Origin of the sequence: Pectinatus frisingensis, assembly GCF_015732285.1 — a bacterium.
GTDB lineage: Bacteria > Bacillota > Negativicutes > Selenomonadales > Selenomonadaceae > Pectinatus > Pectinatus frisingensis.
Map to the genome: position 1 here is coordinate 1 of NZ_WIQU01000042.1, position 57,671 is coordinate 57,671.

Consider the following 57,671-nt stretch of genomic DNA (forward strand, 5'->3'; position numbering starts at 1 on the left):
GCATAGGCGGCTTAGAAAAGTATAGAGCGTCAGATACTGATTCCTTATATGTTATCCGCCGCATAGGCGGCTTAGAAAGCTTGCGGGGCGAACATTGATAACCGGCAATTGTTATCCGCCGCATAGGCGGCTTAGAAAAATGTCGACTCAGTACGACATCACATTTACTAAGTTATCCGCCGCATAGGCGGCTTAGAAATTCTGTTATTAATAGCAGCGTTATTTATGAAGGTTATCCGCCGCATAGGCGGCTTAGAAAACCAGCGGTTATAGACAACTTAAATCTTAAATGTTATCCGCCGCATAGGCGGCTTAGAAATGAAACAGGGGATAATCCCTTGCTTGCAATACGTTATCCGCCGCATAGGCGGCTTAGAAAAGTGTATTGATAATGTCTAAGCCGATATTGTAGTTATCCGCCGCATAGGCGGCTTAGAAATGCCGAGTTACAAAGCTATGCAGCGTTTAGCGGTTATCCGCCGCATTAGGCGGCTTAGAAAGCGCTTTGCCAGCCTCTACCGGTGTTATTCGCCGCATAGGCGGCTTAGAAATCCTTATGTGCTATAATCACCTTTGCATGTTAGTTATCCGCCGCATAGGCGGCTTAGAAATAATGAAAATACTGCTTGGCTTAAAACCTATAGTTATCCGCCGCATAGGCGGCTTAGAAAAAACGCCTGTCATAAATCCTCCTACAAGCCGAGTTATCCGCCGCATAGGCGGCTTAGAAATGCGAAGAGCAGCGGCGAGAGGGAAAGCACTGGTTATCCGCCGCATAGGCGGCTTAGAAAATCAGCTAATGTATGCAGCTTTTTAAGATTCAGTTATCCGCCGCATAGGCGGCTTAGAAACATATCAGCGTTACGCCGATGCCGAGCGTAAAGTTATCCGCCGCATAGGCGGCTTAGAAAAAAAAGAGGAACGACATACTATTTCGTCAATAGTTATCCGCCGCATAGGCGGCTTAGAAAACAATTTGTTATCCGCCAGATGATCAAGAATGTGTTATCCGCCGCATAGGCGGCTTAGAAATCACAACTTTTTTTGTAAATTATATGACTGTAGTTATCCGCCGCATAGGCGGCTTAGAAAGATTGAAGCGGTTTCATGGCTGGCATATGAATGTTATCCGCCGCATAGGCGNCCGCATAGGCGGCTTAGAAATCTTTTCCGTGTCTGAAAACTTTTCTCAAATGTTATCCGCCGCATAGGCGGCTTAGAAATTTCATATCCTGCAATGTCAGATCGGATTCGCGTTATCCGCCGCATAGGCGGCTTAGAAATTTTGGCATTTATCCCTGCAAATTGTTCAAAAGTTATCCGCCGCATAGGCGGCTTAGAAAATCCCGAAAAGGCTATAAAATAAGCGTTGATCGTTATCCGCCGCATAGGCGGCTTAGAAAACTTTTGTTCTTTCGTTATATATAGTATAGTCGTTATCCGCCGCATAGGCGGCTTAGAAATAGCACAAGATACCTTTGTTCTTTGTAGCTTTGTTATCCGCCGCATAGGCGGCTTAGAAAGCTAATTTTTCATATTTTTTAATTAAGTCATAGTTATCCGCCGCATAGGCGGCTTAGAAAATATTTATTAATCTTGTAATTCAATACTAATTGTTATCCGCCGCATAGGCGGCTTAGAAAATACAAACATTATTATCAGCTCTCTTCGTTTAGTTATCCGCCGCATAGGCGGCTTAGAAATACGCTTATATTTATCTGCGTCTTCAGGTGATATTATCTGCTGCATAGGTGGTTCAAAATTTCATGAGTGTGTGGCTCACTTTTTCGTTGACGTTTATAAATATAAAAAAATACGATGTAATGTATTATTATAAGTACATATAAATTGTAATATACTACAATAGAAAAAATATATGGGAGGTAATATATTATGCTGCCAAATTCCGATAGACGGAGGCCGCATGGGAAGGTAAAAAAAGAAAGTGCATCGGGGATTTTCCCGGTGCACTTTTTAATTAATGTGTCCAATATATTTTGAAGTTGGATTAAATTTGTAAGTCGTAGTTTTTAAGTAAAAACTCTCTTTGGGCATTTAGATGTATTATCATACCGTTTTTGGCACCGGTAGCATCACCTGCGGCTATAGCTTTAGCTATCTGACGATGCGTGATGACCGTTTCCTGGCACAGAGAATTATCCGTTATGAAGATATTTTTCTTTATGGAAGCATGGATTATCTGTGTTATTTTATAGATGATTTTATTGCCGCTGGCATTGCCGATAGCGGAGTGAAAAAGATTGTCCTCATCATCGTAATTTTTACCCGCTTTGATCAGGCCTTCTACTACTAAACACAGTTCATTGATCTGGCGTATGTTTTTTAACGTGGCTTTTTGCGCAGCTATTGCAGCTATTGCGGGCTCAAAAATGAGCCGTACTGTAAGCATGTCAAATATAGTGGAAATATCATTGCCCATAAGTCCAAGGCCAAGCGGATCATTGCTTATCCCCCGCTTTTTGGAAACGAATGTGCCGGCTCCCTGACGAATGGTTAATATGTTTTGGGTAGACAGAGATTTTAAAGCTTCACGAACGGTACTGTGCCCAACTTTGAATTTTACTGATAATTTATCCACTGTCGGCAGTTTATCACCGGGTTGCATGTTGTTGTTTTTCAAAAGATCTAAAATATTATTTATTGTTGTATTGACGAGTGAGGCTCCCATAAAATCCCATCCTGTACTAATGATTTATCAGAATAATTAAATTGTTTTAATGAAAATCTTTGGCTGTAAATGCAATAAAATATCACTTCGATGAAAAAAATAACTATTCATCATATGTATAGATTAATCACAACAAAATTATACTCAAATATAATAGCATAAAATGAACCCTTCTACAAGTAAAGAAGATATATAGATATTCATTGTGATCTGTTTGATAAAGAGTTTTATATAAATCTCAGCAGTTGTAATTGGTTATTATTGACTTTTATATTTATAGGATGTATTATAATATTCATCTGATGATTATGATACATAAATAACTTTTTACTGGGGGTGATATTTAATGTCTGAGGGATTGATTTTGGCCGGTGAACCTATGGGGCTTCTCATAGCACAAAATGAAGGCCCATTGGACAGTGTGTCCGGGTATTCGTTGGCTGTAGCCGGAGCGGAGTTTAATGTAGCAGTGGGAACAGCGCGTCTGCATCATCGAGTGACATATATGACAAAATTGGGAAAAGATCCTTTCGGTAAACGTGTAATAAGAGTGTTGAACGAAAATGGAATCGGTAATGAATTTGTAAGTTTTTCTGATGAACACAAAACAGGTTTTATGCTCAAGGCTAAAGTCAATAGAGGAGATCCTGACATTTTTTATTTTCGTACCGGTTCGGCAGCATCTACGATTTCGCCAGTCGATGTGGGAAAAATTGATATGAGGAATTATTCTTATATTCATCTGACAGGAATCCTGCCGGCTTTATCAGATGAAACTCGGGCGGCTGTTTATCTGCTGTTTGACAAAGCCCGTGCTGCCGGATTGACGATAAGTTTTGATCCAAATCTGCGACCGCAGTTATGGCCTTCTTTGGAAATAATGCGGCAAACCATCAATGATATGGCCTCTCGCGCCGATATTGTTTTGCCGGGAATTGCAGAAGGAAAAATATTAGTGGGCAGTGATGATCCAAAGAAAATAAATGGTTTTTATCGTCAAAATGGTGCTAGTATTGTCGTTACAAAATGCGGTTCCAATGGGGCATTTGTAACGGATGGCAACGAGAATTATAAAGTTGAAGGGTATAAAGTCAGGCAGGTAATCGATACTGTAGGTGCCGGTGATGGATTTGCCGTGGGAATAATTACCGGGTTAATGGAAAAGTTACCGTTGTATGAAGCTGTTAAGCGCGGTAATGCTATAGGTGCCATTCAGGTCATGAGTCGTGGAGACAATGAAGGTTTACCCACGCCGGAAAAATTGGCAAATTTTATGAAGCAGGATAACTGCATTGGGAGAAAATAAAATGATTAGTAAAAATATGCAGAATATTTTTAATATTGGTCTGGTACCGCTTATATCACTTGATGATGCCGATGATGCAGTAGCACTGGCACAAACATTGGTAAAAGGAGGCATTCCTGTTGCCGAAGTAACTTTTCGCACGGCTGCGGGACTTGCTTCCATAGAAAAAATGGTGACTAAGGTACCGGAGATTATTGTTGGTGCCGGTACTGTCCACGATGTAGAGCATGCCCGGCAGGCTGTGGCTGCCGGTGCAAAATTTATTGTTACACCAGGATTTAATGCTGCGGTAGTAAAATGGTGTATTGATAATAATGTTGATGTGATACCGGGAACGGTATCACCTGCTGATGTGGAAGCCGCGATGGCAATGGGGCTGGATGTATGTAAATTTTTCCCGGCAGAAGCATATGGCGGAGTGAGAACATTGAGAGCCTTTTCCGGACCGTTTGGTAAAATGAAGTTTATGCCGACAGGCGGCGTAAATGAGGAAAATATGCTGGAGTATTTTTCCTTGGGTAACGTCGCTGCAGTGGGTGGCAGTTTTATGGTGCCTGCTGTGGCAGTTAAGGCTAAAGCTTGGAAAAAGATAGAACAGCTTTGCCGGCATATAATCGGAAAGATGTTTGGGTTTGAACTGGCACATGTAGGTATAAATTGCACAGATGCAGCGCAGGCCGATTCGATAGCAGGCAGATTATCGGAGATTTTTCTGCAGGAAAAAGCAGAATACAGCGGAGCCTACTTTGCGGGAAATATAGCTGAAGTACTCAAAGCTCCTTTCTTGGGAGAAAAGGGCCATTTGTGTATAGATACCAATGATATGGTGCGGGCAGTTGCCTATTTTACCCGTAAGGGTATAAAATTTAATAATGATACATGGATAAAAGATGAGCAGGGCAGGCCGCAGGTAGTTTATCTTGCAGAAGAAATCGGCGGTTTTTGTGTTCATTTGCGGCAAAAATCGAAATAAAGGTCAAATAAATTGAAAATATTAAATCTTTGAAGATGTGGAGATGGTATGGTGAAAATCATTATAACTGACTGTGATCATAAAAACATTGATATGGAAACAAGTATATTCAAAAAGGCAGATATTCCTTTTGAATTAAGACAATGCCATACAGAAAAAGCGGTTATAAATGAATGTAAGAATGCGCAGGCACTTATTGTGCAATATGCCCCCATAACGAAAAAAGTAATGGAGAATCTGACTGAATTAAAAGTGATTGTGCGATACGGTGTAGGTGTTGATACTATTGATATAACAGCGGCGACAAAATATAAAATACAAGTCTGCAATGTACCCGATTATGGGATAAATGAAGTAGCAAATCATGCGATTGCCTTAATGATGGCATTCACACGTAAAATTGTGCTGATGAACACTTTTACCAAAAAACAAAAATGGGATTATACGCGCAGTATACCGGTGCATAGAGCTAGCAGTCAAACGGTTGGAGTTGTGGGATTGGGCCGTATCGGTAAAAATTTTGCGGAGAAAGCGCATGCTTTGGGATACAATATTATTGGTTTTGATCCTTATTATAAAGAAAGAGCGAAAACTGAATTTATTAAAGTAGTACCATTGGAAGAACTTATCAGGCAGGCTGATGTTATTTCTCTGCATATTCCTGCCGACGGTAATAAAAATTTGTTTGATAAGACTGCTTTTAAAAAAATGAAAAAGTCAGCTGTTTTGCTTAATGTTGCCCGCGGCGGCATTATTAATGAGGACGATCTTTATGAAGCATTAAAAAATGGAGAAATCGGCGGAGCAGGAGTTGACTGTGTATCGGATGAACCAATGAATCCCGGCAGCAGGCTTTTTGAATTGGATAATTATATAGCTACACCGCATATGGCATGGTATTCGGAAGAAGCAGCGCAAGAACTTAAACGCAAGGCAGCTGAGGAAGCCGTAAGATTTTTAAATGGTGAAAAAGTTCATTATCCGGTAAATAAACTTTGATTTTAAATAGATAATAATCTATCATAAAAATACCTGTTCGGCTTATTTTAGCCGGATGGGTATTTTTTGTGGTGCCCGGTATGGTGGTTCTTAAGGTGAAAGTATCAGAAACGGTTTGGCAGTTCAGATGATTTTTGGTGACTTACAAATTAAATGATGCAAAATCGGAAGACAAATAAATGGATATCGAGTATTATTAAAATAATAAGTAAATTTTATAATATTTCTTTACAGTATAAGGGAAAAAGGGTAGATTTATGAAATATGCAAAAACAGATATTCATTGTATATTCATCTTTGTCGATAAAATAACGGTATCTGGTGGGGGGCAAGGTATAAGGAGAAAAATAGATGCAAAATGAGATTAGAAAACAAATTGAAATGCTGGTAGAAGAAAGCTACCGCATTTTTTCCTCAGGACTGCTTCCGAATATAAAACACATTTTGGGAGTTCGTCTTCCATTGCTTCGAAAAATGGCAAAGCAGATTTCAAAGTCGGATTGGCGTAGATATTTGCAAATAGCGCAGGACACTTCATTTGAAGAAATCATGCTGCAGGGGATGGTTATTGGTTGTATAAAGTGCCCATCAGAAGAACGATTTTTATATATACAGACTTTTGTCCCTAAAATTGACAACTGGTCGGTATGTGACAGTTTTTGCAGGGGGCTTAAATTTACAAAAGAATGCCCGGGGCAGATGTGGAAATTTTTGCAGCCGTATTTAAAGTCAGATAAAGAATTTCATATTCGGTTTGCAGTTGTTATATTGATTTTTTATTATATTGATAAAGCTCATATCGTAGAGGTCATTAATCGACTGGATAAAGTGCAGCATGACGGGTATTACGTGAAAATGGCAGTCGCATGGGCGGTTTCGGTTTGTTATGTTCAGTTTCCAGTAATTACTATGCAGTATCTGCACAGTAATCATTTGGATGATTTTACTTATAATAAAGCATTGCAGAAAATCACAGAATCTTTAAAAGTGGATAAGAAAATAAAAAAACAAATCAGAACTATGAAACGGAGTCCGGTGGGAAAATGAAAAAAGGAAAATCATATTGGAAAAAAGCTTCTGTTAAGCAACCCGGCTATAGTGAAGATAATTTTTAAATTTAACCGGATTACCGGTTGGTCCCGGTGTGCCACAGTGCTTATGGTAAATAATAATAAAATATTAACTTTACGCTAACAAAATTTCTCCGCTAACATGTTATATTGAAAGTGCTGGTTTGGATAATAATGTATTGGAGAGAGGAAGATGCTTTGCTGATGAGGATATTCAGAAAAGAAAAAAAGATGGCGGCGATTTACGCGGCGGCAGTACTGTGTGTGGCTTCTACCGGGTGGGCAGCCACAAGTCATTGGAATGATGCCTCGGCAATTCCGCAGCAGGTGACACAGACACCTGTAAACAAAGATACTAACTGGCAGCAATGGAAAGAAAATTGGAAAACAATTGGAAATAATTATGAACAAGTATCATTAGCACCAGGCGGGGACAGTTCTCAACTGAATTTTGGCTGGTATTCCCGGGAACAGGCTGGTAGGGCAGAAGTGCGCATTGCCAGACAACAGGATATGAAACAGGCAAAACTTTTTTCGGGAAACAGTGCAGCGGGGACAGTTATTAATGGAGTCACCTATTATTCCAATAAAGTGAAAGTGGAAGGGCTTACACCAGAAACAACTTATTGGTATCAGGTAAATCTTAATGGCAAATGGCAGAAGGCACAGCAATTTCACACGGGAAATCCGGATGATTTTGCCTTTATGTACGTGGGAGATCCGCAGATTGGCGCTTCTATCGGGCAGGTATCAGCGGAAGGAGCAAAGCAGGATGGCGAACTTGCAACCTGTAATGATGCTTATAATTGGAATAAAACTTTAAATGAGGCGCTTTCTCAGCACCCGGAAATCAATTTTCTGGTATCACCGGGAGATCAAATCAATGAGCCGGCATCAGATCAGTCGGCAGATAAAATTGAGCTGCAGGAACAACAGTACGCAGGATACCTTTCAGCTGCTGCATTGAGAAGTCTGCCAGAGGCGACCAGCATAGGCAATCATGACAGCATGACTGCTGGATATCAAAATCACTTTAATGTGCCGAATCCGTTTGTTGAGGAAAACAGCCCCACTAAAGCAGGTCACGGCTATTATTATACCTATGGCAAAGCATTGTTTATCGTTGTCAACGCAAATAATTATAATGCGGCCGACCATAAGGCACTTATAGAAAAAGCGGTGAAAGCTTATCCAGAAGCTAAATGGCGGGTCGTTGTCATGCACCAGGATATATATGGCAGCGGGCTGGATCACTCCGATTCCGACGGTATTTTGCTTCGTACCCAGTTGACACCGATTTATGATGCTAATCATATTGATGTGGTACTGCAGGGACATGACCATACTTATGCCCGTACCTATCAACTAAGCAGTGACGGCGGGAAACATGCAGATTTTGCCGATTATAAATCCAACGGACAAAGTGGTCAGCAGCACAATGTGCTTGATGCAGCACTGAAGGATAAAGATACCAAAAATTATTATGCCTCGCAGAATTTATGCTATACCATCGCGGATATGAATCAAGGGACACTAGTTAATCCTAAAGGTGTATTTTATATGTCGGCCAATTCGGCAACGGGTTCTAAGTACTATGAACTCATTCCTCAGCAGCAGGACTATATAGCTGCCCGCAGCCAGACATGGCGGCCAACTTATTCAGTTGTCCATATTACGGCAGATACATTTTCGATGGATACCTATGACGCAATGAGCGGAACACCAATCGATAATACCTATCGCATTATTAAGCAATAATAAGTAATTGTTTGTCAGTATAAAAGACTGTTGTATTTTGTGCAGCAGCCTTTTTTATTGGGAAGAGGGAGCAGAAGAAAAATATGGAAAGCGGACAGAAATATAAGAAAAAAATTATTATAGCAATACTTATAGTATGTCTGCTGATTTTTGCCGGTCAATATGCACAGGTGCAGCGGCCAGTACTTGTCAATACACAAGGACGCACTTTTGAGACGGCTGTGGTTACGGAAATTTTGCGGGATAATCTGCAGGATGACGGCAGTCGGGTAGGAGATCAAACGGTATTACTCAGACTTACCAGCGGCGGCCAGTCGGGGCAGACACTGGAAGCAAATTGTCCCAATGGTATGCTGTTTGGAACGGTTTGCGAACCGGGAAAACGGGTCATTGTAATTTCCAGCCAAATTAAATCATTGAAAATATATACCGTTTATAGTCTGGATCGTTCATGGCCGCTGCTGCTATTTGTGGGAGCTTTTTTTCTACTGTTGTGTCTGGTAGGAGGATGCAAAGGGGTAAAATCGGCTGTCGCATTGCTGATTACGTTTTGCTGTTTCTTATTTTTATTTTTTCCAATGCTGCTGCATGGAGTCGCTCCGATTTGGGCAGCAGTATATACTTCATTGCTGATATTGGTAATTACCATTTGGTTAATCAACGGCAGTACGTGCAAAGCTTTAGCAGCCGGAATATCCGCTTTTGGCGGCGTGCTGGCAGCTGGTATTACGGCAATATTATTTGGTTATGCAGCCGGACTATCCGGTTATAATGTATCCAATATCGAAGCTTTGATGTTTATCGGACAGAATACACCTATTGATGTTGGACAATTATTGTTTGCCGGTATTTTATTTTCCAGTCTCGGTGCTGTCATGGATATTGCTATGGACGTATCTGCAGCAGTGGATGAAATGCATCGGCTTAAACCGGAGATGCCAGCTTCGGCGTTGTTTACAAGTGGGATGAATGTGGGCCGGGATGTAATGGGAACAATGGCTTCAACTTTGATTCTGGCTTTTTTTGGCGGTTCACTTGGAATTTGGGTATTGGATTATGTATATGCTTTGCCATATTTGCAGCTTATTAACTCAAATGCTATTGGCATTGAATTAATGCAAGGTTTATCTGGCAGTTTTGGTGTTATTCTGACGGTTCCGCTTGCAGCTTTTTGTTCGGCATGGCTGCCTAAATGGCTGGGGCGAAAATAGTATGCAATTTGATAAAATTAATCAGCATTTCATGTAAATCAGATCCCAATTTTAAAATAATTGCTGGCTTAGTTGACAAATAAATAAATTTATAATATATTATATAAACAGTTATTATATAGGGTATGACTTAGTTGGACAGAGTGTTTGCTGACATGGTCAGGGTATTCTATGAATGTTATTTATGTCGGGTTATCTCAGTTGGTTAGAGTACATCGTTGACATCGATGTTGTCGGCAGTTCGAATCCGCCACCCGACACCAACATTGATTTTAGTCTTTTTTGGAAGTCTTGCAGCTACTATAGCAGGGCTTCTTTTTCATTTGCAACTGCAAGTGCGGTATTTTTTATTTTTCATCATTTACTTTATAATTTTCAAAATATTCAAAGTTTATATTGACTATTTGTGTCTTAGTGAAGGGGATGACTCTTTTCTATTAAATATAGTGAGATAGAACACGGATTAAGTAAGAAGTACCTGCTCACTATGAGGAATATTAGTTAATATTATGGATATAATAGTGTTGACAGTATAACGACAATATAGTTTATATTCAAACCGATGAACTTGATGTTAGAAAATGCAGAAACATTTTTGGGGATGGAGATATAGTAAATGAAGACGGTTTTATTTTGTACTAATATTACACGGCAGATAGTAATGATGCGTGAAACTATGCATGAATTGCAGCAAAACGGTGCCTTGGATAAAAGCTGCCAATGCATTTGGATAGATGAGAATACAGCATGGAGCGATGAATGTACGAACATACTCAGTGATGTGGATTTTTTATTGATAAAGTGGATGGGCACAGGGCTCGATACTGATTTTATGAATAAATGTGCGGCTTATGCAGAAAAATACAAACTGCCGCATTATATAGATGCTGGTGATAATCAAGTACGAACCGAAGCTTTGTCGGAAAAGCAGATATTGCAGATTAAAAAATATTTTCTATATGGCGGACAACAGAATAATAAAAATCTTTGGCTGTATGTCAATAAGTGTATTGATGCTTCCGGCATACCTGCATCTGAACCGGAGCTGCTTTATTGGTGTGGTATTTTTCACCCGGCCGCGGACGCTGTTTATACCAGCCTTGAAGAGTATAAACGCGGCTTTTACCATGAAGGATGGCCGACAATAGGAGTCATTTTTTACCGTGAAGAATGGATATGGAAAGATTTAGCTTATCAGACAGCTCTTATAAAAGAAATTGAACAGCGGAATATGAATGTGGTATGCGTGTTCAGTAATGGTCTGCCGGATGAAACCATGGGGGCACCCAGTCTGGAACAAGTTTTTACAAGCTTTTTCAGCAGTAATGGAATGCCGGTGATTGATGTATTAATAAACACAATGAAATTTTCACTGACCAGCAGCAGTTCCGTGACGATAAATTATCTGAAAAAATGGAATGTGCCGATTTTGCAGGCATATACGCTTATGACAGAATATAAGGAATGGGAAAATAATATTGAGGGCATGAATGATATGGAGGTCTCGATAAGCATATCTTTACCTGAATTTGACGGTGTGCTGCATGGCCTGCCTATAGCTGCTAAAAAGATGCGCAAAGATAATTCATATTGGTACAAACCAATCGGCGAGCGAATAACAAAGATAGTCGAAAAAGCTTCTAAATGGGCTATTTTGCGGCATAAAAATAATAATGACAAGAAAATAGCTATTATTTTTCATAATTACCCGCCAAGTAATTCTAATATTGGTAGTGCCGTCGGACTTGACAGCATTGAAAGCATTCGACTGTTGCTGGCTGCCATGCGGCAATGCGGATATAAAGTTGACCATATTCCACCTGACGGAAAATCATTTATCGATGAATTAACGGCAAGTGCGACTAATGACAAGAAAATGCTCACGCAATATCAGCTGGATAGAGCTGAAAAATTGACAGAAAAACAGTACAGACAGTTTTTCGATACCTTTACAGATAAAGTGCAGCAGCAGATGCACAAGGATTGGGGGACGCCACCGGGCAGTGTTATGGAGTATAAATACAACATAATAGTTCCGGGAACAATGAATGGCAATGTTTTTATAACTGTTCAACCATCACGCGGATTTGGAGAAGATCCTGATAAGATATACCATTCGCCTTTCACAGTACCTACCCATCATTACCTGGCTTTTTATAAATGGCTGCGAGATGTGTGGAAAGCTGATGCTGTTGCACATATAGGCACGCATGGTTCACTGGAGTGGCTGCCGGGTAAGAACGCCGGATTGTCTGAAAACTGCTATCCTGATTTGGCATTAGGAAATCTGCCAAATGTTTACCCATACCTGATAACAATAACAGGCGAGGGGGTTCAGGCCAAACGCAGAGGCAGTGCCTGTCTTATAGCTCACTTGCCGGCACCGCAGTCACAGGCCGGGGTGTATGATGAATTGGCTGAACTGGAAAAATTAATGGATGAATACATCAGCTTTCAACATGCTGACAATCCTAATCTGGTTCAGGCAGAAAAACTGATAATAGAAAAAGTCAGTGCAGCTGATTTGCAAAATGAAGTCATTCGAGACGAAAATAGACCATTTAGTGAATATGTAGCGGCACTGCATAATTATCTCACTGACTTGAAGAATATGCAGGTACATACCGGCTTGCATGTATTGGGACAGGCGCCGCAAAAAGACGGGTTAGTTGAATATTTATGGCTGCTGACCAGGTTAAGCAACGGAACAGTGCCAAGTTTACCGGAAACTATAGCGCAGTATTATAAACTTGATTATCACAGCCTTTTGAAAAATAGCTCTGAGATGTATAAACCACTTAATATAACATATGGCATATTGGTTGACCGAATAACTGAACAATGCCGTCAGATAATAAGACTATTACAGGCAAATGATTTTGATGAAGCAAAAATAACAGAAATATCAACCTTAGCTTGGATTAATGATGGCAGTGATGCGGATAGGAAAAGTATCTTGCAGGTTTGCAAATATATTTGCGGTGAAATCTATCCCCATTTACTGCTTACAGTGCAGGAACAGGATAATATGCTGCGTGCTTTTGACGGACAGTATATCGAACCTGGACCATCTGGCGCACCAAGCAGCGGCGGAGCAGATTTGTTGCCGACCGGACGAAATTTTTATGGCATTGATCCGAGGACGCTGCCAACACCAGCGGCTTGGGAAGTTGGTAAAAAACTTGGCGATCAGGCGATAAATCGTTTTATTGAGGAAGAACAGCATTATCCGGAAAATATCGGCATTGTTTTATGGGCCGGAGCAAATATGCGCAGTCATGGGCAGTGTATTGCAGAATTTTTATATTTACTAGGGATAAAACCGCGCTGGCAGCGCGGCAGTTTGCGTGTTGTGGGAATGGATGTGATACCAGTTGAAGAATTGCAGCGGCCGCGTATAGATGTCACTGCCCGTATAAGCGGCTTGTTTAGAGATTCTATACCGTCAGCGATACAGCTTTTGGATGATGCTGTGCTTTTGGCAGCTTCATTGGACGAAGAGCCAGAGCAGAATTTTGTCAAAAAACATGTCAATGAAGACGCTTTAGCACTGCAAAGTGAAGGATTAAATGACGATGAGGCATGGCGTCAGGCTGCATTCAGAATTTTTGGTGATGAACCTGGGACTTATGGAGCCGGTGTAGGGGCTTTGCTGGAGGCAAAAAACTGGGATAGCATTGATGATATAGCTGATGTTTATGTTCGCTGGGGAGCACATGCTTATGGCGGTGAAGCAAAGGGCAAATATTTGCCGCAGCAATTTCGCAAACGTCTGGGAAGCTTGGACATTACAATCAAAAACGAAGATAATCATGAAGTAAACATGCTCAGCAGTGATGATTATAATGCCTATCACGGCGGCATGATTGCGGCTGTCAGAAGCATAAAGGGGGCTGCTCCGCGCTCATACTGTGGAGACAGTACTGACCGCAGTCAGGTAACTATGCACAGTGTTCAGGAAGATACGAAACGTTTATTTCGCAGTGAAGCCATAAATCCCAAATTTATTAACGGTATGATGAAACATGGCTATAAGGGAGCCGCTGATATGGCTAATTATGTGGCACACAGTTTTCAATGGGATGCGACAAGCGATGTTATGGAAGATTGGATGTATGAAAAGTACGCTGAAAAATATGCGTTTGACGGTAAGGTGCAGCAGTGGATGCGGGATGTAAATCCATGGGCATTGCAGAGATTGACCAGCGTTTTGCTTGAGGCCAATCAGCGGGGCTTGTGGAACGCTAAAGCGGAAACACTTGATAAACTGCGGCATTTGTATCTTTCCATAGAAGGAGAAATGGAGGATCGGACGGATGCCGGAGAGTAAAATCAAAATGCTGGTATTAAGCCTTACAGGTAAATGTAATTTTGCCTGCAGATATTGCTATGCAGCGGATCATGATAAGCAGATTATGCTGGCTGAAACGGCTATAAAGGCGGTAAGACTGGCGGCTCAGAGTGGAGAACGCTTTGTAATACAGTTCAGCGGTGGAGAACCATTGCTGAACTTTGATTGTCTTAAAACCGTTGTGCAGTACGTAGTGGATAATAAATTATTGGCGGATTTGCAGCTGCAAACCAATGCCTCATTGTTTACAGATGATATAGCCGTATTTTTATTTAAAAATAAAGTAGCTATAGGTATAAGTATGGACGGAAAACCGGCAATGAATGATAAACTGCGGTTGACCAGTCATGGTGATGGCGCCTCAAATGCAATACTGCATGGACTGGAAATTTTGAAGCGCAATAATATAGCTGTAGGGTTAACCTGTGTCGTTACTTCGGAAAATGTAAGCCGCTTACCGGAAGTTGTTGACTTTTCATATTATTTAGGGAATATACGTAAAATAGGTTTTGATATTTTGCGGGGGCAAGGACGGGGAACGGCTTTGCAGCCGCCACCGGCAAATGAGTTGCATCAGGTTATGCAATTGGTGTATGAACGTGCAGAGCAACTGGCAAAATTAACCGGCTATAGGATTATTTTCGCACAAAAAGAACGGGTTGATTTATTGGCCTGCCATGCAGCCTGTGAATTTGGACATTGTTACGCTATGAATAAACAGGCTGCTTTCGTGGATTCCGCCGGAGATATTTATGCCTGCTCATCTCTGGTAGGAAATAGTGAGTTTTACATTGGCAATGTAGATGATGGAATAGATAAAAGCTTATTGAATAAAACAAGCATTGCAATAAAAGATTATATGTTGTTTTGTCGTTCCTGCAAGGATTTTAAGCTGTGCGGCGGGGGCTGTTTTTCTCGCTGGTATGGAACTGGAGATAGGGGACCGCATTTAAGCGAATGTGCATTAAAACGGGCGTCTATAGCTGCTGCGCAGTCGTCAAACAATAATTGCCATTGACTAAAAATAGGAGGAGATTTTTTGAAAAGAAAAGCTGTTTTTCCATTTACCGCAATAGTAGGGCAGGAAGATATGAAATTGTCATTGATTCTTAATGTTATCAATCCGGCACTGGGCGGGGTATTGATAAAGGGCGAAAAAGGAACGGCAAAATCAACGGCTGTACGTGCATTGGCAGAATTGCTGCCGGCTATGGAAAGTGTTCATAACTGTCGATTCCATTGTGATCCGAATGGGATAAATTATTTATGTGATGATTGTGCAGCAGTTATTAAGGCACACAAAAAACTACCGGTAGAATCGATAAAAATGAGGGTGGTTGAATTGCCGGTAAGTGCGACTGAAGATCGTGTTGTTGGGACTTTAGATATTGAACATGCGATTAAGCATGGCGAAAAGAAATTTGAACCGGGTATTTTGGCACAGGCCAATCGCAACATATTATATGTTGATGAAATTAATTTATTGGATGATCATGTTGTCGATGTTTTGTTGGACGCTGCTGCCATGGGAATTAATACTGTTGAACGTGAAGGAGTATCATATTCACATCCGGCACGATTTGTTCTTGTAGGAACAATGAATCCTGAAGAAGGTGATATCAGGCCGCAGCTTTTAGATCGTTTTGGATTGTCTGTCATTGTAAAGGGTGAACATGAGCCTGATAAACGGGTCGAAGTAATAAAGCGACGGTTAGCCTATGAGCAGGATGCAGATATTTTTATTGCCGGCTATAGTGAGCAGCAAAACGAGCTGGCTGGTAAAATAATGCAGGCCAGACAATTATTGAATAAGATAACTGTTGACAATAAATTATTGGAGAGTGCAGCCAGACTTTCAATAGGGCTTGGAGTTGATGGACACAGAGTTGATATAACAGTAATAAAGACGGCAATTACGATAGCTGCTTTTCATAACAAAAAAGCAGTTGATCTGGATGATATCAAAGAAGCTGCCCGCTTAGTACTGCCGCATAGAATGCGCCGCAGGCCGTTTGAAGATAGCGGCTTTGATTGGAATAAAGTAGAAAATTTATTAAATGATAATGCGTAAGGGGTTTAAACGATGCTGATGCAAAATATGTATCCGTTCACTGCTATCGTCGGTCAGAAACAAATGAAAAAAGCCATGCTGGTTGCTCTTACTAATCCCAAAACCGGCGGATTGCTGATAGGCGGGCAGAAGGGAACTGCCAAAACGACCTTAGTGCGCAGCTGTAGAAAATTAATATATCCTCAGCAAATTATTGATTTACCGCTGAATGCCACAGAGGATATATTGTTTGGCAGCATAGATATTGAGGCAGCAGTAAATGAGGGTGTGCGTCGTTTTAATGCAGGCTTATTGAGCCGGGTTGATAATAATATTATGTATATAGATGAAGTTAATTTGCTCCAGCGAAGACTGCTAACAACTGTTTTTGATGTTATGGAACTTGGAACCAACAAAATAGAACGTGACGGAATATCTTATGAACATAAAGCAGAGTTCACCATTGTTGCAACGATGAATCCGGAAGAAAATACACTTCCAGCAACTTTACTTGACCGTTTTGGCATGTACGTGGATGTTGAGAGTGAAATGGATTTGTCTAACCGTGTCGCAATAATTAATCGTGAAATGGCATTTGAAAAAAACAGCGGGCGGTTTTGCAAAAAATATGCCGGCAAGACAGTAGAACTTGCCGCAAAAATTTCTAATGCCAGACATTTGGTCAAGCTGGTGCATATAAGTGATACAATGATACAATTAGCGGCACAAATGTGTGCTAAGGCTTTTTGCAGGGGACATCGTGCTGAATTTTATCTATTGGAAACCGCACGCACTTTGGCAGCATTGGATAACCGTTCCTATATTTTACCGGGAGATATGGATGAAGCTGCTGTTTTTGTTTTGGTTCACAGAACTAATACTCCGTCGCAGGAGGATAATGAAGCACAAAATGAATCTAATCAGACAGATAATAATGTAGATGAAGAGCAGGCTAGTGAACGCACTGGACAGCAGCCGCCGGCAGATAACGAAAATAGTGATGGCGATAATAAAGACGGTCAGGCATGCAGTGATGATGGCAATGCTAAAGACGAAAATGAAAATACTAACAAATCTGACAACGACGATGGTAACCAACAGCCTAATATGAACTCACCGACAGCTGATGACAAAATCACCGACATTGATAAAAACAGTTTCGTTCCGCATATGAAAGTTGAAAAGAAAATAGATCGTTTTAACCGGCATGGAACGGGCAAAAGAACCATTACAAAAACTGATTTGAAGCAAGGACGGTATGTGCGTGCGGAAATTCCTAAGAACGATATTACTGACATAGCAATCGATGCCACAATACGGGCGGCTGCACCTTATCAAAAAGTGCGCCGTAAGAATAGCAAATGTGCTTTGAAAATAAAAGAAGAAGATATAAGACAGAAAGTACGCGAAAAACGTATAGGCAGTACATTTCTATTTATCGTTGATGCCAGCGGTTCCATGGGGGCGTATGAAAGAATGCGTGCGGTTAAAGGGGCAATATTCTATATGTTGCAGGAAGCTTATCAAAAAAGAGACCGAGTGGGGATGATTGCTTTTAGGCGTCAGCAAGCCGAAGTATTGCTGCCAATAACACGAAGTGTTGATTTGGCGCAAAAATGTTTACAAGAATTACCGACAGGCGGAAAAACACCACTGGCTGACGGACTGGCAAAAGCTCTACAGATATTATCGGTGCAGGCAAAAAAAGATATGGATATGGAGCCGATAGTCATATTGGTGACAGATGGACGTGCCAATGCCGTAGAAAAAAATGACGCCGATCCCATCGGCATGGCTATGCATATGGCCGAGCAAATACAGCAGCGGCATATAGCTTCGGTAGTGATAGATACCGAAGCGGACTTCATAAAACTTGGCATAGCCAGAGATATTGCAGACGTTATGGGTGCGTTATATTATAATTTGGATGGGCTGAAAAAAGAAAATATAATAAAAATAGTACAGAATATAAGTAATTTATAAACAAAGATAATCATATGCGATAATCCCATAATCATCATATTTGTGAATATTTATACTGAAAAAAATATACTATAAAGGCATTAAGTATGTTTGCGGGTGAAGCGATTTTCTGAAATAAGCAAGCCGCTGAGTGTCAAAAGACAGCCAATGATAGTGGTGACGGATATTTTTTCATCAAGGAAGACAGCGGCGGTGGTTATAGTGATAACAGGCCCAAGATAGATGTAGGCGGTACAGTCAGTGGCACCAAGATAATCGATGGCCAGATTCCATGTGACAAAACATATGGCTGAAGCACCAATACCTAAAAATAAAATATTCAGCAGATAGTTGGTGTTGGTAAATTCAGTAAAATCAATTACAGAACCTTGGTAATAAAAAATTGGCAGCATGAATAGCAGACCATAAAAAAACATTTTGCGGGTGGCTGTGATCATATTGTAATTCATTACGGCTATCTGCTTGGTCAGTATGGAGTAGACGGCCCAGATAATGGCCGCTGCCACTGCCAATAAGTCTCCCAGTGGATTTATATGGAGGTTGAAACTGTTATTAAGGGTTATTAGAATTATACCGCTTATGGCAAGGATAAAACCGATAAAAAAAGTTTTGTGCAATCCTTCACCCGGTAAGAAAAAATGGGCGGCAATGCCTGTGAAAATCGGTGCAGTCGATACGATGATGCCGACATTGGAAGCCAAAGTGTAGGTTAAGGCGATATTTTCTAATAAGTAGTACATGGTAACACCGGTCAGACCGGCAGCAGCAAAATAAAGTTCACCTTTTTTGTCAAATTTCAATAACTCGCGCGGATAGATTATACATAAAGTGATAAAGCCCATGATAAAGCGAATAAATAGTATGTCTATCGGAGTGAAAACCTGCAGTAAGTATTTAGTGGAAACAAAAGTTGTGCTCCAAATAAGTGACGTGGAAAATGCCAATATATGGCCGGTAGGTCTGCGTTTCATTCAATTACCTCTTTTCAATGAATTTGTATAACTGTACAAAATATGTAAAGTAAACAATATTATGTTATAATTTAAATTGTATCGGTTAATATGGGTTTATGAAGATATATTGCTGAATGTTAATCATAAAATGAATAATTAGCCTGTTTTAATTCCGGTGCTTGGTTTATATCCACTTTTTGATGAATAAAAAACGGGAAGTGGTAAGCATGACGGAAAATATGGCAGTCTGTATAACAAGCAGCAGCTTTTATTAAATAACACAATGCAGATTATAATATTGTAGCACATTATTTATTAAGTGCGAAGGTGTACTTAACCGAATAAATTATTATATAACAGGATAAATTACTATATATTACAGGAAGAATGAACAATGGTTTTAACAATAGAGAATCTGGCTAAAACATATGGTGAAAAGACATTATTTACAGATGTAAACTTTTCTGTTGATAATGGAGATAAGATAGGTGTAGTTGGTGTTAATGGAACCGGTAAGTCAACGCTATTGCAGGCAATAGCCGGAATAATACCGATTGATGCTGGTGTTTTTGTCACTATGAAGAATATCAGGATCGAGTATCTACCGCAGGATAGGCAGGTTGATAGGGATAATGCTGTTTGGAAGCTTTTCGTGGAACACAGCCAATAATGCAGGTGCTTCGAGAGTATGAAGATTTATATGGAAGTATTGCGGACAGTACAGTGAAAAATCAGCAGCTGGCAAAATTATCAGAAAAAATTGATGAGCTTGACGGTTGGCAGTTGGAAAGTGATGCCAAGACAATACTGACTAAGCTTGGAATAACGGAGTTTGACAAAAAAGCCGGTAATTTGTCTGGTGGACAGCAAAAACGTCTGGCATTGGCATCTGCGCTTATTCAGCCATGTGATCTGTTGCTTTTGGATGAACCGACCAATCATTTGGATAGCGAGACCATTGTATGGTTGGAAGAGTACCTGATGAAGTTGAAATGCGCCGTTATTTTAGTAACACATGATCGGTATTTTTTGGATAATGCTGCAACGAGAATAATTGAGCTGGATAAGGGAAAATCATATGTATATGCGGGAAATTACACTTCTTTTCTGGAGCAGAAGGCAGCACGAATTGAAAGAGAAAATGCTTCGGAAGAAAAACGGCAGAATTTTTTGCGTAATGAATTGAAGTGGATGCGGCGTGGAGCTCAAGCCCGATCTACTAAACAAAAAGCCAGAATACAACGTTTTGGGACGATAAAAGAACAACAGCCTGATCTGGAACGTCCGGATGTTCAGATAGGTTTGGGTGCCAGTCGTTTGGGGCGGACTGTAATTGAAATAAATAATATTTCTTATTCGATAGATGGCAAAAATATCATCAAAAATTTCAGCTATACTATTTTGCGCAATGATCGGGTAGGTATTTTAGGACCAAATGGCATCGGTAAATCAACTTTACTGAATCTCATTGCCGGCAGACTGCAGCCGTCGGGTGGCAGCATAAAGATTGGTCAGACTGTTAAAATTGGCTATTTTACTCAAAAAAACATGGAAATGAATGAAAAACTGCGGGCTGTGGAATATATAAAAGAAGCAGCCAACTACATCACTTTGGCTGACGGCACACGAATAACAGCGGGAAAATTGATGGAAATGTTTTTATTTGATAGCGATTTGCAGTGGATGCCGATAGCCCGCCTGTCAGGTGGAGAAAAAAGACGTTTGTATTTGTTGCGGATCCTGATGGAAGCACCTAATGTGTTGTTACTTGATGAACCGACTAACGATCTGGATTTGCAGACAATGGCTGTCTTGGAAGAATTCATTGACAGATTTAACGGAGCAATAATATTTGTTTCGCATGATCGATTTTTCATCGACCGGTTGGCCGATAAAGTATTCGTTTATGAGAATAATGGACATTTACGGCAATATCCGGGCGGTTATTCTTACTATAAACAGCTTTTGCAACAAAAGAATGACCAGCAGGTCAAGACTGTTGGCAATGAAAAAAATATGGCCGGTAAAAAAGTGAAGACAGTTGATGCACATAAAAAATTTACTTATAGGGAAAAATGTGAATACGAACAGATAGAAGCAGTGATAGCACAGACAGAAGGCGCTTTACAGGCGGCACATCTGGAAATGGAAAAAAATGCGGCTGATTATGTAAAAATAAAAGAACTTAATGAATGGCAAAATGAATTGCAAATTAAGCTGGATAAGTTGATGGAACGCTGGGCTTATTTGGAAGAAATTGCGGAAGCAATGGAAAAATAATCTCACTCACATAATATCAAAAATATACAGGAATACAGACAGTATGAGGCGAATTACTTATAATAAAGTTTTGTCTGGTAATGCTGGATCAATGTAAAAATAACATATTTTGGAGGGGATCATTTTGAAAAAGAAAAAAACTTTAGATGGGGAAGATATATGCCTGAATATCATCAAGTCGGCCAATAGTGCTAAAGTTGGTTATTTGCAGGGCATTCAGTTAGCTAAACAAAAAGAATTTAAAACGGCCGTAGAAAAAATCAATGCAGCTGATGAAAATTTTAATCAGGCCCATGATATTCATACTAAGCTTTTACAATCGGAAGCTGAAGGTGGTAAAACTGGCGTTGATTTGCTTTTGGTTCATGCGGAGGACATTATGATGAACGCTGAAATGTGTAAGATATTTGCCATGGAAATTGTTGCATTGTATCTAAAAATTTCTGAAAAATCCTGATGCGGCAGTCAGGGATTATAAGGCTTGTTTTTGAGAGCAGGGTTTCACATAATGATATAAAAATATTGGTAATAAAGAGGAGAAAATATGCAAACTGTTCTATCACCTTCAATTTTATCAGCCAATTTTTCCTGTCTGGCTGATGATGTGCAGCGGCTGGAAAAAAGCGGTATAAAGGATATACATCTTGATATTATGGATGGACACTTTGTTGATAATATTACTTTTGGTGTAGGTATAATAAAATCATTGCGTCCATGCACAAAGACAAATTTTGACGCTCATTTAATGGTGACAAGACCTGATGCCCTCTTGGCAGGATTGGCTGATGCCGGTGTCAATTCTGTAACTGTACATAAGGAAGCCTGTCTGCATTTGTATCATACTTTGGAAACAATAAAAAAACTGGGTATGAACGGCGGTGTCGTACTAAATCCGGCTACCGATTATGAGTCTTTGAAGTATGTAGCGGAAGACGGACTGCTGACGAGAGTGCTTATCATGTCCGTTGAACCTGGTTTTGGCGGACAGGCTTATCTGCCGATGAGTACAAATAAAATCAAAAAATTGGCCAGATGGCGTGCCGATAATGGTTTTGATTTTGTTATTCAGGTGGATGGCGGCATAAATGTCAACAATATAAAAACAGTTATTGAAGCCGGGGCAGATGATATTGTTATTGGTTCGGCAATGTTTAAAAATCGTAAGATCGAAGAAAATGTGCAATCTTTCCGTAAATTGGTTGGTTTGTGCTAAAAACTCAATTACTGAAGAGACTGCCGTACAAACGGCATTGACCTCATGAAGATGCAGCTTTTCACCACTATGTGGTTTCCTGTTCTTTTATAGGCGGACAGGGAAATGGAATATTTGCATATTTATGAATGAAAATGCTTATGTGGGCAGTCTTTTTTTGCACCAATATTTTCAATTGAGAGTAAATACCGGATTGATTTTGATATTAGATATTAAAATATGACTGATAAGAAGTATAATGATATAGTATATAATAAATAGAATTATGTATTTATCATTGGATTCTTACAGACGGCATTGACAATAAAATATGTATAAGTGTAAAATAATATGGACTTTTATTATAAGGAAATGATTAAATGATTAAAAAAGCAATTGGCAAAAGCAGCGATTTGCGCTGGATAACAATAACTACGCTGCTTCTGGCAATCGGAGTGATACTGCGTATTATTTCACCTAATTTAGGAGGCATATCCCTCAATTGGAATATAGTTATGTATGCAACGGCTATTTTATTATGCCGGCCATCTCCGCGACAAGGTCTGGGAATCGGAATTGTTTCCGGAATAATAGCCACAATGACGTCAAAAGCTGCGTTGCCTTATGCTAACCTGATAAGCGATCCGGTAGCGGCCTTTATTTGTGCACTGCTGGTTAGGTGGTGCGTTTTTGATATAAAACTGGGTCGGCTGCAGATAGAACCTTTGGTGATAATATTCATAACTACGTTTATCAGCGGGGGTATATTTGTTACTTTGACTAAAGTAGTATTATCTTTACCGATGCCGCTTTATCTATATGCAATGCTGCCGGCGGTACTGTTGGTGGCAGCACTTGGTTCAGCTGCGGGGCAGTTGTTGTATTTTCCGGCAGCCAGGATATTCAATAATGATGGAATAAATAAAAAAGCATTTTTTCTGCAAAATATCGATCTGACAATTTCTAAAGGTGAGTTTTTTGTTTTGACCGGTGTAAATGGCAGCGGCAAGACAAGTTTGCTTTTATCGTTGGCCGGGGCAAAGCCGTCGTATCTTGGTGGATTTAAGAATTCTGATATACATATTGATGATATTGATATAGTAAAGGCCAGACCTGAAATTTTAAATAATCAGACAGGTCTGGTAATGGCTGACTACGAGGCACAGTTGGTTACTGAAACAGTAGACGATGAAATTGCATTTTCCTTGGAAAACAAAGGTATGCTGCCGCAGCAGATTATTGAAAAGCAGCATGATGTTTTAAAAAAAGTCGGCTTAGAAAATATGGGCGGCAGGAAGGTCACTTCCTTGTCGGGTGGGCAAAAGCAGCGTTTGGTAATCGCTGCCGTGCTGGCAATGGATACTCCTATACTGGCTTTGGATGAACCTGTAGCAGCTGTTGATCCGGAAGGTGCCAAGGAGATATATGATTTATTGTACCGTCTCAACAAGGAAGATGGTAAAACAATAATAGTTGCCGAACATGATTTAAAATATGTGCTGGACATTGCCTCACATATGGCGGTTATTGATAAAGGACAATTAAAATTCAGCGGTGAGAAACAGGTCTGCCTTGAATATATGTATACCAATAAAATTTATCCGGAAGTTATACCGCTGCGTTGGAAGATACGCCGGGAAATGGGGCAGGAAGTATGCTGAATTTAAAAAATGTAACCTTTTCTTATTCATCAGGCAGTAAAATATTTGATGACATCAGTATCAATATTGACACTGATGCAATAACAGCGGTGGCAGGCCGTAATGGTACGGGAAAAACAACATTGACCAGATTGATTATGGGAATAATACATCCGCAAAGTGGTGTTATTGAATTTGATGGTAAGCTTATCAGTGATAAACCGTCATACGTATTGGCAAAAAATATAGGCTATGTATTTCAAAATCCTGACCATCAGTTATTTGCCGCGACTGTTTACGATGAAGCAGCTTATGCACCGATGCAGCTTGGAATGGAAACAAAGCAGATACGAGAATGTGTTGATGGTGCTCTTGCGGCCACCGGATTGTCAGAAAAAGCGCACCTCATGCCGCAAACCTTGTCACTGGGTGACAAGCAGCGTTTATCAATAGCTTCGGCACTGGCAGCCAAGCCACGGATATTGATACTTGACGAACCCACCTCGGGACAGGATTGCCGGGAACGTACAGTGCTCTTGCGCCTGATGCGGAAATTAAACAGTACTGGCCTGGGAATAATTTTAGTCACACATGATATGGATATCTTAGCGGAACACGCTGATAAGATGATAGTACTGGCTGATAAAAAAATAGCATATGCGGGGACACCGCGGCAACTGTTTGCCGATGAAGAAAAGACTGTAAAGCTGGGGCTGGAGTTACCGGAAGCAGCTGTTATCGCAGCGGAAATGGGATTGGAACTTTGTCTTACACCTGCTGAGCTATATGGAAAAATGGCTGTATGGAGGGAGAAGAATGCCTGAAGAAAAAAATAACACAGATTTTGCTCCATTGACAAAATTATTCATGGCAATTACAGCATCTGTGGCAGCTTTATGCACTATTAATTTATATGCTTTAGCAATTTTGGCGGGACTTGAGATGATAGCAGCGGCAGTAATGGATGGCGGCAGGGTACTTTGGAAGGGTATTAGTATCTTAGCTGTTTTTGCAGTGATTTTGGCTGGGATTCAACTGCTTTTTATCACACCATTATTTTTGTCTGTCGGTTCGGCGTATAAGATGTTTATAATGGCAGTATCACTTTTTATACTGGTGGCTACAACACCGACACAGGCAATAACAGCGGCACTTGTCAAACAGTGCCGCTTACCGTATGATTATGCTTTTATGATAACGGCGGTTTTGCGTTTTGTACCGGATTTGCTGAAGGAAAGCAAAGAAGTACGAGAAGCGCAATCCTGTCGAGGATTCCATCCTTCGAGAGATCCATTGCGCCGTATCATTGATTATATGATGATTATAAAACCTATGGTGTTTAAAGCGATATCGCGCAGTGAAAATATGGCGATAAGCTTGACTCTGCGAGGATTTTCCGGTAAAAACAAACGAACCTTTATGGCAGCAACAAAGCTTTGCGGCAGCGATTATATAATTATGCTGGTAAATTTATTTATTTGTATTGCCGTAGTCAAATATTTTTGATTGTTGGATCGTTTTACATATTGTTTATAATAAATTGGCAGCTATGCAGCGGAAAAGTAAATTTTTCCGCTGTATTTTTTTCTATGGTAATTGTATTGATTGAAAAATTTACTGTCAGCGGTAAAGTCAGCAGTGCGTTTTCGTTAAGTGGATTGGGTATGCGGTCGGGGACGAAACTATGCCGGCAGTTGTCGGAATCGATAATGTTTATAATATCGATTGTCTTTAGCTGCTGAAGAGCACCGCTTTCAGTGAAAATCAATGAACCGCTGTCGGCACTGAGGCCAATGCTGTTGGGATCGCAACAGGTTAAGTGACCGATTGGTGTTAGTAATTTTTGCGCCGAAGCTGGTTCGGCAGAACACAGCTGGCCGTCTTTATATAGCGAAAAACCACATTTGATTTTTAAGTGTCCGACTGGTGTGTTTATGGTAATGCGCTCAGTCGACTGTAAGGTAAGACTTTTTAAGTGACCATTTTTATAAAAATGAAAACACATGGGGCGGGTGGTGAAAGTACCCACAGATAAAGGAAAAGTCATTTTACCGAGTAAATTTATTTCGCGGTCTTCACTCCAATAGGCACTTATTTTACCATTGAGAGGGAAAACGCGGCACAATCCACCATCGGGGTAAAAGGTAATCAGCTCTGCGGCAGTGAGGCCAAGCGGTGTATTTATTGATACTTGTTTTTCCAGATAGACAGACTTTAGAGTGCCATCAGGATAAAATTTTATCGATGGAGATAGTTTGCGGCGTTCATTTTCAGTGTAATAGGGCAGCAAAGTCAAATTATTCAGGCGTATAATACTCTTATTTTGGCATATACATTCCGCAACATGACCATTTTTATGGTAAGCAATATTGCGGCAGTTGTATAATCTGCCATAGTTCGTATCTATATCCATATATACAATCCTTTCATAAATATTTCCGATATCAGTATGAGTGTGAATAATCGGAGCATTTTTTGCTGATAGAGACGAGCAGGGAGGTACCGCTGCTGCGTGTTGTTATTACTAGTTTTTCTGCATATTCAGCTGTATTTAACCAGGCCGGGATATGTGAACAGACAAGGTCCAGTTGTATAAATGGTGTGTTATTAAGGAAAGAGCGCAGAGCTTTTTTTGAAGAAATATCAGGATGTGCGTGTTGTAGTTTTATCAAATCAAGATAATAGATACCATTGGCTGTTTCCACCGGTGAAGTCGGTACAGCCGCACCGGCATTGATATTATGCAGATTATTATAAAGATCATTTATGATTTTGTCGAGCATGGCAGCATCAAGCGATTCTATTTCAAAAATCGCAAAACGCATGCGGTCGAGTACATTGTAGATAAGTCCATTTACTGCGGCAGAAGCGATAATTTTGCAATCATCCAGTTTTAAGATCAGATTGCGGGTCTTGTCTCGTATTTCCTGCGCAGTTTTTATACCTGAAAAAGCGAAAGGAAATTTTTTGCGTATTTCCCAATGATTATTGTTGTATTCAAAAATAATCATATGGGTCAAACCAATAAAATCCGTGAGCTGGTCATTGTCATCACAGGTTACAGCAATTTTTTTGTCCATGATAAGTTCTCCTTATACCGTTTTGTTTCTATGAATAATGGTAATAACAGCGGCAAAAAAAGTCAATAGAGGTTGATTTTACAGCGTTTATGATAAAAATGACAATTACTTTATTTACCTAAAAAATGTTTGGTATTTATTATTAAAAGAAATTTTTTATAGGAATATATAAGTGTTTGTTAAGAAAAAAATTTAATTTTAAAAAATTGTTTTCAGTAAGGAAAATCAGTACAAAAAAATACATAAAATTTTAATAAAAATTTACTTAAAAATAGTAATTTAAAAAGTTAAAATTAAGTATGACAGTATATTAAAATATAAGCAAAATGTGTCGAGAGATTTAAAATGAAGGGTATAAAAAATATTTATAAAGAATTTTCAGAAAAATATTCAGAATATGACTCGGGCACAGTCTATTGACAAGCTGAAAATGATGATTTATAGTTACAGCATCAACAAAACTTAACATATTTACAAATGATTGCACTGCAATTGTTTGTAGAGGACAAAGAAGTCCTGTCACAAGATGAAATGTGGCAGGCTTTTATTTTTCAATAATGTTATCAGAAATTGTTGATAGGAAAATTATTATTTATAATATTTGTACATTGGAGGGTTTTCTCATGAGACAGGTTGCTATTTATGGTAAAGGCGGAATTGGTAAATCAACAACTACACAAAATCTCAATGCAGGTTTGGGTGAAATGGGTAAAAAAATCATGATAGTCGGCTGTGACCCTAAAGCCGATTCAACACGGTTGATTTTAGGCGGCCTGGCTCAGCAAACAGTGCTTGATACACTGCGTGAGGAAGGTGACGACGTTGATCTGGATATGGTTTTAAAAGAAGGCTTTGAAGGCATAAAATGTGTGGAATCAGGCGGACCAGAACCAGGTGTTGGCTGTGCCGGCCGCGGCATAATAACTTCAATAAATCTTTTAGAACAGCTGGGAGCGTATGAGGAAGATTTGGATTATGTTTTTTATGATGTATTAGGAGATGTTGTCTGTGGTGGTTTTGCCATGCCGATACGTGAAGGAAAAGCTAAGGAAATATACATTGTTTGTTCGGGTGAAATGATGGCACTGTATGCAGCAAACAACATTTCCAAAGGTATAAAAAAATATGCTGAAACGGGTGGTGTACGCTTAGGCGGTCTTATCTGCAACAGTCGTAAAGTTGATGGAGAAGCTGAGTTGGTAGAAGCTGTTGCTAAGGAATTGGGAACACAGATGATTCATTTTGTACCGCGTGATAACATGGTACAGCGAGCTGAAATCAATCGTCAGACAGTTATTCAATTTGATCCCTCCTGTGGACAGGCTGATGAATATCGTACTTTGGCCAATAAAATAGATGGCAATGATATGTTTATCATTCCTAAGCCTTTGACTCAGGATCGTTTGGAACAGCTGCTGATGGAACATGGACTGGATACCTGAGCAATTTAATACGATATAATGGCGACCAATGCAAAAAGGGACTGTCGCATGGATGACATTGATTTCATAAAGATGCAATCCACTGTACTATGCAGGTTTCCCTCCTCTAAGGACGGGGAGGAAAATGGAATATTGCATATTATGTGCGACAGTCCTTTTGAAATAGGAGGAACAAAAATGAGTGATTTATTAATGATTCGTGCAGTAGTCCGCCCGGAAAAGTCGGCTGATGTACTTGCAGAACTCTTGGATGCCGGTTATGTGGGGGTAACCAAAGAGGAAGTATACGGCCGCGGCCGGCAAAAAGGGATAGTAGTTGGTGAAGTGCATTATGATGAACTGCCGAAAGAATTGCTGATAATTATTGCTGAAGCTGCGGATAAAGAAGATATAGTGCGTATCATTATGAAAAATGCCCGTACCGGTGAGAATGGCAATTTCGGTGATGGCCGTATTTTTATAAATAAAGTTGAAGAAGCTTATACAATAAGTTCCGGCAAAGCCGGTCTGTAGGGAGGTTCGAATAATGAAAGAAATAATGGCGTTCCTGCGGATGAATAGGATAAATGATACTAAGGCGGCTTTGGCAAAGGCCGGATATCCTTCTTTTACAGTGTCAAAGGCAGTGGGGCGCGGCAAAAAACCATTGGCGACGGAAGCAATAAATGTAATAGTTGAAAATGCCGGAGAGGTACCGGCCAATGCCATTGGAGTGCATCTTTCCGAAGGTACACGGCTAGTTCCGCGTCGTTCGTTTTCTTTAATCGTCGATGATTCACAAGTGGAACTCGCTGTAAATACAATAATTACCATTAATCAGACCGGACAGCCAGGTGATGGTAAAATTTTTGTAATGCCTGTTACAGGTGGTTACAATATTAGAACAGGCCAATATCAAGAAGTTGAAATGCTGCAGTTAGGAGAGGATTGAAATGGACGCACGTGAAGCTGTTTTAGATAAATATTCCGGTCGTGTATTCAAGAATAGAAAAGATCATATCATTGAATTAGATGAGGCCGGTATACCAAAAGAAATAGCAGCCAACAGTCGTTCTGTTCCGGGACTTATGATCAACCGGGGCTGCTGCTATGCAGGTTGTAAAGGAGTTGTATTGGGACCTTTGCGTGATACGGTGGTGATAACACATGGTCCTATTGGCTGCGGATATTATACGTGGGGGACAAGGCGCAATAAGGCAGATGCTCCGGATGGCCGCAATTTCATTCAATATAGTTTTTCAACCGACGTGCAGGAAACGGATATAGTTTTTGGTGGTATGAAAAAACTTCATCAAGCGATAAAAGAAGCTGTGGAAATATTTCATCCTCGTGCCGTTATGATTTGTTCAACTTGTCCGATAGGACTTATTGGTGATGATACCAAAGCGGTGGCCGCTGAAGTAGAAAAAGAGTTTGGCATTACCTGCATTGCTTATAGTTGTGAAGGATATAAAGGCGTAAGTCAATCAGCTGGACACCATATTGCCAACAACGGTCTGATGCAAAGGGTAATCGGTTCAGCAAATGATGAAGTGAAGGAAAAAGCTTTTCGTATAAATATATTGGGTGAGTATAATATTGGCGGTGATGGCTGGGAACAGGAACGCCTGCTGAAAAAAATCGGCTATGAAGTGGTTGCTGTATTGACCGGTGATGGTTCTTTTGAAGCTCTTACCCACGCCCACACAGCTAATTTGAATTTGGTGCAATGTCATCGTTCTATAAATTACATCGCAGAAATGATGAAAACTAAATATAATATTGACTGGATAAAAGTTAATTTTATCGGTATTGATGAAACAATCAGGACCTTGCGGGAAATAGCCGATTATTTTGATAATGACGAAATAAAAAAACGCACCGAAGAGGTAATTGGTGAGGAACTTGAATCTATAGCCGAAGAAAGAAAATTTTATCGGTCAAAATTAGAAGGTAAAACAGCCGGTGTTTTTGTCGGTGGTTCACGTTCACATCATTATCAAAATGTGCTGAAGGATTTTGGTGTCAAAACTGTCATAGCCGGCTACGAATTTGCGCATCGTGATGATTATGAAGGTCGTGAAGTCCTTCCCAATATAAAACTTGATGCCGACAGTAAAAACATTGAGACGATAACTGTACAGCCTGATAAAGAATTTTATCATGTGGCATTGGATAAAGAAAGATTTGAAGAATTGCGCAGACAAAATGTCGAACTTGAATATTATAAGGGTATGTTTAAAGATATGGGAGACGGAACTATAACTGTTGATGATTTTAATCATTATGAAACAGAGAAAGTGCTGGATATATTTAAACCTGATATTTTTTACTCTGGAATAAAAGATAAATATATGATACAGAAAAAGGGATTTCCTTCTAATCAGTTACATTCCTATGACTACAGCGGACCTTATGCCTGTTTTAAAGGTGCGATAACATTTGCCAGAAATACGTATTTGAGTATTTATGCACCAGCTTGGAAAATGATTGTACCGCCTTGGCGGACAAAACCAACTTTAGAAGGTACGATGGGAGATGAAAATTATGCTTGATATGACACCAAAAAAATTGGCAGTCAGAAAAGCACTGAGGATAAATCCGGCTAAAACCTGCCAGCCGGTGGGTGCAATGTATGCCGCACTGGGAGTGCATCGCTGTATGCCGCACAGTCATGGTTCACAAGGCTGTTGTTCATATCATCGGACCTTTCTCGCACGTCATTTTAAAGAACCGGCTATTGCCACGACAAGTTCCTTTTCGGAAGGTGCTTGCGTATTTGGTGGCGGCAGTAACTTGAAAAAAGCGGTAAAAAATATCTTTGATATATATAATCCGGATATTATTGCCGTGCATACCACCTGTCTCAGTGAAACTATCGGTGATGATCTTAATACACTTATTCAGCAGCTTGATATACCGGCAGGGAAAATAGTTGTTCATACTAACACGCCCAGTTATGTCGGGTCACATATCAATGGCTTTGCCAATATGATGAGTGGTTTTATAAAGTATCTCAGCGAAAAAAATGCTGTACCAAACGGGAAAATAGGCATTTTCCCCGGTTTTGTCAATCCGGGTGATATGCATGAATTAAAAAGAATAGCTAAACTGCTCGGTGTCAAGTATATAATGTTCCCCGATACTGACGGAACAATGAACTCTGCACTTACCGGGCACTATGAAATGTATCCTAAGGGCGGGACGACAATACAGGAAATACGTGAATTGGGCGGTGCACAGCATGTTTTGGCTTTGGGCGAAATAACCAGCTGTACACCGGCCATGGATCTCAAGCGGAAATGCGGTGTGGATTTTACAGCATTGCCGCTGCCGATTGGTGTGGAAGCCACTGATAGATATATTATGGCTTTGTCGCATTTGAGCAGACGGGAAGTACCAGCGGAAATTGAAGAAGAACGAGGTCAGCTTCTTGACATCATGATAGATTCACATGCTTATTATGGTGATAAAAGAGTGGCCATCGCCGGAGATCCTGATACGGTTCTGGGATTGGCGGCATTTTGCTTGGAATTGGGCATGAAACCGCGTTATATGATAACCGGAACACCTGATGAAAAGTTTAGCAAAAAAGCCAAAGAACTTCTTTTGAAATACGGTGTGACTGATTGCATTGCCAAAGCTAATACGGATCTGTTTGAACTGCATCAGCTGATGAAAAATAAACCGGTGGACTTATTGATCGGCGGCACGCACTGTAAGTATATTGCCCGTGCAGAAGATGTACCGTTTGTCAGAGCCGGGTTTCCCATACTGGATCGTTATGTTCATCCCTATATGCCGCTTGTCGGTTATCGGGGAGCCATGCGGTTGATTGAACTCATTTGCAATACGTTGCTTGATCGTCAGGATCGTGATGCAGCTGATAAAGATTTTGAGTTGGTAATGTAGATGAGAATAATCAAAGCATTATTAAAAAGTTTCAAAAACAATAAAAAATATAATGCATAGAACAGAATTATTTATTTTTATTATCTTTATAGACAGACAATATATATAACACATATTATATAATTATTGCTTATTTTATTAAATATAGACTATTGTATTCTTGTAAAGTTTTGTGTATAATAAATAAAAATGAATAATAATTATAAAGAGCTTGCCGATAGCCCTCTAATACAATGATGTATTGATGTATTAGGGGGTTTTCTGTTTTTTAGCAAAAACTGAAACAAGCTGGGTAAAAATGTACTGTGCAGTGAGGGGAAGGTGCAGGTTATGGGTGAAGAAATCTTAGAAGTGCGTAAAAAATCGATAATGGTAAAAACTCTTGGCTGCAGCAGTACCGGAATAGAATGTGATAAAGCCAGTGTGTCGGGGTCTGTGAGTCAAAGGGCCTGTGTTTACTGTGGTGCCCGTGTTGTACTGAATCCGATAACAGATGCTTTTCATATAGTCCATGGACCGATTGGCTGTGCCAGCTATACTTGGGATATACGTGGCAGTTTATCCAGTGGCAGTGATTTGTATCGTAATAGTTTTTCCACTGATTTACGGGAAAAAGATATAATTTTCGGCGGTGCCGCTAAATTAACAGCGGCAATTGATGAAGTGGTACAAAAATATCAGGCTAAGTTGATTTTTGTCTATGCAACCTGCATTGTCGGAGTTATTGGTGATGATGTTGAGGCTGTCTGCACAGCGGCCGAAAAAAAATATAAAATACGGGTCATAGCGGTAAAGGCACCCGGCTTTTCCGGAACAAAGCGGCAGGGATATAAACTGGCCTGCGATGCCATGATGCGCTTGATTCGGCCATATCAATTATCGAAAGATACATTGCATCATGGGGTAAATATACTTGGTGATTTTAATCTTGCCGGAGAAATTTGGTTGATAAAGAATTATTTTAAAAAAATTGGAATAGAAGTGATATCAACTTTTACCGGTGATGCTTCATATGAAAAACTAATAAAAGCACCATCAGCGGCATTGAATATTGTACAGTGTGCCGGTTCATCAATGTACCTGGCCAAGCTGATGGAAGAGGAGTTTGGTATCCCATATATGAAAGTGAGCTTCTTTGGCATTGAGGACACCAGTGCATCAATTATGCGGGTGGCACAAATGCTTGGTGATGCCGGTGTGGTAGAAAAAGCAGTGAATTTGACCAAGCGGGAAAGCTGCCGCTTGAGAAGTTTCATGGAAAAATACCGACCATATCTGGCCGGGAAAAAGGCAGCTATATATGTCGGCGGCGGGTTTAAGGCTATTTCTTTAATAAGGCAGTTTAATGAGATGGGAATCGAAACGGTAGTTGTCGGCACACAAACCGGTAAAAAAGATGAATATGAAGTTATCCAGAGTATTGTCAATGATGATACGGTAATCTTGGATGATGCCAATCCGGCTGAACTGGAATTTTTTATGAAACAAAAAAAAGCGGATATATTGGTAGGCGGTGTGAAAGAAAGACCATTAGCTTACAAATTGGGTATTGCCTTTTGTGACCATAACCATGAAAGAAAACATGCACTTGGTGGTTATGAAGGTGTGGAAAATTTTACCAAAGAGATAAATTTGAGTATAAACAGTCCTGTTTGGGAGTGTATGACAGCAATTTAATATCAGTGGTTTTTCAAAGAAGGGAAGAACAGTTATGGAAAATGCCGTCAATTTAAATGTAAATCCATGTAAAATGTGCGTCCCGTTGGGTTCAGTGACAGCTTTGTACGGCATTGCCCGCTGTATGTCTATTCTGCATGGCTCGCAGGGATGCAGCACATATATAAGACGTCATATGGCAACCCATTATAATGAACCGGTGGATATTGCCTCGTCTTCATTAACGGAAGAAGGCACGGTTTTTGGTGGAGAAAAAAATCTTTTATCAGGATTGGAAAATCTTATCAGGCTTTATTCCCCGGAAGTAATTGGTGTCTCTACGACTTGCCTGGCAGAGACCATTGGGGAAGATATTCCGGGAATAATAAAAAAATTTTATGAACTGCATCCGGAATGTACTGCTGAAATAATTCCCGTTTCCTCACCCAGTTATGCAGGGACACATTTTGATGGATTTTTTCGGGCAACAAGAGCAGTTGTGGAAAATGTGTCAATGGATATTAGGAAAAATAATAAGGTGAATATCGTGACCGGTATGATTTCACCGGCAGATACCAGATACTTGAAACATTTACTGAATATGATGCAGATTGATTATATACTGCTGCCGGATATATCAGATAATCTTGATGGAGTTCATGTGGAGAAGTATGATCGTTTACCAAAAGGAGGAACATCACTCAGTGATATAAAAAAGATGGCTGGTGCTAAATACACTATTGAATTGTCAACTTTTAACAATGACGATTTTTCACCGGCTGTTTATTTGCAGCAGCAATATGGAGTTCCTTATTGCCGATTGGATTTGCCGATTGGGATAAAGGCCACGGATGCATTGATAAATAAGTTAAAAGAATTGGGCGGTATGATACCTGAAGAGTTGCAAAAAGAGAGGGGACGCTGTCTGGATGCCATGATTGATTCCCACAAATATAATGCCATGGGTAAAGCTGCAATATTTGGTGAACCCGATATTGTTGCGGGAGTAGTCAATATCTGCTGTGAGAATGGCGTTATACCGGTCGTTTGTGCAACCGGTTCAGTGTGCCATGCCTTTGATAAAAAACTGCGTGAGAAAGTAGAAAAAACTGCTAAAGTGCAATTTGTAGAGAAAATAAGGATTAAAGATGATGCTGATTTTACAGAAATAGAAAATTGTGTGATTGAGTGTGAAGCAAATATAATGATTGGCAGTGGTGACGGATATCGTATTGAAGAACGTACTGATATACCGCTCCTACGCTGTACATTCCCGATACATGACCGGGTAGGAGGACAAAGAGTACGTTTGCTGGGATATGATGGTGCCATGCGGATGCTGGACAATATTGCTAACACACTCTTAGCAAAACTGGAAGGATCGTATCGCCAAAATTTATATGACAAATATTTTCGGCCGGAAAATGAAAGTACGACTGTTAAATTATCAGCAGACAATATTGTTGACATAAATCAACGTCAGGTATTGAAAGAAAAAACATTGCGTCATCCTTGCTATACCTGCGGCAGTGGTCAGTATGCCCGCATTCATCTGCCGATTGCTCCTAAGTGCAATATTCAATGCAATTACTGCATCAGAAAATATGACTGCCCTAATGAAAGTCGTCCGGGAGTTACTACGGAGATATTGTCACCACAAGAAGCCTTTGAAAAATATATGCTGGTTAAAAAACGTTTGCCTAACCTCACAGTAGCAGGCATTGCCGGACCCGGTGATGCTTTGGCCAATTTTGAGCAGACCCGGCAGACCTTGTATCTGATAAGACAAGCCGATCCGACGGTGACTTTTTGTCTTTCCACCAATGGGCTTATGCTGCCGCAATATGCTCAGGAGATAATTGACCTTGGTGTAACTCATGTAACAGTGACACTTAATGCCGTTGATCCTGAAATCGGTGCCAAAATATATAAGCATATAGATTACATGGGGCAGCGCTACACCGGGATAAGCGGTGCCGGCATATTACTCGGCAACCAGCTCAATGGCATACGTTATCTCACCAGACATGGGGTAATATGCAAAATTAATATTGTCATGCTTAAAGGAATCAATGAAGAACATATTGTTGCCGTGGTAAAAAAAGCAAAAGAACTCGGTTGCGAAATCACTAATATAATGCAATTGATACCGGTTAAAGGCAGTGCTTTTGAAAACATGCCACTTGTTTCTAATAAGGAAATAATGGATATGCGGAAAAAATGCGGGCTGTATATGAAGCAAATGTATCATTGCAGGCAATGTCGTGCCGATGCTATTGGAACATTGGGAAATGACCTTTCTATTGAATATAGAAATATCAGTGCTGCAAAGGAGAAGCCAGCGAGAAACAGCCCATATCGTTTTGCGGCAGCTAGTAAAAGTGGTATGATCATTGACTGCCACTTTGGGCAGACAGAAGAATTTTATATATATGAAAGTGATGGCATTGATTTGCGTTTTATTGAAAAACGTAATGTTGAAAAATATTGTCTAGGTAAGGAAAACTGTGGTAACAAAACTGACAAAATAGAAAAAATAATAATTACAATAAAAGATTGTACAGCAGTTATTGCCCTGCGTATTGGTGAAGTACCGCGGCAACGGCTTAAGAATGTTGGTATAGAAGTGATAACAACTTATGATCGTATTGAAAATGCTGTAAAAAAAGCGGCGGAATCAAAAAATGCAGCTAATGAAGTTTGGAATACAGCATTGTGATTGTCGGCCATCCGGCAGCGGCAGGTTTTGCTGATAATTTATTTTAGGCAACAGATGCCGTTGATCGGATGATTGATTTTAAGGAGGAGCAACATGATAGTGGATGCTACTTTATGCTATATGGAAACGTCAACAGCAAAACAGCAGTATATGATGCTTATGGCTCTCACCCGACTGCCGATTGATGCCATAGAAATGACTGTAGTAGTATACAATAATATTGTTAGAATGAAATTGCCCCGGCAAAAATATATTTTACGGGTAAAGAATAAATATGATATAGAAAATTATCCCGGCTTTCATTACTACGTGAAGTCGATTAATATAGATAAAGATTCTGATAAAAAATGGATAGAACAGGTTATGTATGATACATCGGGCAGAGCTGCAGCAAGACGTATTATTGTTATTGATGAAGTGTCAGTAATTAACATGTGTGAACAGTTTTGCACATGGATAAGAAATGGAAAACTTTACTTGGAACCGCTTAACTATATCGAGCAGGCGACAGCATTGGCATATACGTGGTTGAAATGCGGGGGGAATTCAGTTATTACTGCTTTTTGCGGTCTTGGCAACCATGCACCTTTAGAGGAAGTGCTGATGACACTTCATGTAACGGGGATAAAAAGACTTATAAAGCCACTTAATTTCAGTGAATTGAAAAAGGCGGCAGGAAATATTGCGATATCACCGGTTAAACCAGTTGTGGGGGCAGAAATATTTGCAGTGGAATCAGGAATACATGTTGATGGAATAAAAAAAAATCCCCAGTTATATGAACCATATCCACCTGAATTAGTGAATGCCAGTCGTCGTATTGTTCTGGGTGATATGTCTGGTAAAAGTTCTATTGAGGCTAAATTAAAAGAGTATAATTTGGTCTGTGGCAAAATTGATACAGTGAAAATTCTTGAGATTGTAAAACAAAAATCACATGATTTGCACAGAGCAATAACTGATGAGGAGTTTTGTAATTTAGTGAAAATGATAGGATGTGCTGGCAGTGCAGAAAAAAAAATTTCATATAGTAGATACAACACTGCGTGACGGAGCTCAAAGTCCGTTGGTTATGTTTGATTCGAGAGAAAAAATTGCTATAGCTGAGATGCTGGATGATAAAAATATTTATCAGATAGAAGCAGGTATTCCCATAATGGGTAAAGATGAACTGGCAATCATCAGCAAAATAAAAAAAAGCTGTTTCCATGCAAAAATCTCTACATGGAACAGATTGAATAAAAATGATCTTATAGCAGCGGCAGATTGTGAGGCGGATATTGTACACATAAGCGTGCCGGTATCACAACGGCAGATTTATGAGAAGCTGCAAAAAGATGTAAAGTGGCTGCTGGCACAGTTGGAAGATGTATTGGCATTTGCTGCCAGCTATTTTACCGAGATAACTATCGGTATGGAAGATGCTTCAAGAGCAGATATGAAATTGATGCTGACTGTAATAGAAAAAGTAAAACAATTTGCAGTGAGGAGAGTGCGGTTTGCCGATACTGTAGGAATTATGACACCAAGTGCAGTTTATGAGCAGATACGTGAAATAAAAGAAAAGACAGCAATACAGATAGAATTTCACGCTCATAATGATCTGGGTATGGCTGTGGCAAATTCTATTGCTGCTGTACAAGCAGGTGCAGATTTTATCGACACTACTGTACAGGGAATAGGGGAACGTTGCGGCAATTGTGATATGGAGAAATTTTTGTCCGCCGCGGCAATAATATTTGGCAGTGATAATAGGAGAGGATTAATGTGAATAAAATGGATAAAACAGATAAGGCAATATTGAAAAATTTACAGAAAAATGCACGTATGACAATTTCTGATTTAAGTGCGGCAATTTCTTTGTCAATGCCGGCAGCAAGTGAACGTCTGCGTAAGTTGGAGACTTCCGGAGTTATAAAACAGTATACAGTGATCCTGGATCCTGAAAAAATAAATAAAAACTTGACGGCCTTGATGTTTTTGCGTTTTGAAAGTACATGCAAAGGAGAGGATTTTGCTGAATATGCCAAGACTGAGGCAGAGATAAATGAATGCTACTATATTACCGGAGATTTCGATTATTTTATAAAAATAGTAACAGAAGACGCACGTACATTAAAATCGTTGCTTTCCCGTATAAAAAATTGTGCCGGACTGGTAAAAACTTCCAATCTGGTAGTATTGTCTAATATTATTGATAACGTATCCATATTGTCAGATTAATAATTTCCAGCTAATTAAATAAACTAATTCTGTTATAATAAGCCAATATGCACATCCCACATAAAATATAGAAATATGAGGGATGTGCATATTTTGATACCAGTGCTATTTATACGTACCAAAATGAATATTGAATATATTTATTATAAATTACTGGGATGATGCTGTATTGGCAGATAAATAGTAAAAGTGGTGCCCTTGCCTAATTCGCTTTTGACGGTAATCTGACCGGAATGTTTGTTGACAATAATATCATAAGCAATACTCAGTCCCAGACCGGTACCGACTCCCACTGGTTTGGTGGTAAAAAAAGGAGTGAATATATTGTCTATGTTTTCCTCCGGAATACCTTTTCCGTTATCGGTTATTACGCAGCAGACAAAATTATCTTTGGTAAAAGTTTTTATGTTGATAACACCTTCGTGGGAAGATTCTCTTATGGCGTGGACAGCATTTATAATGAGATTCAGCAGTACTTGGTTAATTGCTCCGCCGGCAGCTTTTATATATGGAATGTCACCTAAATCTTCAATTATTTTCGTAGTGTATTTAATTTCATTATTGGCTACGGCTAAGGTATCTTTAATGCCTTTGTTCAGATTATATTCTTCAAATTCCAGACTGCTGACCCTGGAAAATCCCAAAAGGCTTTTAACGATTTTTTCTATTCGTGTCAGTCCGCTCATAGATTCATCGATTATATCATTCAAATCTTCTGTAATGTAATTGATTTTATTTTCTTTCAAAGCTTTTTCAATAATTTGGAAAAGTTCTTGTAAATTTGCGTCAGAATCTGTTTCCAGAGTTTTTTCAACGCGACTAAGTGTACTGAGAAAAGAACTGACTTTTTCCAGATATTTTTTTAATGTGTCCATGTTGCTTTGAACATATCCGAGCGGATTGTTGATTTCGTGTGCTACTCCAGCTGATAACTGCCCGATGCCGGCCAGTTTTTCCTGTTGGATAAGCTGGCTTTGCAGCATGCGGATTTTTTCCATATTTTCATTGTATTCTTTGGAACTGATATCTATACTGCGTTCTAACAATGAACGTTCTTTGTCATGATTGATATATGCCTGGTTTACTGCTTCGATAAAAGTTTGAAAATCATTATCCAATTTAATATCATGCAAATAAATTTTTATTTGTCTTTTTAACAGGCGATGTATATTATCCATTTCAAACCTCCGTTATTAATGTAATAGTCATTGTTTGATTATGTAGTTCACAGATTCTGTTTTTTATGGATGAAACTATTTCACCGTAAGAATAAAAACCTGTAAATACAGTGTTGGAACCTAAGGTATTGCGTGCGGCGTCAATTTCCTCACTGACCATTTGGCTGAGTATCAATTTTCTGCCTACGCAGCTTACCAAAACGGCTAGACAAGATGCAGTATCATTATCAGGAATAAATGAGAGGCTGAGCTGGGCTGCCTGACGTGAACCGTCAATGAGATCATCAAAATTGGTTCGCATTAATTTGGAAAGATATCCCTGAGGAACATCACCAGAAAAAATTAAGGCTCGTTCTTTTTCATCAATTCGCTGAATTGTACGTATAAAAGTGTGATTGTCGTCATTGGAACGTACCATGAGAGGAAAATAAAGACCTGCCGCAGGAAGCTCGTCGGCATATTCACCAAGATATGCTTTATATAAATCCAGTGCGGGTTTTTCATCAAATTTGTACAATATATTGTTTGTCGATTTTGTGATTACACGTTCAATCCCAAAAGGTGACCAACCACCGGCCGAAGCACAGCCTATTTGTACGTGGGTACCATAAAATCCAATAGCGGCAAGCATATTTTTTTGTGGATAATTATTGGCAATGACAAATGTTTCCTTATATGATGTACCGTCACCGGCAAGTCCGCCTGATATGGTGACATCGTCGGGTAAACTGGCAGCAAGTCCATCGACAAGCTTACTGCCATTTATGTTTATACCCTCGGAAATAATGAATATATGCTTAAGCCCTTGAAGGGGAAATTGTGCTATTAAATCAGCAGATGCTTTAAAATATTCATTATTTTTAATAGCAGCCGAGGCAAAACGTACCGGCGTTTGCTCCATATGAACTGCTGTTGCAGAAAGACTCATATCAGCAGCAACATTGTTATATATTTCTCCGGCTGTTGTTCCGCCGATAAGATAGGCACCGGGATATAAAGATCTTAATTCGTTGTAAATTTGCTGGTTTAGTAAAAGTCCTTTTGCTCCAAAAATCATGACAAATTGAGCTGAAAACTTTGAATGTTTATCCGGGTGTTTGATTATTTGTCCTGTATTGTCATATATTGACTGTTCGATTTTCATTCTTCTTACCTCCGACCGCAAAATTGATATACCGATGCTTATGGTATATTTGTTAATAAATATATCTTAAATATTTCGGTTTAATATTGCTGATTCCTGCCCACGAAAAATTATTCATTACTATTGAACGATTGCGATAAACTATGCTTATTCGGTAAAAGGATACTTAAATAATATGTCGAATTTGTAATGTAATAATTAGAAATGTTGGGCAGAGAATGAAAAAATTGAACCTGGGGTGATAATATGAGTGAAAATACGGTGTTATTTGTTGATGATGAAGTCAGTGTCTTAAGGGCAATTAAAAGAGCAGTTATGGATGAAAAATTTGTGTCCTTTTTTGCTAATAGTGGTGAAGAGGCATTGACTGTTTTGGGAAAAAATAAAATCGATGTTATTGTGACTGACATGCGGATGCCAGGCATGGACGGACTAAAATTGTTAAAAATTGTCAAAGAAAAATACCCTAAAACAGTGCGGGTGGTTCTTTCCGGCTATACTCAATTATCACAGATGCTTGTAACAATCAACCAGGGAGAAATATTTAAATTTATTACTAAGCCTTGGACAACAGAAAATGAACTGCTGCCGGTTATTAAACAATCAATTGACTATTATAATCTTCAAACTGAACGAGATTCACTCAATGAAAAACTGACTGCTAAAAATGCTGCCTACCAGAGAATATTTAAGACCATAGAGGATAAAAAAATACAAGAAAGAGAAGAACTTCGGCATTTATATAAAATCAGTGTGTTATTATTTTCGTTACTGCGGAGAAATATTGGCTCTAAAGACACTATTGAACAGGATAATAATAAAGAACAAAGCAAAATATTTCACATGGCTGAAGTGATTTATTTAACATATTTAGGACACTTGCCGGCTGTGGTGGATAGCAAACCTTTGGCTAAACTTATTGATGATATCGTTGCGAACTGTGATAACCGTATTTCTATTGAGCCGGTTGAGGGAGAAACATTTAATACTAAAGGAAATCATAAATATCTGACAATTGTGTTCAAAATATTGATCCATATTTTACCGCATAAGCGTGAAACATTTAATTGCAGATTAAGTCAGAATAAACAAGAAGATGAAATGATAAAATCAGTATTCAGTATTGACCTGTCATCGTGTCAGTTTAGCATACATGATGAAAATCAAATAAAAATTGCAGCGGCATTATTGAGCAAAATTGGTGCTTTTTATGATATAAATGTTGCAGCTGAATATGCTGAACAAAAATTAAATCAGATTTATGTGGAATGGATAACAGAAAAAAATTGATGTTTTGAAATGAAAGATCATAATTATTAGCGATAAAAACACCCTGATAAGTCTGGAATAAAAATCCAACTTATCAGGGTGTTTCTGTTATAATCGCGAATATTTTTTATTGTATTGATATGAATGAAGAAAATAATTGTTATAGCGTGCAGAATTTTACGATGACACTAAAAATAACTATTTATTATTTTTAATTTTATAGCAGGCGGCGTACATTGTTGGCAGTACCAAAAGCGTAAGTACAGTAGCAACCAGAAGGCCGCTGCCGATTGCCACTGCCATTGGACCCCAAAATGGACTTGTCATAAGAGGCAGCATACCTAAGATAGCCGCCGCTGCTGTGAGCATAATAGGACGGAATCGCAGTATTGCGGAATCGATGACAGCATCCCATGGTGATTCGCCGGAAGCCATATGTTTTTGTATCTGGTCAATTAAAATTACTGAATTTCTGATAATCATGCCGCTTAAAGCAAGAATACCCAATTGAGCCACAAATCCCATTGCTTTATTCATAAGAAGCATTCCAAAACATACGCCTATGAGACCTAATGGGGCAGTTAGCAGAGTCAACACTACCAGCTTGCCATTTCTGAGCTGCACCATCAACAAGGTTATGATGACAAGAAGCATGATTGGAACAGGCACTAAAAGAAACTGCATTGCTTCATTACTGTCTGATAACGCTCCGTCAATATCTATACTGTAACCGAGCGGCAATTTATCACGCAGGCTTTTGGTAGCATTATAGGCCTTTTGTGTGGCGTCATTAGCTGTGCCATCCTTTATATCAGCTTCGACAGTTATAGTTGGTTTTAAGTTATAACGCCAGATAAGGCCGTCCTCTGCTCCATAACTTATTTTGGCAATTTGTGACAGAGGTACATAGCCGGCACTGCCAAGGTAAACAGGAATATTTTTTATATCAGTTAAATGTTGCCGATCATTATTATCCAGCCGCATTGTTATATTTATGGTGCGGTCACCATCATAGTATTGGGCTACTGAGGTCCCGGAAATTTCGGTGTACAATGTTTGTGCTACGGCTTGTCCTGACAGCCCCATGGCTCTCAGTTTATCCTGGTCAAGCGACAGATGCATGATTTTGCTTTTTTCATTCCAATTAAAATGTACATCTTCATTATTAGAATCACTGGCAGTAATATCAGCAACTTTTTCAGCAATAGTACGTACTTTATCTTCATCATAGCCAGATACACGAAGCATAACAGGATAATCGGCCGGCGGACCAGTCTGAATAAATTTTATGTCGCTGCGTACATCAGGATAATTATCAGCTAATTCTTTTTCAATTATTTTAGCAAGCTGTTTTCGATTGTCAACATCTTTGGAAACAATTACAAATTGACTGTAATTATCTGCCGGCAGTTGTGGATTTAATGTGAGAACAAAACGTGGTGCTCCTTCGCCTACATAATAGGAAAAGTTTTTAATCTTATCGTTTTGTGTATTTAAAAAAGCGGCAAATTTATTGGCATGTTCTTCTGATGAACTTATTGATGATCCTTCAGGTAACCGCATTTCAACAATTATTTCAGGACGCAGTGATGGCGGGAAAAATTCCTGCTTGATAAATTTGAAGGAGAAAACAGACACTATAAATAATCCCAAAGTAGAAGTGATTATGATTTTTTTATGATTTAAACACCAGACAAGAATTTTGCGAAATAACAGATAAAATCTGCTCTGGTAAGGATTTTTTCCGGCAGCTGCCGGTTTTTTAACACGTATCAAATAGTAGCCAAATAATGGTGCTACCATCACAGAAACTATCCAGGACAGGCAAAGTGCTATACCTATGACCGGAAATAGACTTTTGCAGAATTCTGAAGCCATGCCGTTGGCAAAAGCTACCGGGATAAAACCGGCACAGGTTATTAAAGTACCGGTAAGCATAGGCTTGGCTGTTGAATTAAAAGCATAGCAGGCAGCTTTAAATCGATCAAATCCCTCTTCCAGTTTCACACTCATCATTTCCACGGCAATTATTGCATCATCTACCAACAAACCTAACGCAATAATCAATGCACCCAGTGATACTTTTTGCAAATCGATTCCCAAGGCATACATCATTGAAAAGACACCGGCCAGTACCAAGGGGATACAGCCGGCAACAACCAATCCTGTTCGCAGCCCAAGGCTTAAAAAGCTTACGGCAAGTATTATGATTACAGCTTCCCTTAATGTACCGACAAATTCACCGATGGACTCTTTTACAACTGTTGGCTGGTCAGATACCTGGTTTATTTCCAAGCCCAAAGGAATATCCGATTTTATTTTATTCAGTAATGAACTCAGGTTGTTGCCGAGGGTAAGTATATTTCCGCCCGGTTCCATTGATACGGCAATGCCAACGGCTGGTTTACCATTAAAATACATTTTGGGATCGGCTGGTTCTGAATAGCTGCGGTCTACTCGCGCTATATCACCAAGGCGGAATATTTTATTATTGGCGTTTATCGGTAGATTTTCAATATCTCGAATGTTGCTGAACATACCGGTGAATCGCAGGTAGACATTATCGGAAGATGTTTCTACCATACCGGCAGGAGTTATTTCATTTTGTGTTTTTATTGCATTGGAGATGGTCTGCGGGCTTATACCAAGTTCAGCCAATTTTACATTTGTTATTTCCACATATACTTTTTCAGTTTGTACACCAAGCAGTTCCACTTTTTGTACACTGGGTACGTCAAGCAGCATCCGGCGGATTTTTTCTGCATGCTGGCGCAGTTCTTCATATGAATAACCATCGCCACTTAGAGCATATATTGAACCGAAAACATCGTCAAAACGATCATTGTAAAAAGGGCCGTAGACACCATCCGGCAAATCCGTTTTTTCATCTTCGCAAAGATTACGGACTTCTTTCCAGGTATCGCGTATTTTTGAATTATCGATATCCTGGCGAAGCGTTACATATATTACCGATGTACCAGGTCTGGATGAACTTTTTAAATAATCAAGTCCCGGTGTATCCTGAAGCTTTTCTTCAAGTTTGTCAGTTACCTGTTCTTCCATTTGTTTGGCCGTAGCGCCCGGCCAGCTTACAGTAACAACCATATCTCTTATGGTGAAGGCAGGATCTTCCATGCGGCCGAGCTTAGTGTAGGAAAATATACCGGCAATAATTACGACGATGATAAAATACCATACAAGATCTTTATTTTTTAAAGAAAGTTCGGTTAAATTTTTCATGATGCATCTCCTACGGCATCATCATTTGTACGTACTTTTTGTCCTTCACGCAGCTTTTGTACGCCGGCAGTCACAACCATATCGCCTTCATTTAACCCCGATACTTTTACATGATTTTCATCGAAGTCAGCTACTTGAACCTTTTGCAGGGATACTTTGTCATCTTTATCAACAAGCCATACTTCTGGTGTGTCACCGGTTTGATAAATAGCCGAGAGCGGTAGAATATAAGAAGTTTTATCGGAATTATCAGAAGGCAGGCAAATGACACTGGCAGTCATCCCCAGTTTTAATCCGGCAGGTGGATCGGGCAGGGAAATTTTTATTAAATATGTACGTGCTGTTGCATCAGCTATAGGGGATATTTCTCTTACTATTCCGTTGACAGATGAATTGTTCAATGCCCAAAAGGATACTGTTACTTTTTTACCTTCACTTACGTCATCTATGTGGTTTTCCGGTATATTGACATCGACTTCAAGTTCATTAGTCTGGACAAGAGTCAAGACTGTCTGTCCGGCAGAGACAACCTGTCCTGCCTCCGCGTTGATTGCTGAAATAACTCCGTCTGTATCAGCAGTAAGATCAGTATAAGAAAGGGCATTGTGTTCCTGTGAGGATTGTGCCTCTGCCTGCTGATATGCAGCTGAAGCAGAATCATAAGAAGTTTGATATTGATCCAGCTGTGCCTGCGGTACGGCATCTTGTGCGTATAATTGCTGATATCTTTTTAAATTAGCGGCAGCAAGGTTCAGTTCAGAAGATGCCGCTTCTACTTTGGCATTGCTTTGATTTACTTGTTGGATAATATCCTTATTATCCATTACCATAAGAGTGTCTCCGGCATGTACACGATCACCTGTCTGTACATTGCGGCGTAATATTTTACCGCTTACCTGAAAGGATAAGTTTGTTTCATAGCGCCCGTGAACGGAGCCAGCATATGTAAAGCCGTCAATATTATTTTTTGTGGATATCTGCTGGGTCCTCACTAAGGGTGGAGGAGTGGCTTCTTCTTTTTTACCACAGCCGGCAACGAACACAACTGCAATAATAGACAGACACAAAATTTTTAAAAAACGGTTTTGCATAAAACAGACCCCCTGATTGGTGATTATTTAGTAATAAACAATATATAATATATGAATAACGTTTAATTATAAGAAAAATTTGTTAATTTAGTAACATATATTATTATACTAAATGTTTCGATAAAAATAAATCATTTAAATTAGACAGTGAGAAAATATAATTTTGTGAAAAAAATTATAAAATATAAAATAATAATGCTGGCAGGGCAAAGTAGGGGCCATAAGCAAAATAAGCTTTGCGATTTTTTTGTCTTGCCAGACATAAAAAAATGGCGGCAATACCTCCTAATAAAAAACCGATAAGAATAACTAAGATTAAGTTAATGATTCCCAGCCATAATCCCAATGTAAAGATCAGTTTAATATCACCGCCGCCGATACCGCCGTGGGTCAAAACGGACAACAGGAAAAAACAAAGCCCACCGCCAAAAGCAGCAATCACACAGTCTATGGCATTAGATAATTGAAAAAAAATTGGTAATAAGGAAAAACAAGCAAAATAAAGCAGCATTTTATCGAAAATAACCTGTTGCTCGAAGTCGGTGCAAATTATAAGCAGCAAAAAAGCGGCAACGATAAAACGCAGTGTAAAAATAACTATTGAGGTCATTTGCGAAAGATAACAAAATAGTGTTGTAAAAGCGATAGTTAAAAGTATCTGTCTGAATTTAGCACGTTCAAACTGCCTGTCAGGAAATGACAATATTGCACAATTTTTTCGATAAAGCGTATCTATCCATATTGAGCTAAGGAATGCCATCAGATATGACAACCAGAAAAATAGGGGAATTTGGGCAATAATCAAAAAATACATCGAAATGACTCCTTACAGATATTGTTTTAAAGTGATTTGTGGGGAAAGTTTAGGTTTATCCGGTTGATTCAGCGAATTGGTACTTTTAGGGTTAGAATATAAAAAATAAATCAAGAAAATTATAATGTGTTTATTTATTCTAAATAAGATATACTTTTATATAAAAAAGATATATGCTATACTAATAACAGTAATAATAATGGATAGGGAAGTGTTAAAATGAAAATGGGACAGAATAGGCAAAAAGGTGCAGTAGCCGTAATATTTGCACTTGCAATTCCTATTTTATTGGTTTTTACAGGACTGGCTGTCGATTTTGGCAATGCTTATTTTCATAGACAGCAGCTGCAAAACATGGCTGATGCCGCAGTGCTGGCAGCTGCCGATAAATACAGTAAAACCAGTAGTGAAGCAGATGCTCAGACAACTGCCCAAAAATATATTGATGATATGAAGAGCATCAATGGAAACCGTGGTTATGAAAATCCGACGGCCCGTGGCAGTTCCTACCCAATAATTACTAGTAAAGACGGTATAATAAAGCTTAAATTGGTGCTTGACGATACGGTCCCGACTTATTTTATAAAAATACTCAAACTTTTTAATAATGGCGGTCAGTATGATTCCATGCCGATAGCGGTGACAGCGGTGGCTAAAATCACCGGTTCCTCATTATTTGACGGATTGATTACTTATAAACATGAAATGCAGGTTAACCAGGGATATCAAAATGGTAATAATCAGACTACTTTCGACGGAAAACTTTACTATGCCGGTCCGGATCCTGATTCGGCAAAGAGTGAAAACTATAATGCAACGGGGCAAAACGATAACAATAGCAAAAATGTTTATTCATCACCGGGTGGTTTTGTTTCATCAGATCAGTTAAAGACAAATACACCCGTTCCCGGTGAAATGCCAAAGCTGGACGGCACGCCATATGCCTTTGATACATTGAAACAAAGTGCGGATCAAACGATAACCAATGAACAGGCAGTTTATACGGACGATTTAAAAGGTAATATAATCTCAATCAATTCGCCCAATATTGACATTATAATCGATAAAGCACTGACAGGATCTGATGATCCGGCGTTAAAAAATAAACCGATATTTATAATTTACGGAAAAAGTGAAAATGAAACGGGAACAATAAATTTACACGTCAATCATGATACTGTAAGGCCGCTTATCATCTATTATATGGGTACAACTTTTCATTATAATCCGGGACCGGGCAGTCCAGAACTGCGCGGCGTGATTTATGCACCGAATGCTGACATACTGGTGAATGAAAATGCGGCTAAATTCCATGGCAGTATCTATTGTAATAATTTTTCTTCACAGGTACAGGGTTCATATACGGGTCCCGATTCCAATGATACCTTTACCGGCAGCGGTACGGCACGCTTGGTGGATGATGACGATTAATCAAAGGATTCTTTTTTTAAGAGTTGAAGACCGACATGGTACCCCGATAATTGAGCTGTGCCGGCAGTTACTTCCAGTACAGCATGGGCTCTGAAACACAGACTGATACCCAGCCATGGCTGCAGGTGCCGGACAATTCTAATGATACGGTTATCCCTATCGAGGTATACGGCGTCGATGGCAAAGCGCATGAATAACATATGGATGCTGTTGCATGGTGATAACAGCATACCTTGATCCGGTGGCAGTTTTTTTCTGCCCATCAGACCGATAAGACGTTTAAGAAAAGTATCCGCTGCTTCGATTCGAAGCGGCGGATACTTTTTGTTCTGCACAATAAAATATTTCAAAGCGGTCATTCCTTTTTCTATAGAAAGTCATGGATGCATTGATTTTATAAACACCAGCAGTGACGGCATCAGGACAATGACAAATAATGCGGGAAAAATAAATAATATCAAGGGGAAAAGTATCTTTATCGGTGCTTTTAAAGCGGCTGCCTTAGCTGACTGCATGCGCCGTTCACGAGTATTATCTGCCTGTGCCAGCAGTGTCTTGCTCATACTGGTGCCGAGTTTTTCTGATTGAATAACAGCTGTCGTAAATAAATGGACTTCCTGGAGATTGCAGCGTTTCGACAAGTTCTGCAGAGCAGTGCGTCTGGTCATGCCCATGCGCACGTCACGGAGCATTTTTTCACATTCATCAATATAAGGACCGGTCATTTGAGTGGTTATTTTCATTAGTGACGCGTCGAATGACAGCCCGGCCTGTACACTTACACATAACAAATCAAGTACTTCGGGCAGTTGGTGCAGGATAAGTTTTTGCCGGCGCCGGATTATGGTATTCAAGGCAGAAAATGGCAGCAATGCACCCACAGACAGTCCCAGCAGTAAAATTATAATGCGCTGGGCAAATGTAAAAGTACCGGTATGAGAAACGTATAGGAAGGCCAATAAGAATCCTGTCCCCATAGAAAGTACCCAAGCTGTGGCAACGGCATTTACACTCCAAATGTTTTGCTTACCGGCATAGATAATGCGTTGGGCAAGACTTTGCCTTATTGCATGGGGAGCAAAAGCCAGTAAATGCCGTTCAATATTATGGTATAACGGTAAAAAAACACGCTGTGTCAGTGAAGTGTTTCCTTCAGGATTTGCTGCCGCGGTATTGCTGGTATTGTCAGCAAATTTATCAGGATATTTATTGATGGACTGCAGACGTTCCTGTACGAATTCCTTTTTTTTCAGCATGGTTGATATGAACAAATAAAGAATAGTAAAGATTATGGCACCACAGCCACCGGCTATTAATAAAAATTTCATTTGATGTCACCTGGTTTAATCTATTATACAAGCAGATTTAATGCTGACATGAGAATTTATAGGGAAGTTTCAGGAATATTGTTGATGCTGAAAAGCTCGGGCGGCAGATCAATCCCGTTGATGCGGAACTTTTCGATGAAGGAAGGCTGTACCCCGGTTGCAGTGAAGTAACCGAGTGCTTTGCCTTTTTCATCATAGCCGGTCTGGACATATTGGAAAATGTCCTGTAAAGTGATGGTATCGCCTTCCATATGCTGTACTTCAGTAATATAGGTTATTTTGCGGCTGCCGTCACGGATACGTGACTGGTGCAGGATGAGGTCGATTGCTGAAGAAATCTGTTCACGGATGGCCCGCACCGGCAGTTCCATGCCGGACATGAGCACCATAGTTTCCAGACGGCTCAACGCATCGCGCGGATTATTGGCGTGTGCTGTAGTAAGAGATCCGTCATGGCCGGTATTCATTGCCTGCAGCATATCGAGTGCTTCACCGGAGCGGACTTCCCCTACTATAATGCGATCGGGACGCATACGCAGGGCATTGCGTACAAGATCACGGATGGTAATGGCACCGGTGCCTTCAATATTGGCGGGACGCGCTTCCAAAGTGACCACATGAGTCTGCTGCAGTTTAAGCTCGGCGGCATCTTCAATGGTGACGATGCGTTCATCTTCAGGGATGAACGAGGATATCACATTAAGTGTGCTGGTCTTTCCTGAACCGGTGCCGCCTGATACAAGAATATTGAGCCGTGCTTTAACACAGGCCCGCAGAAAGGCTGCCATGTTACGGTCAAGCGTACCAAAATCAACGAGATTTTCTATTGTCAGCGGTTTATGGGAAAACTTGCGGATTGTTACACAAGGACCGACAAGTGAAAGCGGCGGGATGATTATATTTACACGGGAACCATCTTCCAAGCGGGCATCAACCAGCGGTGAAGATTCATCGAGACGGCGTCCTATGGGAGTGAGGATACGCTCAATAATGTGCATCAGGTGCTCGTCACTTTGAAAACTGACATTGGTCAGATGCAGCTTGCCCAAACGTTCCACAAATACTGAATGAGGACCGTTGATCATTATTTCCGTTATGGAATCATCTTTCAGCAGCGGTTCGATAGGCCCGAGACCGAGAATCTCATTACGGATATCGGTTACTAGAGAAACCTGCTCGGATCGCGGCAGGAGAAATGGTTGTTCGGTAAGGACCTGCTGGCAGTAAGTTGTGATTATACCTTCAAGTTCTTCTTTCTGCGATTCATCGTGAAAATTGCTGTTGAGAAGCTGGTCGTGACTGGTAGTCATCTCATCTACGATGCGGCGATGTATTTCCAGTTTGATTTTTTGATAGTTATTTGTTGAATTATCGGTTGTACGGTCACCAAAAATCTGTTTGATTTCGTTGATTCCATTTGATCGGCCGAGCCGCTCAAGCAATGACATAATGAACACTCCCAAAATAGTATGTAAAGCAGCTTGCAGACTGCGCAATTGTCGTATTTAGTATTATTTTTCCTGATGCATTTTGCAGGATACTTTAAGTTCGGAAGGCAACGTCAGTATATTGCCGTAAACAGCCGTATTAGCAGCAGTTGCCCGCAGGTTGACAAGAACATAGGTGTTATCCGGATCACCGTCAGACTGGTTGACGGCAATATTGAAATCATTGGTATCGTTCTGGTTCCATGTATAAATGGATGATATCAATGAAGGGTTATTGTTTTGATTGTATTTAGTGCGTATCTGTTCGCCGGTAGTGGTACTGTCGGCTGCGACCGCGGCATAGCGAGCACTGTCACGGGCGATGGAAGATAAGGTCAGATAATCGGCAAATACCATACTTAGATAGATTATTGCCAGCAATAACATGGTTAATATGGGCAATACTAAGGCAAATTCGACGATTGCCTGACCTGTCTGCTGTCGTTTCATAATATTATTCTCCTAAAAAGTACATAAAAGGTCTTCATTAGAAGACCTTTTGTGTAAACCAAGCCGGATAATTACTTAATGTAATGCAATTTATTTAAGCATGTCTAAAATCTGTTGCACTAGATTATTAAGATGCGGTTAAAGCGGTAACAACTTTGTTAAATGTTTCTTGTACAGCTGAACCTAATGCTCCTTTTGAACCTAAAAATCCGGCCAATACTACAACAGCTGCCAGGATTAAGGCATATTCGACGATTCCCTGGCCTTTTTCGTTTGAATAATGAAGCTTTAAGTAATTGATTATTGCTAGCATATAAACTCCTCCTTAAGAATATAAATATATATGTGAAAGCATATAGCTTAAACATCGATATCAACAAGCCGCTGGATGATTATAAAACCGATTATTTCCATTATGACGGCGGCACCAATAGCCATTCGGCCGGTGGGATCGGTAATGAGTGGTTCCAGATAATTGGGATTGATAATGGAAAGAAGCAAAGATAAGGCAACGGGCAGTGCGGCAAGTATCCAGCCCGACAAGCGGCCTTGTGCCGTTAAAGTTTTAACTTCCCGTTTCATACGGATGCGGGCATTGATAGTGCCGCTGATAGTATCAAAAATATAGGCTAAATTGCCGCCAACCTGTCTTTGAATCAAAACGGCGGCAACTATCAGGTCGAAGTCGCGGCTGTCGACGCGTCGGGCCATCGATTGGAGAGCTTGTTCCATGGAAGACCCCATGCGGGTTTCTGCCATTAACCGGGTAAATTCATCGCCAATCGGTGCACCCATTTCTCGGGCGGCCAGATCTATCGACTGAATAAAACTGAACCCGGCCCGCATTGAGTCGGCGACCATCGACAGCATATCACCAAGCTGGTTGGTAAAGGCTTGTTTCCTACGGGTAATAAGTATGTTTATGTATAAACGGCAAAAAACGGCCGTTGCTAATGCTACCAGTGAAGCTGTTGTTCCTTTTAAAATCAGGCTGAAAGTGATAATGCCGGCAATAAAGCTTAACAGAGCTGTTATTACTATAAATTCTGATCCCAGTATAGGGAGTCCGGCCTGCTGCATTTTGCGGTCAAGATCCGCATAGTGGCGAATTTGTTCTAGCAGTTTAGCAATGGTGCGGATGAAGGCCAAAAAACTCTGGCGCCATGTTTGATCTTGCCGGATATCTGTCTGTGGTGCGCTGCCGGCGACATAATTAAGTAAATGCCGGGAGACTTTAGTTCGTTTGTAAAACAGGCAGATAATTAAAATGTATAATAAAAAGAACAGTAAAAAACCACATAATAAGGCTATTATCATAATGATTCCCACCTGAGGTCCGACTGGCCGCGCATGACATCGGCAAGCCGGTCGATGCTGGCAGCAAATTCCGAGTCGGGAGCAAGGTCAACGGCCATACGTCCGTTGTTGGCGGCAGCCGATACTAACGCATATTCATTGGGAATAGCGGCATCGAGCGGTCGGTGCAGAACATTTTCAATATATCCCTTGACACTGGAAGTAACCGGCAGCCGGGTAAAAGCAATATGGAGCCGCTTTTGGAAATTATCCGGCCAGGCATCGTGAAATATTGTCAAGGCACGTAGCACATGCTGCAGCTCGGTACCGCCGTTATTCATGGCGACTATATAAGTATTGTCGGCTGACTCGGCGGCAGTTATGGAAATGGGGTTGAAGGCCGGCGGTAAGTCTATAAGTATGTAACGGAAAAGATGGCGGGCCATGCGTATCATTTCAGAAAAAGGTTGCATGGTAACATGTTCGGCAAATTCGGGGCGTTTGGTACCGCACAATAGGGAAATATTTTTATTAATGGTTATGAAATAGGAATTCAAAGTGCTCGGTGATAAAAATTTGATGTCACGGACTGCTTCCACAATCGTGCTTTGCGGTTTAAGGTTGAAGAAAACGGCCATATCGCCAAACTGCAGATCGGCGTCGATGATGCCCACTTTTTCATTGGTTTTACGAGCCAGACTTAGTGCCAGATTAGCAATCAGTGTTGTTTTGCCGCTTTTGCCTTTAGGACTGAAAAAGGCTGTTACTTCAGAATAGGCTCCAACGTTATTTACATTAAAACTTTCAACAGCTTTAGTGAGCTCGCTGCCGGAAAAAGGTTTGATAATATATCCAATGGCACCGGCATGAACCATTTGGCTGGTATCCTGGGCATTCCAATGGGCACCGCAGCACAATAGGGAGGCGGCAGGAAATTGTTTGCGGATAATGGGGATATAGGATATATTTCCATCGGCATCAGTGTCTAAAATGATCAAACTGGGATCAAATACGGCAGACTGATCTAATGCTTCCTGGGGGGATGTATAACGTGCCATCAGATCAAAGTTCCTGGCATTGCGTACGACACTGGAAAGACGTTCAAGCATCAGAGATTTTTCTTCAATTAAAATGACACGGTACGAAATCATGTTGACTCCTTTCAGTTAAATAAGTGTTTCATCCAACCGTGCAGGCTGCTGTCGTTTTTAGTAGGAGATGGCCGCTGGTCGGTGCATTTATTAATCAGCTGACGGATACTTTTGCCAAGATCACTGCTTTTATCGGATGCCAGAAGCGGAATACCGCTGCGTAATGAGTTTTGTGCCTGCTGGAAATTATTTGGGATGATATGATAAAAATCGTCTTTCAGAAGCTGTCGAACATCATTGAGCTCAATATTGGTTTTGGAGTCGCTGCGGTTTAGTATCAGATGTATTTTCTGGTTGTCATAACCGATGCTGTGCATGGTATCATAGCCAATTTTCATATTTTTTATTGTCGGTATGAAATCAACGATGCCGATGAAAGCTATGATAGTGCTCATATCCATTACTGACAGATTTATTTCACTGAATGCCGAAGTTGTATCGACTATAAGATAGTCAAAACATGTTTGCAATTCATTAAGGCAGCGATTGATGCCGGCAGTGAAAATATTGCAGGCTTGTTCCAGTTTGTCGGGCGGCAGCAGTGTAAAAAATTGCAGATCATCGTGTATGTAGGGAGTTAAATAATCGAAGAGGTTAATATCTGAAGGTACAGCCGTTTTTTGCAGTTGTGTTACCAGATCAAACAGGTTGTGCCTGGGTTTAAGATGGAGATAATAAGCAACATCACCAAACTGAAGATCAAGGTCGATAAGGCAGACTTTATAACCGGAAGCGGCAAGACCTGCTGCCATGTTAACGGCTAAGAAGGTTTTGCCGACAGCCGAGGCTGTGCTGAATAATGTTATTATCTTGCCGTTTGGCTGGTCATTTTCCATTTATGCTGTGCCTCCTTTAGCTTGCAGCCGTCAATAAACCAAGTTCATTTTATTTGTGCGGTAACCGGTTTATTGAGTATTCCTGATAGCTTGATATTTGCAGGTTTATCCGAAGTTTTGGGTTGAACAGAGGAGGGTTCGTCTGTTTCCGACGTATGGGACTGTCCAGACAGAGCATCGTCGGTGTGCTTATTTATCGCAGAGCCTTCGGTTATGACTGTTTCCCGGCGCTGGTCAATTTGTTTATCTTTGTAGAGATTTTCTAAATCCTGGGTCATATTTACCGGGGTATTTTGGTCGACCAGCACAGGTGTTATTAAAATGATAAGCTCGCGTTTATCACGTGTTTTGGCCGAGTGTTTAAAGAATTCACCGATTATGGGAATATCTCCCAAAAGCGGGACTTTAGTAATGGTTTTGCTTTCCTCAGAGTTTAATAATCCGCCTATCGCCATAGTGCCGCCGGACTTCACGGTGACATCGGTGGAGGCTTCACGTGATGCCAGGGCAGGAATGAGAAAATTATTGTTCTTTAATTGGTGGGCATAATCAAGTGTACTGACTTCGGCTTTTATTTTAGCGGTGATATTATTGCTATTGTCTACAATAGGGTCAATATCGAGTTTGATACCATAGTCGCGCCATTCAATACTGATATCTCCATTATTGTTACTGGTAGGTATTGGAATTTTACCACCAATCAGGATACTGGCTTTTTCACCGCTCAAAGTTGTAATATTGGGTTTTGAAAGTATCTTGGCAAGGCCTTTTTGTTCCAAGGCCTGCAAAGTGGCATTCAGGTCGGCATAGCTGCGGTTGAAAGATTGACCGATGGAAAAACTACCGGTAGTGCCCATGGTAACAGTGGTGCTGCCATTACTGTTGACAGTTATCGAAGAAGGGTTGGAATAGAGAAAACCGAGATCCCGTTCATTATTGGCAGAAATTTCTACGATTTGAGCTTCAATACGGACCTGGGAGGGAGCGGACATCTGTATCATGTTTACGACTTTGCTGCCGTACAGATTGGCAATTTTTTCGGCAGTGTCCCGCTCATATTGGTTCTTGACCGTGCCGCGCAGCAAAATGTTATCACCGGATTTTTGTGCATATATATTAACGTTATTGCCCAGTACATTTTTTATGGCAGTTACCAGGGCGGAATTATTGGCTGTTACATTTACGGAAAAGTTTTGCTGCATACCGTCTGATGTTTTTATTAATAAGGTTGTCGATCCGACTTTTTTGGCGACGATGACAATTTTGTTTGAGGTTATTATTGCTATATCGGCAATTGCAGGATCGGCAATTGCTACTTTGGTTATGGTGCCTCCGGTATCAAGCGGATAATATTGGCTGATTTCAACAGTCAGTGGTGTCGGAGGTGCGTCAGCGAAAACACGGACATTAATAAAAGTAGTGAAAAGTAAACAAATTATTGCTGTTTTTTTCCAAAAAGAAAGTTGTATTTGCATTATTGTTGCCCCTCT

General features: G+C 40.1%; 48 protein-coding genes, 1 tRNA gene and 3 CRISPR repeat arrays (1 of these 52 running past the window's edge). Of the genes, 30 read left to right on the forward strand and 19 right to left on the reverse strand.

The genetic code is table 11. From position 1 onward, the window contains the following. Nucleotides 1-50: 50 nt before the first annotated feature. Nucleotides 51-440: a CRISPR direct-repeat array (repeat unit 28 nt; unit sequence GTTATCCGCCGCATAGGCGGCTTAGAAA). Between the two features lie 83 nt (nt 441-523). After that, nucleotides 524-1,093: direct repeats of the CRISPR family, unit length 28 nt; unit sequence GTTATCCGCCGCATAGGCGGCTTAGAAA. Nucleotides 1,094-1,195: 102 nt separating this feature from the next. Beyond that, a CRISPR array of direct repeats spans nt 1,196-1,703; the repeat unit is 28 nt; unit sequence GTTATCCGCCGCATAGGCGGCTTAGAAA. Nucleotides 1,704-2,008: 305 nt separating this feature from the next. Further along, entirely contained in the window at nt 2,009-2,689 is a 681-nt protein-coding gene (locus tag I6751_RS07285; RefSeq protein ID WP_196591079.1) for a FadR/GntR family transcriptional regulator, read from the reverse strand. A gap of 346 nt (nt 2,690-3,035) precedes the next feature. Between I6751_RS07285 and I6751_RS07290 the strand changes: the two genes are divergently transcribed. The 11 genes from I6751_RS07290 to I6751_RS07340 all read left to right on the forward strand — a co-directional run bounded on the left by I6751_RS07290 (nt 3,036) and on the right by I6751_RS07340 (nt 18,390). Next, a complete protein-coding gene (locus I6751_RS07290; protein ID WP_196591080.1) occupies nt 3,036-3,995 on the forward strand; it encodes a sugar kinase in 960 nt (319 codons plus the stop codon). A gap of 1 nt (nt 3,996) precedes the next feature. Further along, nucleotides 3,997-4,968 (forward strand): bifunctional 4-hydroxy-2-oxoglutarate aldolase/2-dehydro-3-deoxy-phosphogluconate aldolase, encoded by a 972-nt coding sequence (eda, locus tag I6751_RS07295; protein WP_196591081.1) that lies wholly within the window; start codon nt 3,997-3,999, stop codon nt 4,966-4,968. 48 nt (nt 4,969-5,016) lie between these two features. Further along, nucleotides 5,017-5,967, forward strand: coding sequence for a C-terminal binding protein (locus I6751_RS07300; RefSeq protein ID WP_196591082.1), 951 nt, complete (start codon nt 5,017-5,019; stop codon nt 5,965-5,967). 351 nt (nt 5,968-6,318) lie between these two features. Continuing rightward, complete coding sequence (locus tag I6751_RS07305) at nt 6,319-7,014, forward strand: DNA alkylation repair protein (protein ID WP_196591083.1); 696 nt, start codon at nt 6,319-6,321, stop codon at nt 7,012-7,014. A gap of 227 nt (nt 7,015-7,241) precedes the next feature. Continuing rightward, complete coding sequence (locus tag I6751_RS07310; RefSeq protein WP_231037886.1) at nt 7,242-8,795, forward strand: purple acid phosphatase family protein; 1,554 nt, start codon at nt 7,242-7,244, stop codon at nt 8,793-8,795. Nucleotides 8,796-8,878: 83 nt separating this feature from the next. Continuing rightward, on the forward strand, nt 8,879-10,006 hold the full coding sequence (locus I6751_RS07315) for a YibE/F family protein (protein ID WP_196591084.1): 1,128 nt from the start codon (nt 8,879-8,881) through the stop codon (nt 10,004-10,006). Between the two features lie 186 nt (nt 10,007-10,192). Next, nucleotides 10,193-10,269, forward strand: a tRNA-Val gene (locus I6751_RS07320). A 353-nt stretch (nt 10,270-10,622) separates the two neighbouring features. Then, nucleotides 10,623-14,336, forward strand: coding sequence for a cobaltochelatase subunit CobN (cobN, locus tag I6751_RS07325; protein WP_196591085.1), 3,714 nt, complete (start codon nt 10,623-10,625; stop codon nt 14,334-14,336). Beyond that, entirely contained in the window at nt 14,323-15,375 is a 1,053-nt protein-coding gene (locus I6751_RS07330) for a radical SAM/SPASM domain-containing protein (protein ID WP_196591086.1), read from the forward strand. Before cobN ends, I6751_RS07330 begins: the two co-directional genes overlap by 14 nt. A gap of 21 nt (nt 15,376-15,396) precedes the next feature. Continuing rightward, nucleotides 15,397-16,428, forward strand: coding sequence for an ATP-binding protein (locus tag I6751_RS07335; RefSeq protein ID WP_196591087.1), 1,032 nt, complete (start codon nt 15,397-15,399; stop codon nt 16,426-16,428). A 12-nt stretch (nt 16,429-16,440) separates the two neighbouring features. Then, nucleotides 16,441-18,390, forward strand: a complete 1,950-nt coding sequence (locus I6751_RS07340) for a VWA domain-containing protein (RefSeq protein ID WP_196591088.1) — start codon at nt 16,441-16,443, stop codon at nt 18,388-18,390. Between the two features lie 80 nt (nt 18,391-18,470). On the opposite strand, the gene I6751_RS07345 is transcribed toward I6751_RS07340, so the two are convergent. After that, a complete protein-coding gene (locus tag I6751_RS07345; RefSeq protein ID WP_196591089.1) occupies nt 18,471-19,361 on the reverse strand; it encodes a DMT family transporter in 891 nt (296 codons plus the stop codon). A gap of 376 nt (nt 19,362-19,737) precedes the next feature. On the opposite strand from I6751_RS07345, the gene I6751_RS14030 reads away from it, so the two are divergent. The 7 genes from I6751_RS14030 (at nt 19,738) to I6751_RS07375 (ending at nt 25,961) form a co-directional block, all read left to right on the forward strand. Continuing rightward, nucleotides 19,738-20,013 carry an ATP-binding cassette domain-containing protein gene (locus I6751_RS14030; RefSeq protein ID WP_330998718.1) on the forward strand — a complete coding sequence of 92 codons (276 nt, stop codon included), beginning with the start codon at nt 19,738-19,740 and terminating at the stop codon, nt 20,011-20,013. Then, nucleotides 19,983-21,623 carry an ABC-F family ATP-binding cassette domain-containing protein gene (locus I6751_RS07350; RefSeq protein ID WP_330998719.1) on the forward strand — a complete coding sequence of 547 codons (1,641 nt, stop codon included), beginning with the start codon at nt 19,983-19,985 and terminating at the stop codon, nt 21,621-21,623. Before I6751_RS14030 ends, I6751_RS07350 begins: the two co-directional genes overlap by 31 nt. Before the next feature lie 124 nt (nt 21,624-21,747). Continuing rightward, nucleotides 21,748-22,080, forward strand: coding sequence for a PTS lactose/cellobiose transporter subunit IIA (locus I6751_RS07355; protein ID WP_182188100.1), 333 nt, complete (start codon nt 21,748-21,750; stop codon nt 22,078-22,080). Nucleotides 22,081-22,167: 87 nt separating this feature from the next. Continuing rightward, entirely contained in the window at nt 22,168-22,836 is a 669-nt protein-coding gene (rpe, locus tag I6751_RS07360; RefSeq protein WP_182188101.1) for a ribulose-phosphate 3-epimerase, read from the forward strand. Nucleotides 22,837-23,195: 359 nt separating this feature from the next. Beyond that, on the forward strand, nt 23,196-24,476 hold the full coding sequence (locus I6751_RS07365; protein ID WP_196591091.1) for a tryptophan transporter: 1,281 nt from the start codon (nt 23,196-23,198) through the stop codon (nt 24,474-24,476). Beyond that, nucleotides 24,470-25,279 carry an energy-coupling factor ABC transporter ATP-binding protein gene (locus I6751_RS07370; protein WP_196591092.1) on the forward strand — a complete coding sequence of 270 codons (810 nt, stop codon included), beginning with the start codon at nt 24,470-24,472 and terminating at the stop codon, nt 25,277-25,279. Before I6751_RS07365 ends, I6751_RS07370 begins: the two co-directional genes overlap by 7 nt. Next, nucleotides 25,272-25,961 (forward strand): energy-coupling factor transporter transmembrane component T family protein, encoded by a 690-nt coding sequence (locus tag I6751_RS07375; RefSeq protein ID WP_196591093.1) that lies wholly within the window; start codon nt 25,272-25,274, stop codon nt 25,959-25,961. Before I6751_RS07370 ends, I6751_RS07375 begins: the two co-directional genes overlap by 8 nt. Before the next feature lie 13 nt (nt 25,962-25,974). On the opposite strand, the gene I6751_RS07380 is transcribed toward I6751_RS07375, so the two are convergent. After that, nucleotides 25,975-26,868, reverse strand: a complete 894-nt coding sequence (locus tag I6751_RS07380; protein WP_196591094.1) for a hypothetical protein — start codon at nt 26,866-26,868, stop codon at nt 25,975-25,977. Nucleotides 26,869-26,899: 31 nt separating this feature from the next. Next, entirely contained in the window at nt 26,900-27,535 is a 636-nt protein-coding gene (locus tag I6751_RS07385) for a Fe-only nitrogenase accessory AnfO family protein (protein ID WP_196591095.1), read from the reverse strand. A 623-nt stretch (nt 27,536-28,158) separates the two neighbouring features. On the opposite strand from I6751_RS07385, the gene nifH reads away from it, so the two are divergent. From nifH to I6751_RS07435, 10 genes are all read left to right on the forward strand, one after another. Further along, complete coding sequence (nifH, locus tag I6751_RS07390; RefSeq protein WP_182188107.1) at nt 28,159-28,977, forward strand: nitrogenase iron protein; 819 nt, start codon at nt 28,159-28,161, stop codon at nt 28,975-28,977. A gap of 177 nt (nt 28,978-29,154) precedes the next feature. Then, nucleotides 29,155-29,490, forward strand: a complete 336-nt coding sequence (locus tag I6751_RS07395; protein ID WP_182188108.1) for a P-II family nitrogen regulator — start codon at nt 29,155-29,157, stop codon at nt 29,488-29,490. 13 nt (nt 29,491-29,503) lie between these two features. Beyond that, the gene (locus tag I6751_RS07400) at nt 29,504-29,908 is read left to right on the forward strand and encodes a P-II family nitrogen regulator (protein ID WP_182188109.1); all 405 of its coding nucleotides are present in this window, start codon (nt 29,504-29,506) and stop codon (nt 29,906-29,908) included. A 1-nt stretch (nt 29,909) separates the two neighbouring features. Further along, nucleotides 29,910-31,511: a nitrogenase component I subunit alpha gene (locus tag I6751_RS07405; protein WP_182188110.1), complete on the forward strand. Its 1,602-nt coding sequence runs from the start codon at nt 29,910-29,912 to the stop codon at nt 31,509-31,511. Beyond that, nucleotides 31,504-32,868 (forward strand): nitrogenase component 1, encoded by a 1,365-nt coding sequence (locus I6751_RS07410; RefSeq protein ID WP_196591096.1) that lies wholly within the window; start codon nt 31,504-31,506, stop codon nt 32,866-32,868. Before I6751_RS07405 ends, I6751_RS07410 begins: the two co-directional genes overlap by 8 nt. A 330-nt stretch (nt 32,869-33,198) precedes the next feature. Beyond that, complete coding sequence (nifE, locus tag I6751_RS07415) at nt 33,199-34,545, forward strand: nitrogenase iron-molybdenum cofactor biosynthesis protein NifE (RefSeq protein WP_196591097.1); 1,347 nt, start codon at nt 33,199-33,201, stop codon at nt 34,543-34,545. Nucleotides 34,546-34,579: 34 nt separating this feature from the next. Beyond that, nucleotides 34,580-37,243, forward strand: a complete 2,664-nt coding sequence (gene nifB, locus I6751_RS07420; RefSeq protein WP_231037887.1) for a nitrogenase cofactor biosynthesis protein NifB — start codon at nt 34,580-34,582, stop codon at nt 37,241-37,243. A gap of 93 nt (nt 37,244-37,336) precedes the next feature. Beyond that, nucleotides 37,337-38,293: a homocitrate synthase/isopropylmalate synthase family protein gene (locus tag I6751_RS07425; protein WP_196591098.1), complete on the forward strand. Its 957-nt coding sequence runs from the start codon at nt 37,337-37,339 to the stop codon at nt 38,291-38,293. Beyond that, nucleotides 38,250-39,014: a beta/alpha barrel domain-containing protein gene (locus I6751_RS07430; RefSeq protein ID WP_196591099.1), complete on the forward strand. Its 765-nt coding sequence runs from the start codon at nt 38,250-38,252 to the stop codon at nt 39,012-39,014. The genes I6751_RS07425 and I6751_RS07430 overlap by 44 nt, the downstream gene beginning before the upstream one ends. Before the next feature lie 5 nt (nt 39,015-39,019). Beyond that, nucleotides 39,020-39,466 carry an Lrp/AsnC family transcriptional regulator gene (locus I6751_RS07435; RefSeq protein WP_196591175.1) on the forward strand — a complete coding sequence of 149 codons (447 nt, stop codon included), beginning with the start codon at nt 39,020-39,022 and terminating at the stop codon, nt 39,464-39,466. 143 nt (nt 39,467-39,609) lie between these two features. Here the strand turns inward: I6751_RS07435 and I6751_RS07440 are convergent, their stop codons facing one another. Further along, nucleotides 39,610-40,644: a sensor histidine kinase gene (locus tag I6751_RS07440; RefSeq protein ID WP_182188117.1), complete on the reverse strand. Its 1,035-nt coding sequence runs from the start codon at nt 40,642-40,644 to the stop codon at nt 39,610-39,612. A 1-nt stretch (nt 40,645) separates the two neighbouring features. Beyond that, nucleotides 40,646-41,788: an FIST signal transduction protein gene (locus tag I6751_RS07445; RefSeq protein ID WP_196591100.1), complete on the reverse strand. Its 1,143-nt coding sequence runs from the start codon at nt 41,786-41,788 to the stop codon at nt 40,646-40,648. 246 nt (nt 41,789-42,034) lie between these two features. Here I6751_RS07445 and I6751_RS07450 point away from each other — a divergent pair, with 246 nt between their 5' ends. Beyond that, entirely contained in the window at nt 42,035-43,078 is a 1,044-nt protein-coding gene (locus I6751_RS07450) for a response regulator (protein ID WP_196591101.1), read from the forward strand. Nucleotides 43,079-43,255: 177 nt separating this feature from the next. Here the strand turns inward: I6751_RS07450 and I6751_RS07455 are convergent, their stop codons facing one another. The 3 genes from I6751_RS07455 to I6751_RS07465 form a co-directional block, all read right to left on the reverse strand. Then, nucleotides 43,256-46,297, reverse strand: coding sequence for an efflux RND transporter permease subunit (locus I6751_RS07455; RefSeq protein WP_196591102.1), 3,042 nt, complete (start codon nt 46,295-46,297; stop codon nt 43,256-43,258). After that, nucleotides 46,294-47,388, reverse strand: a complete 1,095-nt coding sequence (locus I6751_RS07460) for an efflux RND transporter periplasmic adaptor subunit (RefSeq protein ID WP_196591103.1) — start codon at nt 47,386-47,388, stop codon at nt 46,294-46,296. The genes I6751_RS07455 and I6751_RS07460 overlap by 4 nt, the downstream gene beginning before the upstream one ends. Before the next feature lie 175 nt (nt 47,389-47,563). Next, nucleotides 47,564-48,202 (reverse strand): prepilin peptidase, encoded by a 639-nt coding sequence (locus tag I6751_RS07465; RefSeq protein WP_196591104.1) that lies wholly within the window; start codon nt 48,200-48,202, stop codon nt 47,564-47,566. A 219-nt stretch (nt 48,203-48,421) separates the two neighbouring features. Here I6751_RS07465 and I6751_RS07470 point away from each other — a divergent pair, with 219 nt between their 5' ends. Further along, the gene (locus I6751_RS07470) at nt 48,422-49,633 is read left to right on the forward strand and encodes a TadE/TadG family type IV pilus assembly protein (protein WP_196599064.1); all 1,212 of its coding nucleotides are present in this window, start codon (nt 48,422-48,424) and stop codon (nt 49,631-49,633) included. Here the strand turns inward: I6751_RS07470 and I6751_RS07475 are convergent. From I6751_RS07475 to cpaB, 10 genes are all read right to left on the reverse strand, one after another. Next, nucleotides 49,630-49,983 carry a DUF192 domain-containing protein gene (locus I6751_RS07475; RefSeq protein ID WP_229711456.1) on the reverse strand — a complete coding sequence of 118 codons (354 nt, stop codon included), beginning with the start codon at nt 49,981-49,983 and terminating at the stop codon, nt 49,630-49,632. The two genes, I6751_RS07470 and I6751_RS07475, sit on opposite strands and share 4 nt — an antisense overlap. A 27-nt stretch (nt 49,984-50,010) precedes the next feature. Continuing rightward, nucleotides 50,011-50,961: a type II secretion system F family protein gene (locus I6751_RS07480; RefSeq protein ID WP_196591106.1), complete on the reverse strand. Its 951-nt coding sequence runs from the start codon at nt 50,959-50,961 to the stop codon at nt 50,011-50,013. Between the two features lie 56 nt (nt 50,962-51,017). Next, nucleotides 51,018-52,409, reverse strand: coding sequence for a CpaF family protein (locus I6751_RS07485; RefSeq protein ID WP_196591107.1), 1,392 nt, complete (start codon nt 52,407-52,409; stop codon nt 51,018-51,020). A gap of 63 nt (nt 52,410-52,472) precedes the next feature. Beyond that, nucleotides 52,473-52,898, reverse strand: a complete 426-nt coding sequence (locus I6751_RS07490; protein WP_196591108.1) for a TadE/TadG family type IV pilus assembly protein — start codon at nt 52,896-52,898, stop codon at nt 52,473-52,475. A gap of 127 nt (nt 52,899-53,025) precedes the next feature. Further along, nucleotides 53,026-53,211: a Flp family type IVb pilin gene (locus tag I6751_RS07495; RefSeq protein WP_196591109.1), complete on the reverse strand. Its 186-nt coding sequence runs from the start codon at nt 53,209-53,211 to the stop codon at nt 53,026-53,028. 47 nt (nt 53,212-53,258) lie between these two features. Further along, on the reverse strand, nt 53,259-54,215 hold the full coding sequence (locus I6751_RS07500; protein ID WP_196591110.1) for a type II secretion system F family protein: 957 nt from the start codon (nt 54,213-54,215) through the stop codon (nt 53,259-53,261). Then, nucleotides 54,212-55,345 (reverse strand): AAA family ATPase, encoded by a 1,134-nt coding sequence (locus I6751_RS07505; protein WP_196591111.1) that lies wholly within the window; start codon nt 55,343-55,345, stop codon nt 54,212-54,214. Before I6751_RS07505 ends, I6751_RS07500 begins: the two co-directional genes overlap by 4 nt. A gap of 11 nt (nt 55,346-55,356) precedes the next feature. Then, nucleotides 55,357-56,181: an AAA family ATPase gene (locus I6751_RS07510; RefSeq protein WP_182188131.1), complete on the reverse strand. Its 825-nt coding sequence runs from the start codon at nt 56,179-56,181 to the stop codon at nt 55,357-55,359. Nucleotides 56,182-56,225: 44 nt separating this feature from the next. Continuing rightward, on the reverse strand, nt 56,226-57,656 hold the full coding sequence (locus I6751_RS07515) for a type II and III secretion system protein family protein (protein ID WP_196591112.1): 1,431 nt from the start codon (nt 57,654-57,656) through the stop codon (nt 56,226-56,228). Beyond that, nucleotides 57,656-57,671: the final stretch of a Flp pilus assembly protein CpaB gene (cpaB, locus tag I6751_RS07520; RefSeq protein ID WP_196591113.1), read on the reverse strand. 968 nt of this gene lie beyond the right edge of the window; 16 of the gene's 984 nt are visible here — the last part of the coding sequence; its start codon lies beyond the right edge, outside the window — the gene reads right to left on this strand; the stop codon is at nt 57,656-57,658. Before cpaB ends, I6751_RS07515 begins: the two co-directional genes overlap by 1 nt.

Coding starts and splice junctions, on each gene's coding strand:
- I6751_RS07425 (WP_196591098.1), top strand. CDS start 37,337: ATGATAGTGGATGCTACTTTATGCTATATGGAAACGTCAACAGCAAAA.
- I6751_RS07370 (WP_196591092.1), top strand. CDS start 24,470: ATGCTGAATTTAAAAAATGTAACCTTTTCTTATTCATCAGGCAGTAAA.
- I6751_RS07345 (WP_196591089.1), bottom strand. CDS start 19,361: ATGAAACGCAGACCTACCGGCCATATATTGGCATTTTCCACGTCACTT.
- I6751_RS07465 (WP_196591104.1), bottom strand. CDS start 48,202: ATGTATTTTTTGATTATTGCCCAAATTCCCCTATTTTTCTGGTTGTCA.
- I6751_RS07515 (WP_196591112.1), bottom strand. CDS start 57,656: ATGCAAATACAACTTTCTTTTTGGAAAAAAACAGCAATAATTTGTTTA.
- I6751_RS07300 (WP_196591082.1), top strand. CDS start 5,017: ATGGTGAAAATCATTATAACTGACTGTGATCATAAAAACATTGATATG.
- I6751_RS07500 (WP_196591110.1), bottom strand. CDS start 54,215: ATGATAATAGCCTTATTATGTGGTTTTTTACTGTTCTTTTTATTATAC.
- I6751_RS07455 (WP_196591102.1), bottom strand. CDS start 46,297: ATGAAAAATTTAACCGAACTTTCTTTAAAAAATAAAGATCTTGTATGG.
- I6751_RS07305 (WP_196591083.1), top strand. CDS start 6,319: ATGCAAAATGAGATTAGAAAACAAATTGAAATGCTGGTAGAAGAAAGC.
- I6751_RS07450 (WP_196591101.1), top strand. CDS start 42,035: ATGAGTGAAAATACGGTGTTATTTGTTGATGATGAAGTCAGTGTCTTA.
- I6751_RS07410 (WP_196591096.1), top strand. CDS start 31,504: ATGCTTGATATGACACCAAAAAAATTGGCAGTCAGAAAAGCACTGAGG.
- nifE (WP_196591097.1), top strand. CDS start 33,199: ATGGGTGAAGAAATCTTAGAAGTGCGTAAAAAATCGATAATGGTAAAA.
- eda (WP_196591081.1), top strand. CDS start 3,997: ATGATTAGTAAAAATATGCAGAATATTTTTAATATTGGTCTGGTACCG.
- I6751_RS07435 (WP_196591175.1), top strand. CDS start 39,020: ATGGATAAAACAGATAAGGCAATATTGAAAAATTTACAGAAAAATGCA.
- I6751_RS07290 (WP_196591080.1), top strand. CDS start 3,036: ATGTCTGAGGGATTGATTTTGGCCGGTGAACCTATGGGGCTTCTCATA.
- I6751_RS07380 (WP_196591094.1), bottom strand. CDS start 26,868: ATGGATATAGATACGAACTATGGCAGATTATACAACTGCCGCAATATT.
- I6751_RS07365 (WP_196591091.1), top strand. CDS start 23,196: ATGATTAAAAAAGCAATTGGCAAAAGCAGCGATTTGCGCTGGATAACA.
- I6751_RS07405 (WP_182188110.1), top strand. CDS start 29,910: ATGGACGCACGTGAAGCTGTTTTAGATAAATATTCCGGTCGTGTATTC.
- rpe (WP_182188101.1), top strand. CDS start 22,168: ATGCAAACTGTTCTATCACCTTCAATTTTATCAGCCAATTTTTCCTGT.
- nifB (WP_231037887.1), top strand. CDS start 34,580: ATGGAAAATGCCGTCAATTTAAATGTAAATCCATGTAAAATGTGCGTC.
- I6751_RS07285 (WP_196591079.1), bottom strand. CDS start 2,689: ATGGGAGCCTCACTCGTCAATACAACAATAAATAATATTTTAGATCTT.
- I6751_RS07495 (WP_196591109.1), bottom strand. CDS start 53,211: ATGCTAGCAATAATCAATTACTTAAAGCTTCATTATTCAAACGAAAAA.
- I6751_RS07310 (WP_231037886.1), top strand. CDS start 7,242: ATGAGGATATTCAGAAAAGAAAAAAAGATGGCGGCGATTTACGCGGCG.
- I6751_RS07445 (WP_196591100.1), bottom strand. CDS start 41,788: ATGAAAATCGAACAGTCAATATATGACAATACAGGACAAATAATCAAA.
- I6751_RS07400 (WP_182188109.1), top strand. CDS start 29,504: ATGAAAGAAATAATGGCGTTCCTGCGGATGAATAGGATAAATGATACT.
- I6751_RS07510 (WP_182188131.1), bottom strand. CDS start 56,181: ATGGAAAATGACCAGCCAAACGGCAAGATAATAACATTATTCAGCACA.
- I6751_RS07490 (WP_196591108.1), bottom strand. CDS start 52,898: ATGAAACGACAGCAGACAGGTCAGGCAATCGTCGAATTTGCCTTAGTA.
- I6751_RS07485 (WP_196591107.1), bottom strand. CDS start 52,409: ATGTCATTGCTTGAGCGGCTCGGCCGATCAAATGGAATCAACGAAATC.
- I6751_RS07315 (WP_196591084.1), top strand. CDS start 8,879: ATGGAAAGCGGACAGAAATATAAGAAAAAAATTATTATAGCAATACTT.
- I6751_RS07505 (WP_196591111.1), bottom strand. CDS start 55,345: ATGATTTCGTACCGTGTCATTTTAATTGAAGAAAAATCTCTGATGCTT.
- I6751_RS14030 (WP_330998718.1), top strand. CDS start 19,738: ATGGTTTTAACAATAGAGAATCTGGCTAAAACATATGGTGAAAAGACA.
- I6751_RS07470 (WP_196599064.1), top strand. CDS start 48,422: ATGAAAATGGGACAGAATAGGCAAAAAGGTGCAGTAGCCGTAATATTT.
- I6751_RS07375 (WP_196591093.1), top strand. CDS start 25,272: ATGCCTGAAGAAAAAAATAACACAGATTTTGCTCCATTGACAAAATTA.
- cobN (WP_196591085.1), top strand. CDS start 10,623: ATGAAGACGGTTTTATTTTGTACTAATATTACACGGCAGATAGTAATG.
- I6751_RS07330 (WP_196591086.1), top strand. CDS start 14,323: ATGCCGGAGAGTAAAATCAAAATGCTGGTATTAAGCCTTACAGGTAAA.
- I6751_RS07440 (WP_182188117.1), bottom strand. CDS start 40,644: ATGGATAATATACATCGCCTGTTAAAAAGACAAATAAAAATTTATTTG.
- nifH (WP_182188107.1), top strand. CDS start 28,159: ATGAGACAGGTTGCTATTTATGGTAAAGGCGGAATTGGTAAATCAACA.
- I6751_RS07340 (WP_196591088.1), top strand. CDS start 16,441: ATGCTGATGCAAAATATGTATCCGTTCACTGCTATCGTCGGTCAGAAA.
- I6751_RS07460 (WP_196591103.1), bottom strand. CDS start 47,388: ATGCAAAACCGTTTTTTAAAAATTTTGTGTCTGTCTATTATTGCAGTT.
- I6751_RS07395 (WP_182188108.1), top strand. CDS start 29,155: ATGAGTGATTTATTAATGATTCGTGCAGTAGTCCGCCCGGAAAAGTCG.
- I6751_RS07480 (WP_196591106.1), bottom strand. CDS start 50,961: ATGAAATTTTTATTAATAGCCGGTGGCTGTGGTGCCATAATCTTTACT.
- I6751_RS07385 (WP_196591095.1), bottom strand. CDS start 27,535: ATGGACAAAAAAATTGCTGTAACCTGTGATGACAATGACCAGCTCACG.